We start from the raw sequence: 57671 nt of genomic DNA, 5'->3' as shown, positions 1-57671 counted from the left end.
TGAATACTGTTGATATCTGCACCTGTTAACCCAATAGCATCAGTACCTAAAGCTTGTAGTTTTGCAACTATATTTTTATTGACTAATCCACCATACACCATCGTAATTACTTCTAAAGTTTCAGCATCAGTAATACGTCTTCCATTTACCATTTTAGACTCAATACCTAATTTAGTGGCAATATGAGTTGCTCTTTTTCCACCTCCGTGAACTAAAATCTTTTTTCCTTCTAGATTAGAAAATAGTTTTAGAAATGCATGTAAAGAAGTTTCATCTTCTATGATATTTCCACCTATTTTTATGATTGATAGTTTTTCCATTTGTCAGCTATTTGCTATTTGCTTTTAGTCGTTAGCATCTAATTGCTAAAAGCTAAAGGCTATAAGCCATTTATAAATCTTCTAATATTTTTTTCAATACCAATTGTGCTGCATATGTTCTGTTATTTGCTTGTTCAATAACCAATGAGTTTTCTCCATCTAAAACTTCATCAGCAACCACAACGTTTCTTCTTACAGGCAAACAGTGCATAAATTTTGCGTTACCGATTTTTTTATTGGTAATCATCCAATCTAAATCGGTTTTTAAGACTTTTCCATAATCTTCATAAGAACTCCAATTTTTAGCGTAGATAAAATCAGCATTTTTAAAAGCCTCTTTTTGATTGTGGTAAATAGGTGTGTCTTTTGTGATTTGTGAATTCAAATTATATCCTTCAGGATTTGCAATTACAAAATCAACATCCATTTTTTGCATTGCTTGTACAAAGCTATTTCCAACTGCGTGAGGTAATGCTTTAATATGTGGCGCCCAACTTAACACTACTTTCGGTTTCTTTTTGGTTGTGTTCTCTGCAATTGTAATGGCATCAGTTAAACCTTGTAAAGGATGACTAGTAGCACTTTCCATATTTACAATTGGCACAGAAGCAAATTTCGCAAAAGAATTCAAGACTTGCTCAGATTCGTCTTTTACTTTATCAGTCAATGTTGGAAAAGCTCTTACTGCTATTACATCACAATATTGAGAAACTACAGCTGCAGCTTCTTTTATGTGTTCTGCTGTGTTACCATTCATAACAGTACCATCACCAAATTCAATTCCCCAAGCATCACCAGAAACATTCATTACAATTGGATTCATTCCTAAATTTAAAGCGGCTTTTTGCGTGCTTAAACGCGTTCGTAAACTCGAATTAAAAAACAACAATCCCAAGGTTTTGTTTTTCCCTAATTCGAAATTTGCTAATGGATTTGCTTTAATTTCTCTGGCCTCTTCAATCCAAGAATTGATATTGTCGATATCGTTTATATGTGTATAATTTTTCATATTTCCAAAATAGATTTCGACTGCGCTCGACCAGACATAAAGCTGTCTCCTCGAGCGCAGTCGAGAGGTTTTAATTCTCTAATATTTCCAACTCACTTTTTAATGCTGTAAAAAACACATCTATATGTTTCTTTTGAACTGTTAAAGAAGGTAAAATTCTTATTAAATTAGGGTTTTTTGCACTTCCAGTAAATATTTTGTGGTTGTAAATCAGTTTTTTACGTAATTCTGCAATAGGAAAATCAAACTCTAAACCTAACATTAATCCTCTTCCTTTTAAATTTTTTAATTGTGGAATTTCCTTTGATTTTTCAATAAAGTATTTTGAAATTTCTTTCACATTTTCCATCAATTTCTCTTCTTTGATTACATCTAAAACCGTTAAAGTTGCAGCGCAAGCTAAGTGATTTCCGCCAAAGGTAGTTCCTAACAAACCAAAAGATGCTTTAATAGAAGGATGAATTAAAATACCACCTACAGGAAAACCATTTCCCATTCCTTTTGCAATAGATATAATATCTGGAGTTACATTAAATTTTTGAAAAGCAAAAAAATCGCCAGTTCTACCAAAACCAGACTGAACTTCATCTGCAATAAAACACGTATTGTATTTTTTACACAATTTATCAGCAGTTTCGTAAAATTCAGCAGTACTTTCATCTAAGCCACCAACACCTTGAATAAATTCTATTATAACAGCACAAACATCGTTTTTAGCTAATGCTTTTTCCAAACCAACTAAGTCACCTAATTCTAAAATTTCAACTTCCTGTTGTGCGTTTAATGGTGCAATAATTTTTGCATTATCAGTTGCAGCAACTGCAGCAGAAGTTCTACCATGAAAACTATTTTTAAATGCAACTACTTTTTTCTTGTTTGTGTGAAAAGAAGCGAGTTTTAAAGCATTTTCATTGGCTTCTGCACCAGAATTACACATAAATAATTCGTAGTTTTTACAGCCTGAAATTTCCTCTATTTTTTCTGCTAACTCTTCTTGTAGCGGATTTTGAATAGAATTGCTATAAAAGCCCATTTTTGCAACTTGTTCACTAATATTTTTCACATATTTAGGATGTGAATGTCCAATAGAAATTACAGCATGACCTCCATACAAATCTAAATATTCAATATTATTTTCATCATAAACATATACATCTCTTGCCTTTACAGGAGTGATGTCGAACAACGGATATACATTAAATAAGCTCATTATATTTGTTCTTTTTTAATATTGTTAATTTTATTGAAAGAAGCCACCATTCCTTGAATCAAAGAAGAACTTAAACCTTTGTGTTCCATTTCATTCAAACCCTCAATAGTACAACCTTGAGGAGTTGTAACTCTATCTATTTCTTCTTCAGGATGATTTTCATTAGTAATTAATAAGTTTGCAGCTCCTTCACTTGTATACATAGCCAATTCTTGAGCTTCTTTTGCATCAAAACCTAATTGAATTGCAGCTTGGGTAGTTGCTCTAATTAAGCGCATCCAAAAAGCGATTCCACTTGCACAAACCACAGTTGCAGCTTGCATTTGCGACTCAGGAATTGCCAACGAATGACCTAATCTGTTAAATATTGCTTCTGCAAGTTGAATTCTTTTTTTACCTTGTTCATTACTACACAAACAAGTCATTGATTTTCCAACAGCAATTGCTGTATTTGGCATCGCTCTAATAATAAATTTATCTGCACCAACTTTTTCTTCAATTTTAGGAATTAAGAAACCTGTAATTGTTGAAATTAACACATGTTTTTCGGTTAATATTGGTTTTATATCTTCCAGAATTTGTTCAAAATGAGCAGGTTGCACTGCAAATATTAAAACATCAGAATTTTTTACAGCTTCTTTATTGTCAGTTGTTAAGAACACGTTTTTGTATCCGTCGAATTCTGCAATTCCGTCTAAATTTCTTTTGGTTAAGTACAAAGAGGTAATTGCGTTGTTGGTAATTAAACCTTTTGCAATAGATTTGCCTAAATTTCCTGTTCCTATGATTGCTATTTTCATAATTTTTGGTTTATGGTTGTTAGTTATTGGTTTTTGGAGGTTTTACAACAAACCAAAAACCATCAACCAATTATTAAAAATAATTTGCTTTTAAATTAATTCCTGTAGTTTCTTCAAAGCCAAATAGTAAGTTCATATTCTGAATTGCTTGACCAGAAGCACCTTTTAATAAATTATCAATTGTGCTTGTAATCAATAATTTGTTGTCATATTTCATTAAATGAATTAAGCATTTGTTGGTATTTACGACTTGTTTCATGTGAATTTCATCATCAGAAACAAACGTAAAAGCCGCATCTTTGTAAAATTCTTTATAGATTTTTTTTGCATCATCTACACTTCCATCATATTTTGTATACACAGTTGCAAATATTCCTCTAGAAAAATTTCCTCTGTTTGGAATAAAAATAACATCATCATTATAACCACTTTGTAATTGATTGATTGTTTGGTTTATTTCGCCCAAATGTTGATGTGTAAATGCTTTATAGTGAGAAAAATTATTATCTCTATACGTAAAATGCGTAGTTGCAGATAATGAAGTTCCTGCACCAGTAGCTCCAGTCACAGCGTTAATATGAATGTCTTTTTTTAACAATCCCTTTTTTGCCAAAGGTAAAATTGCCAATTGTAAAGCAGTTGCAAAACAACCAGGATTTGCAATATGTTTAGCAGACTTTATAGCGTTTTTTTGTAATTCTGGTAAACCGTAAATAAATTCTTTATCACCGAAATTTTTATTGGCAGTTAATCTGAAATCATTACTTAAATCGATGATTTTTGTATGATCTGAAAACGAATTTTTCTCCAAAAATGCTTTTGAATTTCCATGGCCTAAACACAAAAATAAAACATCTACATTTTTGTTAATTTCCGAAGAAAAAACAATTTCTGTGCTTCCAATTAAATCTTGATGCACTTTATATAATTTATTACCAGCATTTGAGGTACTGTACACAAAATTGATATTTGTTTCAGGATGATTCAATAATAATCGTATTAATTCTCCTGCTGTATAACCTGCACCACCTATAATTCCTACTTGTAACATAGTTATTTATTTACTTGTTGATAAATTTTATTCTGATTTCCTAAAATTTTGATAAACCCTTTGGCATCGTCTGCTGTCCACGCTTTATTTTCTTCACCATACGTACTAAACTTGCTAGACATTAAATCGTGGTTAGAAACAATTCCGTCTAAAGTAAAATGATAAGGTTTTAATGTAACTGTAACGTCACCTGAAACCATTTTTTGCGAACTTTGTAAAAATGCTTCAGTATCTCTCATCACAGGATCTAAATACTGACCTTCATGCAAATGCATTCCGTAAAAACTCGATAAATATTCTTTGTGTTGCAATTGCCACTTTGTAAGCGTATGTTTTTCTAATAAATGATGTGCTTTTACCGTAATTAAAGCAGCAGCAGCTTCAAAACCAACTCTTCCTTTTGTACCAACAATAGTATCACCCACATGAATATCTCTACCAATTGCATATTTTGATGCAATTTCATTTAAGTTTTCAATATTTATTTCAGGTTTATTTTTTTGACCATTTAAAGCTACAAACTCACCATTTTTAAATGTTAGTGTTACTTTTTCTTCTCCATTTTTTTCTAATTGAGAAGGATATGCTTCACTTGGTAACGGTTTTTCTGACTTTAAAGTTTCAACTCCACCAACACTTGTTCCCCAAAGTCCTTTATTTACAGAATACTTCGATTTCTCCCAAGGCATATCAATTCCTTCAGCTTTTAAATAATCTATTTCTTCTTGTCTTGTTAATTTTCCATCTCTAATTGGCGTAATAATTTTAATTCCAGGAGCCAAAGTTTGAAATATCATATCAAAACGAACTTGGTCGTTTCCAGCACCTGTACTTCCATGCGCAATATATTCTGCATTTATACTTTTTGCGTATTCTATAATTTCTATGGCTTGAATAATTCTTTCAGCACTTACAGAAAGAGGATATGTACTGTTTTTTAATACATTTCCAAAAATTAAATATTTTACTACTTTGTTATAAAATGTTGCAACTGCATCAATATTTTTATAAGTAGAAACACCCATTTTATAGGCATTACTTTCTATGTTTTTAATTTCTTCTTTAGAAAAACCACCTGTGTTTACACTAACTGCGTGTACATCATATTCTTTAGATAGGCTTACTGCACAATATGAAGTATCTAAACCACCACTGTATGCAATTACTAATTTTCTTTTATTATTTGACATTTTTATCTTTTTTTAGAAACAAGTTCTGTTTTATTTTTTTTAATCTTTTAAAAACGTTTTCTTTTACTTCTTTGTAAGGCTTGTTATCGTTTGCTTTTGGATCAAATAGCATTCCTGTACACAAACACATTTTTTGCTCAGTTCTGGTTAAAACATCATAATTCTTGCAGGTTTGGCAACCTTTCCAAAAAGATTGATCGTCTGTAAGTTCAGAAAAAGTAACAGGTTTGTAGCCTAAATCACTATTTAGTTTCATAACAGCTAAACCAGTGGTAATACTAAAAACTTTAGCATCAGGAAATTTTGTTCTTGAGTGATTAAAAATTACTTGCTTAATTTGTTTGGCTAAACCTAAATTTCTAAAATCAGGATGAACAATTAAACCAGAATTAGCAACAAATTTTCCATGACCCCAAGCTTCAATATAACAGAAACCTGCAAATTTATCGCCTTCTAAAGCAATAACAGCGTTTCCGTTTTCCATTTTGGTAATAATGTATTCGGGTTTACGTTTAGCGATTCCTGTTCCTCTAACTTGAGCCGCTAACTCTATAGTTTCGCAGATAATTTCTGCGTAAATGCTATGAGATTTATCAGCAATTACAATTTGCATTGTATTGGTTTTTTAAAAATGAATGTATTTGATTTTTTATGTTGTAGTGTAGAATTGGACTCACCTAATTCCATAATTTATAAAACACCCAAAGGGCGAATTAAAAAAAAGCGGCGCACAAATTTCCTATTATGAGAAATAATTTGGTTTTGATTGCTTTTGATGTTTGTTGTGTGATTGTAATACATGATAAAAAATAAAATAATAGTGTCCCTTTTAATTTCGAAGCTATAGAATTAGCGAATTATGCTGCGATTGCGCAACATGGGTACCATAGTAAAAGTTTTATTTTTTGTAGTAAACATGATGTAAAAGTATATTTTTTTTTTAATTGAAGATGAAAAATAATGTCTTTTTTAAAACTTTTATCATTTTATTAAAAAAACATTTTATTATTTGCTAATTCTTTAGCAAACACTTTTATTCATCTCTTTAAATTATAGATTATGTTTTCTTTAGAATTACTTAAACATCGTAAAATTAGTGAAATGTGCACTTGTAAATTTTAAAAGTTACAGTTCGTCTTGAAAAAAATACAGTTGGGTATTTTTTAATTTAAAAAAGTAGTGTTGTATCGCATCTTTGTACCATCAATAACATTTAAAAACAAATATTATGAAATTTTTAATTCCAATTTTAGTAGTAATGATGGTATCAATTACAAATGCTGTAACTGCACAAAACACAAAAACAATTACTGTAACTGTTGTAAATGCAACTTCAGATACAGGTGAAATAGGTTTTGCATTATACAATAAAGATAATTTTATGGGAAAACCTATTGAAGGAAAAAGAAGTGAAATTGTAGATGGAAAAAGTACTGTTGTTTTTGAAAACGTTCCTTCAGGAGTATATGCAGTAACTTGTTATCATGATAAAAACAACAATAATAAAATGGATTTTTCTTCCAATGGAATGCCTTTAGAAGATTATGGTGCTTCTAATAATGTAATGGCTTTTGCTCCGCCAACATTTGAAAATGCAAAGTTTACTTTGAAAGATGAAGATTTAAAATTAGAAATTAAATTTTAGTAAATTACGCTAAAATAGTGTAGGAATTTATCCAATATAAGAACATGAAACATCAAGAAGTTTACAACATAAAAAGCGTTAAAAAAGCAGCCATATTGTGCTTGAAAATGACTATAATTTTTGGAGTTGTATTTGGTGTGCTTTTCGGCCAAAGAACGTTAGAAGGTATTGCTTGGTCATTTGTAATTTCTGGAATGTATTCTTATGGATTGGGTTTTGGTAACGGATTTATTAACAACTATTTGTCTTCTAAATGGAGTTGGATAACACAAACAAACCAAAGAGTTTGGGCAGGAATTATAGCTACAGTTTTATACACAGTTCCTGCAGTTTTATTGATTGATTATGTTGTTTTTGTAGTTTTAAATAATTTAGATTCTTCTAAGTTTTTTAATGGAACATATCTTTTATTGCATCTTTTTTATATCATTCTCTCTTTAGGAATTTCTACATTTTTACATGCTAAAGATTTTATGCAGAATTGGAAAACTGCAATGACAAAAGAAACTACTAAACAAGAAATTGTTGCAAAAACGGAAACAGCAAAGTTCGAATCTTTAAAAAATCAATTAGATCCGCATTTTTTATTCAATAGTTTAAATGTTTTAACGAGTTTAATCGGCGAAAACCCCAATCAAGCTGAAAGATTTACCACAAAACTCTCCAAAGTTTACAGGTATGTATTAGAGCAAAGAAATAAAGATTTGGTACCTATTGAAGAAGAATTAAAATTCGCAAAAACGTATATGGAATTGTTAGGTATGCGTTTTGAAGATGCAGTGAAATTTAACATTCCAGAATCTATTGATAATAATGAGTTGAAAATTGTGCCTTTATCATTACAGCTTTTATTAGAAAATGCCGTAAAACACAATGTGGTTTCCACGTCTAAACCACTAACAATTAGTATTTATCAAGAAGATAATTATCTAATTATAGAAAATAACATCAACCCAAAAGAAGCCATAGGGAAAAGTACCAAAGTTGGCTTGCAAAATATTGCTGATAGATATGGATTGATTACAAATAAAGGCGTGAAAATAGAAAACAATAATAAAACATTTAAGGTGAGTTTACCTCTCTTGATTAAAATGAATAACAGTATGTACCCAGATAATTTAGAAAACAGCAAATATATTAGAGCAGTAGAAAGAGTTGAAAAATTAAAAGAATTTTATCAGAATTTAGCTTCTTATTGCTTGGTAATTCCTTTTTTAATTTTTATTAATTTAAGATTCTCTCCAGGATTTCAATGGTTTTGGTTTCCCGCTTTTGGATGGGGAATAGGTTTGACTTTTCATTTTTTAGAAGTAAATAATTACAATATTTTCTTAGGTAAAAATTGGGAAGAGAAAAAGATAAAAGAAATGATGGAAAAAAATAATACTCGTAAATACAATTAAAATGAAACAAGATTTTTTGAAAGAGCAACAAGAATATATCAAAGCAAAAAAAAAAGGTAAAAGAAATAAAAGATTTTTACATGCATTTGGTAGTAATGATTTTTGCATTACCAATTGTTATCACTGTAAACTTGCTATTTGTACCGCATTTTCACTTCTTCTGGTTGGCTGCATTCGGAATGTTATTTTCAGTAGTTATTCACTGGTTGCAGGTATTTGGATTTTCTAAGTTAGGTTTAGGAAATGACTGGGAAGAAAATAAAATTAAACAAATAATGAAAGAAAATGGAAAGAATAGATAATTATAAAAGCAATTACGCAGAAGAACATAAATACTTATTAGCAAAAAAAAGAGTAGAAAAAATAAAAGGTTTTTACATCCATTTTGCAGTGTATATCATTGTAAATATATTTATTAGCACCATTATAATTTATGGTTTAACAAATGATAGTGATGGAGAATATGGTTTTCAAGACGCAATTACTCATTTTGGTACTTACTCTACTTGGTTATTTTGGGGAATAGGATTGTTTTTTCATTGGTTAGGAGTTTTTGGAACCAATTTATTCTTTGGAAAAGACTGGGAAAAAAAGAAGATTGAACAATATATGGATGATCGTAAATTTTAATCAATTTTAAAATGGAAAATTATATAGAAAATACTGCCTATAAGAAAGCAGCAAACAATGTAAAAAAAATAAAAAATTTTTATAATCACTTACAACTATTTGTAATTGTAATGTTTGCAGTAGTTCTTTTTTATGGCACAATTATTACTTTTTTTGAAGCTCGTATTTCCAATTTAAATTCATTAAAATGGATAAAAGCAAATATTTGGATCAACGCACTATTATGGTTTTTTGGGTTGATTATTCATGGAATTTATGTATTTAAATTTAAAACGGATTTTATGGATAAATGGGAACAGAAAAAAGTAGAAGAAATTATGAAAAAAAATAAAAAATAAAATGGAAAGCCAATTTGAATCAGAAAAATATAAGCAAGCCAAAAAAAGAATTCATGAAATTAAACAGTTTTATAAGCACTTTTCAGTCTATTTAGCTATTAATTTATTTTTTATTGGAAGACGTATTTATAAAGATATAAATCGTGGGGATTCTGTAATAGAAGCGTTTACAGACATCAATAATTATAACTTTTTCTTTTGGTGGGGTATAGGTTTAATTATTCACGGATTGTTAGTTTTTGGGGCTCCAAAAATTTTTAGTAAAGATTGGGAACAACGAAAAATTGACGAATTAATGAGAAAATAGTTTCTTATTTTAGTATCAAAATTTCAAAGTCCAGAATTTAAAAATTATATTTTTAACCACAAACCACAAACCACAAACCACAAACCACAAACCATCAACCAAAAACAACTACGCAAAAACAAACTAATGAACGTATTAATAATCGAAGATGAAAAACCCGCAGCAAGAAGGTTAAGTAGAATGCTAAATGCTTTAGATATTGAGGTGCAGCAAATGTTACATTCTGTAGAAGAATCTTTAAACTGGTTGCAGAATAATGAGCATCCAGATTTAATTTTTTTAGACATTCAATTATCAGATGGATTGTCGTTTGAAATTTTTGAAGAAATTGATGTGAAATCTGCCATTATTTTTACCACAGCTTATGATGAATATGCCTTAAAAGCTTTCAAATTAAATAGTATCGATTATTTATTAAAACCTTTAGATGAAGACGAATTAAAAGTTGCAGTAGATAAATTTAAAGAACATCAACCTACAAAAACAGATGTGCAAGTAAATTTAGACGATATCAGAAAATTATTGATAAATCCTGTAGATAGAAAATTCAAAAAACGAATTTCAATCAAAGTGGGGCAGCATATAAAAATTATTAATATCGATGAAATTGAATGTTTTTACAGCGAAAATAAATCGACATATATTCATACTTCAGAAAATAGAAATTATTTGTTAGACAATTCTCTAGAAAACTGGCAAGAACAATTAAATCCAGAACAATTTTTTAGAGTCAACCGAACTTTTATTGTTCACATCAACGCTATAAAAGACATTATTGCCTATTCAAACTCACGCTTAAAATTAATTTTAAACTCTTATAACGAACAAGAAATTATTGTAAGTAGAGAACGCGTAAAAGATTTTAAGAATTGGATTGACTAGTATTAGTTTCAAAGTTTCAAAGTTTCAAAGTTTCAAAGTTTCAAAACTTCCAACTTCTAACTCCAGACTTCCAGCTTCAGACTCCCAACTTACCAACAACTCACTAACATAAAATAACAATTCACTATATTTCATTTTTTATTAAAGATGATAAGTTTCATTTTTGATGAAAATTAGAAAATATGAAAGTAAATTTTAAACAAATAATCATATCATTATGCATCTTTTTAATGATAGTTTTTATTTCGCACCTTATATCAAAAGGAATAGGAAATTATGATAATGATGATTTTTATAGAGCCTATATAAGTGCGTTTATTATTTTATATATACCCATAATTATATCTATTTTATTTTTTAAAAATAATAAAAATTGGAAATTTTATTTTAAAAGTCCATTTCTATCATTTTTTGTAGTCTTTGTATTGGTATTTGTTTATTTCAAAAAAATGAAGTTTAGAGATGATTTTAGTTTTTTTGAGGTTACTACTTTAATGAATTCTTTATTAGCTTTTTTTTCAGCTCTATTAACAAATTTTATTTTAATCATAATATCAAAAATTAAGAGTAGAAAAAGATTTACGATGAAGGTAAGATATTCTATTAAAAAAGTTTTATTGATTCCCTTTTTCGCTTCAATTATTTATAGTATTCTAATAATTATTGGATCTTCTAGCTTTATGAACGCATTACATATTTGGAGTAGTTTTTTCCCATTAGGTATTGTTTTAGCCATAATTTCAATAAATTTTTTTATTGCTTTTAATAATGTTTATAAGGTAATCTTATATTATATTTTTATTATTTTATTTTGCGTAGCAATAAGTAATATTCCTTTGATTATTCAGAGTGGAAATTTTAATTTTAACGAAAGATTTTTTAGAAATTTAATCTTATCAATAGTCCTTTTTGGTGTTTATTATTTATTTATTATTACAGTAGTTCATTTATATTATCTCAAATTAATTTCCAAACAAGAAAAATCAATTTTAACTCAACAATCCTTAGAATCTCAGTTAAACTACCAACAATTGAAAAATCAATTAAGTCCACATTTTTTGTTTAATAATATTAATGTTTTAACCAGTTTAATTGAAGAAAATCCTAAAAAGGCAGTTGAGTTTTCCGAAAATTTATCACATATTTATAGATACTTTTTAGAGCAAGAAAAACAAGATGTGGTATTGGTAAAAGACGAAATTGCGTTCGCCAAAAGCTATTTAGAATTATTAAAAGACAGGTTTGAAGTGGGTTTAAATTTCTCAATTTCTATTGATGAACATATAAATGAAAAATACATTGTTTCTACCATTTTACAACAGGTTTTAGAGAATGTAGTAAAACACAATACTATTAACGAAACTGAAAAAGTTGAAGTTAGAATTTTATCAAAAGAAAACTATTTAATTGTTGAAAATAATAAGAATCCAAAATTGAAAGCAGCAAATAATTCGCAAAAAGGCATTGACAATATTAAAAAGAGAATCGCTTTTTTTACGGATGAAAAAGTTGTTATTGAAAATACTGATAAGAAATATATTATTAAACTTCCAATTTTAAAAACTGTGTAATGAAAGCGATTATTATAGAAGATGAATTACCATCTGCAAGAAGATTAGAGCGTTTATTGCAAGATTTTGATATTGAAATTTTAACCACTTTAACCGCTGTAAAAACTACTATAAACTGGTTACAAACCCATAAACAACCAGATGTTATTTTTTTAGATGTGCAACTTTCAGACGGCTTGTGTTTTGAGATTTTTAATCAGGTTAAAATTACTTCAAAAATAATATTTACAACTGCATTTAGTAATTATAGTATCAAGGCTTTTGAGTATAACAGTATTTCGTATTTACTAAAACCAATTCATAAAGAAAAATTAAAAAGTGCCATTGAAAAAGCTAAAAAAGTTCATCAAAAAGATACGGATTTAGCACAATTTAAAGCGCTTTTAACCAATTACAAAACCGAAATTTACAAAGATAGTTTTACGGTAAAAGTTGGGCGAAAAATCAAAATGATTTCAACAAAAGAAATAATTTGTTTTTATAGTTTTGAAAATGCTACCTATTTAAAAACAATTGAAGGGCATTATATTGTAAATTACTCATTAACCAGTTTGGAGTCTGATTTAAATCCAGAACAATTTTTTAGAGTCAACCGAACTTTTATCATTCACATCAATGCTATAAAAGATATTATTGCATACTCTAATTCACGTTTAAAATTAATTTTAAACTCTTATAACGAACACGAAATTATTGTAAGCAGAGAACGTGTAAAAGATTTTAAGAGTTGGATTGATTAATATTATCTTTATTATCAAAAAATCTATTTGAGTTAAGAATTAGTTGAATAAGAAACAAATACAGCTATCAAATGCACTAATTTTGATTTAAGGCGAATAAGTTTTTGCTTTACAGATTAATTAATCAATAATAATTCAAATAAAAATATGTCAGATAAATTACAATATAGTCCAGAAAAATTATCAAAATTCAAAACGATTATTAAAGAAGAATTGAAAGAAGTAGAAGATGAGTTGTTTAAGTTTGAATCAAATTTAAAAGAACAAAAACAACGTTTGGCAAATGCAAATGTAGATTTTAATCAAACTAGTAAACATTCGCAACAACAAGCAAAAAACAAACAATTAAAACAACGTTTAGAAGAAAAAACGAAAGAACTAAAATCTGCTCTACAAAGAATTGAAAATAAAGTTTATGGTATTTGCGAGCAAACAGGACAATTAATTAGAGAAGAAAGATTGTTAGCAAAACCAACTGCGCGCTTTGATATTTTACCAAAACAAGATTAATTTTATAGTCATTTTTGAATTAATTAAAACAAACCAGTAAAAATATTTCCTAACAATTAAACTTTCTTTATTTTTATGCTTTTGAATTTGAAACCTAGAAGCTAAATTCATTTTTATAGTTTCATATTCTACATAAAAATATTTAAATGAGTCAACAAAAAGAATTCTTCGATTTTATAAACGAAGGCTACCAAACCAAAGGCGATTTTATTGCTCTTGGTGCAGCAATGTTAGGTGAAGAAACTATTACAGATGCATTGGTTAAAGTTCCTTTAAAAACTTTAAATAGGCATGGATTAATTGCTGGAGCTACAGGAACAGGTAAAACAAAAACACTACAAGTTTTAGCAGAAAATTTATCAGAAAAAGGAGTTCCTGTTTTGTTAATGGACATCAAAGGTGATTTATCTGGTTTGGCACAACCAAGTCCTGGTCACGCAAAAATTGATGAACGTCATGCAAAAATTGGTTTTCCGTTTACAGCCAAAAAATTTCCAATTGAAGTACTAACAATTTCCGAACAAGATGGTACTAGAATGCGCGCCACAGTTTCTGAATTTGGACCTGTTTTATTATCCAGAATTTTAGATTTATCGGAAACACAAAGTGGTATTGTAGCTATTATTTTTAAATATTGTGATGACAACAAGTTACCACTGTTAGATATAAAAGATTTTAAAAAAGTATTGCATTATGTTACCAATGAAGGTAAAGAGGAAATTCAAGCAGAATATGGGCGAATTTCATCATCATCAACAGGAGCAATTCTTAGAAAAATAGTAGAAATAGAACAACAAGGTGGAGATTTATTTTTTGGTGAAAAATCTTTTGAAGTAGAAGATTTAACAAGAGTAGATGAAAATGGAAACGGAATTATATCTGTTTTACGTTTAACAGACATACAAGACAAACCAAAACTGTTTTCTACATTTATGTTACAATTATTGGCAGAAGTGTATGAAACATTTCCAGAACAAGGAGATTCTGGCAGACCAGAATTAATTATATTCATAGACGAAGCTCATTTGGTTTTTGAAGAAGCTTCCAAAGCATTATTAAACCAAATAGAAAGCATTGTAAAACTAATTCGTTCTAAAGGAATTGGATTGTATTTTGTTACTCAAAACCCAAAAGACGTTCCAGAAGATATTTTAGCACAATTAGGATTAAAAATACAACACGCATTAAGAGCTTTTACTGCAAAAGACAGAAAAGCTATAAAACTTGCCGCAGAAAATTATCCTGACTCAGCATATTATGACACAAAAGAGGTTTTAACTCAATTAGGTATTGGTGAAGCATTTATTTCCGTTTTAAATGAAAAAGGGATTCCAACACCTTTGGCAAGAACCATGTTGCGTGCTCCAATGAGCAGAATGGATGTTTTAACAGACAAAGAATTAAAACAAGTAATTGAAAACTCTAGGCTTTTTTATAAGTATAATGAAAACTTAGACAGAGAAAGTGCTTACGAACTCTTAAACTCTAAAATAGAAAAGGTAAATTTGGCAGAAGCTAAAGCCATAGAAAAAGCAAAAGAGGCAGCAGAAAAAGAAAGAATTGCTAAAGAAAAAGAAAAAGAAAGAATTCGTGAAGAAAAAGCAAGTAGAACTTATTCACGAAGAAGAAGCACAAGACAAAGCCCAATTGTAAAAGTTTTAACAAGTGCAACTTTTATTAGAGCTGCTTTTGGTATTTTAAAAAAAGTATTGAAATAACAAAAACAAAATTTACACGTTATATAAACGAAAAAAATATTTATAATGATTAAAAACAACCTTTCAGCAGTCGTACTTATTTTAGTTTCAATTTTTTTTATAAGTTGTGGAGGCAATGATAAATTTAAAATAGAAAAAGGTAAAGTTGGTGAAATCACTGCAAAAACAACAGTTAACGATTTAGATAATTTATTTAAAAACGATTCTATCGTTAAAAATTTAAGTGAAGGAGCTTTAGGCGATAGTTATTTTCAAGATGAAGATGAGTATTTAATTTTCGAAAAAGGAGGGAAGCATTTATTAACAATCACTCCAAACGAACAGTTAGATTCTGTTTCAACAATAAAAAGTGTAGAAATACATGATGCTCGTTACCAAACAGAAACAGGTTTAAATTTAAACGCTACCTTTTCGGAAATAAATACAAATAACAATATTAATAGAATAGAATCTACAATTTCTTCTGCAACCTTATTTATAAACGATTATAATATTACCATTGCTATTGATAAAGAAGAATTGGGTTTAAAAGACTTTAGTTCTCAAAAAGTAAGTTTGCAACAAATTCCAGATTTAGCAAAAATGAAATCTTTTATTGTTTGGTTTAATTAAACGTTATTTTGAAAAGTTTTTCCATAGAAAAATCTAAAAAAACTGTTTTATCACCAAATTCTGAATTTGAAAGACGTGTTATTTTTCAATATTATTTAGATAATGATATCTCCATAAATGAATTTGAAAGAGAAATTTTAAATAATTGTACAGTTTCTGAACCAGAATCTATTGGAATAATTGGATGCTTGTTAAACGATTCTAGTCATTTAAATACATTACGATTGGCAATTGGAGCTAAAAATAAATCTAATAAAAAATTGGCTAAAAATGCTGCATCTTCTTTTACTTCTGAAGCATTAGAAAAAGCCAATAATTATTATTCTTTTGAAAAAGATTTTGATCTTTTTACCAAAATTGAACAAATTGTTAGTAGAGAGTATGATATGTTATATTATTAAAAAATGAAAAAATATATAATTCAAACATCACCTTTTGTAGTGCCAACAACTGATGGAAAACTGATAGAAGAACATTTTGGCAATGCAACTGATAACAATTCACAAATAAGTATTGCACACATGATTGCGCCACCAAAGTGGAAAGAACCCTTTCAAACTCCAGAATTTGATGAATATACTTACATTATCAAAGGGAAAAAACAATTTATAATAGAAGACGAAACAATTGTTTTAGAAGCAGGACAATCTATTAAAATTGAAAAAAACACAAGAGTACAATACTCAAATCCCTTTGATAACCCTTGTGAATATTTAGCAATTTGTTTACCTGCATTTTCTATGGATTTGGTAAATAGAGAAGAGTATTAAGCTTTTTTTCTGGTTAAATAAAAAGGTAAATAAATCAGCAAAAAATAAGGGATCACAATCAACTCTACTACAAAAACATATTTAGGCCAATCTCCAAAAAGGTCTAATAATGTTGCTGCATCTGGTTTTCTGTTTGTATAAAAGTAATTTGAGCCTATAAAATAATTTAATACGAACATTAGCAACATATAAACTTGCATTGCTAAAAACGATTTTCCAACACTTTTTAAAGTAGGTCTCATTTTGTAAACAAAAGTTGCATACATCATAAAAATAACCAAACCTGCATGTACAAACCAATATCTAAAAAACTGAAAATTTAAAAAGTTAGTTTCATCAGGTGTAATTAATGATTGCATAGTACCTGCTAATATCAAAAATAAAAATATTTCGTAGTACAAAAATTTTTTGGTGACTGATAATATGGGGATTATAATAGCCATAAAACTGCATAAATGTAAAGGTAAATCTTTTTGATAGTCGAAATTACCTTTATAAAATTTTAAAATTGTACCAAAAATAACTGTCAAACAAATTGAAAATGCCAAAAAGTTTCCTATAGTATTTTGAATTTTTTCTTCTTTATTTTTTACCCACAAAATTAAAAATGTACCAAAGAAAGTAAAAACCAACAAAACCAATAAATGCTGTATTGTAAATGGTGTGAAGTTGTTGTTTTCTTCTAATAAAAAATTCATTTAGCTTTATTTTTATTGCAATCTATTAAATTTTTTGCATTAATTAATTCATATTTTTTTTGATTGAGTTAATTTTATATTTGAATTTTACATTTTTAAATTTTAAAAATGAATACATTGCAATAAAAATTAAAATGACAAATACAATTGCTCCGAAAATAATACGACAAATTTTTGTTTTACTACTTATATTATTTATTGGAATCTTAATTTTTAGGGAAATGATGCCCTATTTATCTGGGGTTTTAGGCGCAATAACCATATATGTTTTGTTAAGAAAATGGATGGTTTTTTTAGTAAAAAAGAAATGGAACCCTGATTTGGCAGCAGCTTTTTTAATGCTTGTTTCATTTGTATGTATTTTATTGCCAGTTGCAGGTATCATTTTAATGTTAGGAAACAAAATAGGTGATGCTGTTTCCAATTCTGAAGAGGTGATGCAAGTAATAAAAAATCAATTTGAAAAAATAGAAAATAGATTTGGTTTTGATTTGGGTTCAAAAATTAATGTTTCTGAAGTTTCTGGTTTTATTACAGATAATTTAGAAGGTGTTGCAGGTAGTACTTTTAATATAATTATAGCAATAGGTATTATGTACTTTTTGCTTTATTATATGTTTACGAACAGATCTCAATTACGAGATTCGTTATATGAATATATTCCTATTAGTGAAAAGAATTTAAAAATTATTGGTAAAGAATCTCAAGCAATGGTCCGTTCTAACGCAATTGGAATACCTTTGGTTGCAATTGCCCAAGGTATTATAGCTTTAATCGGATTTTTAATTTTCGGTGTTCAAGATCCATTTTTTTGGTTTATCATTGTTACAGTTGGTTCTATGATTCCCTTCATTGGAACTTTAATTGGTATTCTTCCTGTTTTTATTTTAACAATTGCTTCTGGAAATGAGTTTTCTGCTTGGGGTATATTAATTTACGGTTTAGTAGTTGTAGGTTCTACAGATAATATTATTAGACTTTTTTTACTGCGAAAATTAGACAATGTGCATCCATTAATCACTTTAATTGGAGTAATTGTAGGTGTGCCTTTATTTGGCTTTATTGGTCTTATATTCGGACCATTATTAATAAGTTTATTTTTAGTAATTGTAAGGATTTATAGAAAAGAATTTGGGCAGAAGAATACAGAAAAGGCAGTTTTATAAATCTTGTTTTTTTGTGTTTGCCAAAACAGAATCTTTAAATTTCTTTAATTTTTTGTTTTTCTTTTTATCAATATAATGTCTTAAAACTCCACCTTTTACGCTATTTACATCAAACTCTACAATAAAAGCTTGTTTGTCAATATCATGAATTAAACGATACATTTTTTTGATATCAATTCTGTTAATGATAGAGTGGATGATATCAAAATTTTCTGCTTCACCTTGACTACCAAAACCAGAAGAACCTTTGTATAGCGTTAAACCTGTTCCTAATTCTTCTAAAATGGCAATTTTAATTAAGTCGTTTTTTTTAGAGACAATTGTAACCCCAATAAAATCTTCAAAACCTTCAATAACAGTATCTGTAACTTTTGATGCAATGATATAAGTTAAAATGGAGTATAATGCAACTTCTGCAGAAATTACAAAAGCAGTAATACTGAATAATATAATGTTGAAAAATAGTATGACTTTACCAATACTAATACCAAATTTATCGTTTACATACACTCCTAAAATTTCTGAACCATCTAAAACAGAACCGTTTCTAATAGCAATTCCAATTCCAGAACCTACTAATAAACCTCCAAAAATGGAAATCAATAATTTGTCATCTGTAACTGTTTGAAAGTTTTCAAAATGAATAAACAGAGCTAATCCTAAAATACTAATAATAGATTTTATAACAATTCTTTTAGATACTGTATAATATCCTAAAATTAAAAAAGGAATACTAAAAAGCACAAGTAAAATGGACATACTAATATTTACTTGTGTTTTTACCAAAATGGCTATTCCAGTTACACCACCATCTAAAAAACCATTTGGTAAAAGAAATGTTTTTAAACCAATACTAGCTAATACAATACCAATAAAAATTTGAGCATATTCAAAAAAATAATCAATGATTCTATTGTTTTTTTCTGTCATTTTTTAATTTTTTCTTTCACAAGCTAATAAGGTATTTTTTAGCAGCATTGCAATTGTCATTGGACCTACACCTCCTGGAACTGGTGTTATAAAACTTGCTTTTTCAGAAACTTCATTAAAAGCAACATCACCAACTAATCTAAAACCACTTTTTTTGCTAGAATCTGCTATTCTTGTAATACCTACATCAATTACAGTAACATCGTCTTTAACCATGTCTGCTTTTAAGAATTCAGGAATTCCTAAAGCAGCAATTATGATATCTGCTTGTAAAGTAAGTTCTTTTAAGTTTTTAGTTCTACTGTGAGTTATTGTTACGGTTGCATTTCCAATACGTCTTTTTTGAGATAATAAAATACTCATTGGACTTCCAACAATATGGCTTCTACCAATTACAACAACATGTTTTCCAGAAGTTTCTACATTGTAACGATATAATAATTCTAAAATACCAAAAGGTGTTGCAGAGATAAACGTAGGTAAATTTAATGCCATTTTACCAACGTTTGTCGGGTGAAAACCATCTACATCTTTATCTGGATCTACAGCCATTAAAATTTTTTGTTCATCTATATGCTTTGGTAATGGAAGTTGTACTATAAAACCATCAATATCAGAATCTACATTTAAAATATTAATTTCATTCAATAAGCTTTCTTCTGTTGTATCATCTGGAAGTCTAATTAATGTAGACTCAAAGCCAACACGTTCGCAAGCTTTTACTTTTGCATTAACATATGTAAGACTCGCACCATCATTTCCTACAATTATAGCTGCTAAGTGTGGTACTTTTTTTCCTTTATTTTTCAGTTCAACTACTTCTAAAGCAAGTTCCTCTTTTATATCTGCAGCTGTTTTTTTTCCGTCTAAAATTGTCATGATTTATTTTCTAATGTATATTGTAATATTGATGTTAAAATTATTGAATTGTTTTAAGATAGTATAGTTATTTTTTAAAATTTTTAATTCTTCGTTAGAAAGATTATAAACCGTAGCATAAAATACGTATTTATTTTTTCCATTAAACTTTGAAAAAGACCTTTTATCTCCAGTAAAATCAATAGCATCTATACTATTAATATTTGGAAAAAAAGTAGCGACTTCTTCTATATTAATATCTTTTTCATTTAAAAAATCAATAGCAGATAGTCTTAAAGAATGATAAGGCAAGTGTGCCAAAGTAGCATCCCAACCTTGAGAAATTTCTTTTGGATAAATCCATAAATTACCAGTAATTAAGCCTAAAAATAAAAAAGTATAAATTATTTTTTTATGTTGATAGAATTGCGAAATAAGTAAGAAAGCAAAAAGTGTTAAACAACTAAACGAAATAATAAAATAACGATGACCAAAAGCGTTTGTAGCCATTAAAACTGTTACAATTACAAAAATAACTGAAGTTATAGCGAGTAAAAACAATTGTTTGTTTTTTTGTTTTTTTACTATTTTTTTTCCGAAAACAATAAAAGAATAAAGTATAAATACAATTATAAAAACTCTACCAAAATCTACATATCTCCAAACCAAAACAGCGCAGTTTTTTATAAACGTATAAAAGTCTGCAAAGTGCCAAAGACTTGCCCAAGGTGAATCAGGGTGTGTTTGTAACCAGCCTTTAGTGGTTAATCTCCAAACAACAAAAGCAACTCCTGGTAAACTAGCAAAAAAATAAAATTGTATATATTTTAGATTTAAAATGGCTTTAATTTTTTTCTTTTCTAATAAAATAGCATTTAAAACGTCAAATAATAGTAAACCCCCAAATAGCATCATACTTCTAAAAGTTATAATGCTTAAAAAGAATAAGCCAATAAATTTACATTTTAAGTTTTTATATAAAATACCATTCACAGCTAATAGAAAGAAAAACAAAATAATAATCTCTGGATTTACCAGAACAAAGGCAGTTGATAATGTAGGATCTATAATTACGATTAAAAAAGCGAAAAAACGTAATGAATTTTTATTTATAAAATAGCTTATAAATTTATAGAGTTGAATAAAAAAGCCAAAATTAAAAAAGAAAATTAACAAATGACTTACCCATAATTTATGACCTAAAATTTTCCAAAAAATGGCAAGTAAAAAACCTAAAAAAGGAGGGTGACCAGGGTCAAAACTATTTGGTATTGTCCAATTAAAAATGGAGTTTGCATATAAATGATTTCCCATTTTTGAGGCAAACAAAACGTTGTCCCAAAACATACCATTATTTTTTGATACCCAAAAAATGAGGACACTCAACGTTATAAAAAAAAGATTTCTCAATTTTTTAGAATCTACGAATGTTTGTAATATGTTTTGCATTTTCTATAAAAAAAAGCTGCTAAAAAGCAGCTTTTGTTATTTTATTTCATTCCTTTCATCATTTGCATCATCTTTTTGCCACCACCACCTTGCATCATTTTCATCATTTTACTCATTTGGTTAAATTGCTTCATTAATTGGTTTACTTCTTGTATCGAAGTTCCAGAACCTTTGGCAATTCGTTTTTTTCTACTAGAGTTTATGGTAGAAGGAACACTTCTTTCACCAGGAGTCATAGAATGAATTATGGCTTCTATTCCTTTAAATGCGTCATCATCAATATCTACATCTTTTAAGGCTTTTCCAGCACCAGGAATCATACCCATAAGGTCTTTCATGCTTCCCATTTTTTTAATTTGCTGTATTTGATTTAAGAAATCATCAAAACCAAACTGATTTTTGGCAATTTTTTTCTGTAGTTTTCTAGCTTCCTCTTCATCATATTGGTCTTGTGCTCTTTCAACAAGTGAAATTACATCACCCATACCCAATATTCTGTCAGCCATTCTATCTGGGTGAAAAACATCAATAGCATCCATTTTTTCACCTGTACCAATAAATTTAATTGGTTTGTCAACTACAGATTTTATAGATAATGCTGCTCCACCACGTGTATCACCATCTAATTTTGTTAAAACAACACCATCAAAATTTAAAATATCATTAAATGCTTTTGCCGTATTTACAGCATCTTGACCTGTCATAGAATCTACAACAAAAAGTGTTTCTTGTGGTGTGATTGCTTTATGAATGTTAGAAATTTCTGACATCATTTCTTCATCTACCGCTAAACGACCAGCTGTATCAATAATAACTACATTTTTACCAGTTGCTTTTGCGTGCGCAATGGCATTTTTAGAAATTTCTACAGGATTTTTATTTTCAATTTCAGCATATACTTCTACACCAATTTGTTCTCCAACAACTTGTAATTGATTTATTGCTGCTGGCCTGTAAACATCACAACCAACTAGTAACACTTGCTTAGATTTTTTATCTTTTAAGTAGTTTGCTAGTTTTCCAGAAAAAGTTGTTTTACCAGAACCTTGTAAACCAGACATTAAAATAACAGTTGGTGATCCACCTAAGTTAATTCCAACAGTTTCACCACCCATTAATTTGGTAAGTTCGTCTTTTACTAACTTTACCATTAATTGCCCAGGATTTAATGTAGTTAAAACATCTTGTCCTAAAGCTTCAGTTTGTACTTTTTTAGTAAAATCTTTGGCTATTTTAAAATTAACATCGGCATCTAATAACGCTCTTCGAACTTCTTTTAAAGTTTCTGCAACATTTACTTCTGTAATTTTACCATGACCTTTTAGGGTGTGTAAGGCTTTATCTAATTTATCGCTTAAATTATTAAACATAATTTGTGTCTTTTTTTGGAAACACAAATATAGGAAATAACAACAATTTTTAGAAAGTTCTGAGGCCTTTTTTAATGCTTATTTCTTTAAAAATAAACTTATGAAAAAGTTAAGCATATGAATTAGAATAGATAATATAAAAAGTAATATTGCAATGAAGATTACAGTTGAAGAATTGTCATTGGATAATAGTATCTTTTCTGAGTTATGCAGTTTTATCCAATTATAATTATTTTTTGTCATCAACATAAAAAGCGAAAGTATTTGTAAAAAAAGATGACTAATTGTAAACCATTTTTTAGGTGGCTTTTCCGTCCAAATTAATGTATAGTAGTTGATACCTATTAGTATAAAATAAATGGAAGAGATATAATACCAATAATCTATGGTGAATGAATAATAGATGTCACCAATATTGATGTTTAAATCATGGTGCTTGTTAATAAAGCCCAAAATTATAAAGGCCAAACTTAACCCAAAGAAAAAAAGATGTGGTTTGGCAATAATGTTTCTCATCAAATTATAAAATATTAGAATATTTTTCTTTTAATATGTTTGTATGATGTTCTGTGTGATAAGCTGTCCACATAACAATTTCTCTAATTGTCATTTTTCCCATTAATGGATGAGGAATTACTAGTGTATCTAAATTAAGATCGCTTATTTTATTCACTTTATATTGTAGTTTTTTATTTTGAATTTGAAGTCTATTCAACAATCTTTCTCTATTCTTTAAAACAGGTTTTTTTAATTTTCTGTTAAAAAAAGCAGCTTGATCTTTATTTTCAATTAATTTTTTTTGATAATTTTTTACAATGAAATCATAATCTCGTGTTTCACGATTGCATAAACCAAATTTATGTTTTAAAAAAAATCGAGGGTAACTTAAAGCATTGTTTAAAAGTTGTAAACTGTCTACTAAATGTTGAATTTGTTGTGCTGTTGTCCATTTTCCTTCAGGAGCTTTTTCCCAAATTTCCTCTGGTTGGTTTTGTAACCAATCAAATAAAATTTGATGTTTTTCTTCTAATATTTTTACAATTTCTTTCTTGTCCATCTTTATAAATTCGTACTTCTAAGATACAAAATAAAACAAATAAAAAGGGCTGAAATATTTCAGCTCTTTTTAGTAAACAATGTAGTTGTAAAATTATTTTTCTTTTGGAATAAAATCTAAGGCAACTCCATTTATACAATGACGTTTTCCTGTGGTTTCTTGAGGTCCATCATCAAAAGAATGTCCAAGATGGCTTCCACAAGTATTACATTTTAGTTCTGTTCTTGCGTATCCGATTTTATAGTCAACATCTAACTCTACATTACCATTTATAGCTCTGTCAAATGATGGCCAACCAGTACCAGAATCAAATTTATGTTTAGATTCATACAAAGCAGTTTTACATGCTGCACACACATAAACGCCCTCTTTTTTATTGTTGTTTAAAGGACTTGTGAAAGGTCTTTCTGTACCTGCTTCACGTAATACATAAAACTCTTCTTTAGAAAGTACCTTTTTCCATTCAGCTTCAGTTTTAGAAATTTTATATTTTTTTGAGTTTTTTTCTGTTTTTTGTGCATTGCTAGAACAGCTAAAAAAGAGAGTAATTAACAATAAGCCCAATATTTTTCTCATAATTATTTTTTTAATTTTAAAATTTATTAAAAATAAGTCTTTTTAAGAAAATCTGCTAAAGATTTACCTTTTTAGACGAATTTTTTATTAAAAACTAACATTTGTTATTCTGAAATAAAATAAATAAGTATAATTTTATATAAGATATTTAAAATATCTTATGAGTTCATTATTTTATTTTAAAAATGATAAATTGCACATGTTAAAAACTAAATTTTATAAAGATGAAAAAAAGTGTATTATTAATATTGACTATATTTTTATTTGTTGAATGTTCAAAAGTACCAATTACAGGAAGAAATAGAATTAATTTTGTGAGTGATTCACAAATACTACCAGCAAGTTTTGCCCAATACAAAGGTTTTTTAGAGGAAAATAAATTGTCTGATAATAGACAAATGACCAACCAAGTTAAAAGTGTTGGAAAAAATATTTCTGCTGCCGTAGATAGATTTATGAGAGCAAATAACATGGTAGAAGAAGCAAATTCATATAGATGGGAATTTAATTTAATAGAAGATAAAACTGTAAATGCTTGGTGTATGCCTGGTGGAAAAGTAGTTTTTTATACGGGTATTATGCCAATTTGTGCTAACGATGATGGTGTTGCTGCAGTTATGGGACATGAGGTTGCTCATGCTTTTGCGAAACATGGTCAAGAGCGTATGTCTCAAGGACAATTACAGCAAATAGGTGGTTTGGCTGTTGCTTTAGGTACTTCTGGAAAAGATCCAAAAACACAACAAATTTGGAATACCGCTTTTGGTGTTGGTTCTGGTTTAGGAATGTTAAAGTTTAGCAGAACACATGAACAAGAAGCAGATAGATTAGGTTTGGTTTTTATGATTATGGCTGGTTATGATGGAAGAGAAGCCGCAGAAGTTTGGGTAAGAATGAGTCAAAGAGCTGGAAGTGGTGGACAAGGTCCAGAAATTTTAAGTACACACCCTTCAAATGCATCAAGAATTAAAGATTTAAGAACGTATTTGCCAACAGCAAGAAAATACGCAGAAAAATACAATGTAACAGGTAAGTAAAATGTTACTAAAATTGCAATAAAAGTTTTACTATATTGTAAGCCATTCAATAATAATTGAATGGCTTTTTTTTATAAAATTTATGAAGCTACAAATAGGAGATAAAAAACTTATAAATGCTTGGGCATTTTACGATTGGGCAAATTCAGTATATTCATTGGTAATCAGTACAGCTGTTTTTCCATTATTTTATAGTGCTATTACAGATGGAAAAGTGGTTACTTTTTTGGGTATGGAATGGGATTATCCAGATACTTTGTATAGTTATGCACTATCATTTTCTTTTCTAGTAGTTGCTTTTATGTCGCCAATTTTATCTGCAATTGCAGATTATACTGGTAACAAGCTAAAATTCATGAAGTTTTTTTGTTGGTTAGGAGGTTTGTCAGTAATTTCTATGTTTTTTTTTAAAGATTTACATACTGCTTGGATTGGTATTATTTGTACAATTTTAGCAAGTATTGGTTTTTGGTCTAGCATTGTGTTTTATAATTCTTATTTACCAGAAGTAGCATATCCAGAACAACAAGATGCTGCAAGTGCTAAGGGTTTTATCCATGGTTATATAGGTTCTATAATTTTATTGATATTTTGTTTGGCAATGATTTTAGCTCCAAATACGTTTGGTTTCGATTTAAGTATTTCTGAGGCTATTTTAACAAATGGAACTGAAGCAGAAATTGCTACAGCGTTAGAAGATGCAAAAAATGCGGCTTCATTAAAAGCAATGCGAATTTCATTTGTAATGGTTGGTTTATGGTGGATAGGTTTTGCACAAATTACTTTTAAGAAACTACCTAATAATGTACACAACAGAAAGCCTGAAAAAGATTATATATGGAAAGGTTTTAAAGAATTAAAAAAAGTATGGATTGAACTAAAAAACTATCCAACATTAAGAAATTTTTTAATTGCTTTTTTCTTACTAAGTGTGGGAGTACAAACGATTATTTTATTAGCAACAATCTTTGGATCTTCAGAGTTAGGTTTAGGTACTACAAATTTAATTGTAACTGTATTGTTAATTCAATTTGTGGCAATTTTAGGAGCTTATGTTTTTTCTAATATCTCAAAAAAATTCGGAAATTTTAAAGCTATAAAAATTACAATTTTTATATGGATTTTGGTATGCTTTTCGGCTTTTATGTTAGAAAAAGAATTGCCAAATGTAGAAATATATTTTTATGCTTTAGGAGGTTTATTAGGCTTGGTTTTAGGAGCTATACAATCTTTAACACGTTCTACGTATTCTAAATTATTACCAAAAACACATGACAATGCAACCTATTTTAGTTTTTATGATGTTACTGAAAAAATAGCCATTGTTCTAGGAACTTTTGTGTTTGGCTTTTTAATTTACTTAACAGATTCTATGCAATGGAGTGTACTATCTTTGGCTTTGTTTTTTGTAGCCTCATTAATTGTTTTAAGCAGATTAAAAAGAACGGAGCACGTTTACTAATAAAAGACTTTTCTAATACATATAAAAACAAATATCATTATAGAGTATGTTATAAAAAAAGGTATGATAAATGTTTTTAAGCCTAAGACTAAAAAAACACTAATTAAAAGTAACTGAAATCCTAAACCAAAAGTAGAAACTAAAGACATTAACCAATTTGGAAATGGCTTTCCTTTCGGGGCATTTTTATCTAAAGCATAAATTATTTCATCAAAAATACCGTAAAGTGCTTTGTAAATAAAGTATAAAATATTTACGTTTTTTTGTTTTTCTCCTGGTAAAGCAATAGGAGTAGAGTCTTCAAAAATTCTACTAGTAGTATCACCCTCAAAACGATTTCTAAGAATTACGTAATAATAATTATATAAAGTTCCTTGTAGTTGAATTCCGAAAAATGCGAGTAAAGTCCACCAAATGCTAACTTCTGTGAGTTGCCAAAGTGTTATAAAAATAATAAAGTTCAAAATAATATCTGAAACCGAATCTAAAAAACGCCCTGTATATGAAGGAGTTTCTTTAATTCTGGCAAGTTCACCATCTGCAGCGTCTAAAATAGATTTAAAAATTAAAAAAAATGCTGCAGCCCAATAATATTCTTCAACAATACAAAAAACACCAATTAAGCCAGATATAACAAATGCTATAGTAACATCTACAGGAGTAAATCTTGTTGTTTTTAGTGCATTTGCAATGATTCTAGCAATTGGTCTGCCATAATCTGACAAATCTATAAATTGATGCTCCTTGGGTAATTTAGACATAAAAATGCTTTAGATTTTGAGCATTTTTATCACTTATCGAAGTTCTAAAACAGCACAGTTTAATTGGTTTCAAAAATAAAAAATTAAATTAAAAAAAACCTGAAATTTTAAAATTTCAGGTTTTTGCTTACTATAAAAGTGTTATTGTACACTTATATTAAACGTTACTTCTAAATCTGTACTTCCTCCTGCATTATCAGCAGTTCCGTTATTTGGTTTTGTAGGTTCATGTTTTAATACAATAGTTAATGACCCAGTACCAGTATTGCCAGTTGTTAATGTAGTTTTTATACCTAAAGGGTTATCATTTCCATCAACATCTGTTTTATTAATTGTTACTCCAGAAACGCTAGAAGAATAGAAAAATTCATGTTCATCTCCCTCTGTTTTTACTTCAACAGTAATATCTTCTGCTGGTGTTTCTGTCTTATTTAACAATTGTATTGAACCTGTGTAAGTTGTATTAGCACTTAAAATACCATCTGTAATTACAGGTGCATTCCCAGTATCTCCATCTAAATCTTCCCATTGTAAAGTAACTGTATTATTTCCATCTGTTAACGTGTAAATAACAGTTGTAATTAACTCTTCTTCATGATCGTGATCATGATCATCGTGATCATCTGAACAAGCTGTAAATACTAAAGAAGTTGTTATAAATAAAGCTAATAATTTAATTGTTTTCATAATTTTTGTTTTAATAATTTAATTTAATATTTATTTTAAAATTTCTGCCTAACTCATCAGCAAAGTATCTGAACCGATTTAAATAATTTCTGTAAGAAGTATTTAAAAGATTGTCTACATGAAACGCAATTTTTAAATCTCCTTTTTTAAAGAGTTTAAAAACTGCAGAAGTTTGTAAGCTAAATAGAGTGTAAGCTGGTGGTGTAGAGCTAATGTCTACAAACACATCTTGTTGTGTTGTTGGGTTAAATGTAAAAAAGTTATAATCTGGAAATCTGTTTTGTTGTAAAACAGTATTTTGATGTAAACTTATAGATAATTGATTTAATTTTTGATTGTTATATGATATACTATTCCCAAAATTATTGGCAGGCATATGTATTAGAGGTGTGTTTTCTGATAAATTGTCTCCTCTAATCAAGCTAACTTGTCCATTATACATAAAATGTTCACTAATTTTTTTATTCACATCTACATCTATCCCAAAAATTTGAGCATTTGTTTGGTTGTATTCCCAAACAGGGAAAGCACCTCTAATTGTAGTTGTAATTCCGTTTGGAATTAATTGAATAAATCCATTGATATGCTTGTAATATGGACTAATAGTAAAACCAAAATTATCGTTTTGTTTTTCTAAAGAAACTACAAATTTATTGGCAACTTCTTTTTGCATAGTTAACAAACCAGTTTCAATTCTGGCAGCACTATGATGCAAACCGTCACTAAATAATTCTGAAGGATTAGGAAGCCTGCTTGCCAAACCATAATTTATGAATAATGACAAGTTTTTTTGAAATGATTTTGCATATCCTAAACTTGCAGAAATATTATGAAACGTAAATTCTGGTTTTGTAAAAATTCTTGTTCCTTCTACAGCACCTGTTTCAAATTCTGGAAATAATTCATCGTAATTATAGGTTTCGTTCCAATCTGTAATGTTATATCGTTTTCTTGCTTTTATCCTAGAAAAATCATAACGAAAACCTGCACTTAATTCTGATGTATCATCTAAATCGTAATTTGTTGTTGCATATACTCCAAAGTCATATTTATCAAAATCTGGAATTAAAGGATTTGTACCAGTACCTGCAACTGCATCATTTTGTTGATATCTTAGCAATACCCCAGTATTTATATCTAAATTATCAAAATAATTAATTTCTAAATCAGATTGAATACTATTGGTAAACAACCTTAAATCTACTACTGGTATATTGCTTCTATCTCCTCTTCTTAAATCGAATTCTTTTCGTCTATTAATTTGAAAATCATATTGTATAGATAGTTTTCCAAAATCTTTAAAACGCTTGTAAGCCTCTAATTTTCCTAAATGATGTGTAATGGTTTGTTTTGGAAAATTAATTTTATATGAAAAAATTTCTGTTACTCTTGGCTCATTGCTATTGATAGCGTTTACCAAATCATTTACGTTACCAATGTGAGAAGATTGTAAAATAGCCATATTGTTATTTACAAAACTATAGTAGGCATTAAAACCTTTTTCGTAGCTATTTTTTCCAATAGCAATAGAAGTATTAAAGTTTCTTTGTCCTGTATTTGTTAAGTAATAATTTGGTGCTTTAAAGTCTCCAAATTGTTTGTAATTAGATTGTAATTTTCCGTAAAAGCCGTTTTTATATGTTTTTACAATTTCAGTATTTACATTTCCTCCTAATCCATTACTGTTTAAAGATATTTGTGTACTTCCAAAAATACTATCTTTTACAGCAAACCTTTCCGGACTAATTAAAATTAAGCCACCAATTGCATCACTACCATACTTTAAAGTATTTGCACCTTTTATAACATCAATTCTACCGGAAGAATTAATATCTATATTTGGTGCGTGCTCTTCTCCCCATTCTTGGTCAAACATTCTAACTTTGTTGTTAATAATTAACAATCTGCTACTATGTAGTCCATGAATCATTGGTTTTACAATGGTATTACCTGTATTTAAAGAGGAAACTCCAGTAATGGTTTTTAAAGCATCACCTATAGATTGATCAGAAAAGCTACTTAAAACTTCTTTTTTAAGTGTTGTTTCTACACTTGTTTTTGCAGTTTTAGTATTTGCTTTTATCTCAATATTTGTGAGCTCTTCTACGTGATGTTCTAAAAAAATATTTTTAAACGTATTTTTATCAATATACATTGATATTTTTTTAGTTTCACAAGCAATGTGCTTAATAATTAGAGTTATTTTTCCTTCACAAATATTTTTTAACTCAAATTCTCCATCAAAATTTGTGGTGGTGAATCTGTTGCTATCTTCTATTTGTATAGATGCTCCAATTATATCAGAGTTGTTATGAAAATCGGTAACTTTTCCTTTTAAAGATAAATTACAGTCTTGTGCAATTGCATTTGAATGTAAAAAAAATACAAGTACACAAAAACAAAATTGTTTTATCATATTATTGTTTTCAAAAATTTAAATTAATAGACTTAATTTAAATTTTTGAGGGTGGACCTCTTAACGAAAACGATAGTTGATTATGATTTTTTAGGAAATTATAATGTAAGTAATTAGTATCTAAATTAACACTATTTACAAGCAATTTAAAATCTTGGCTTTCTAAAAAAGTATCTGACTGCTTTAACAAGTGTAAGTTACAATCAATATCTTTTTTATGAATATGTGTTTCAGTTTTAGAAATACAAGTTTCATGTTCATGATTTAAATAATCATGAAAAGAATCGATTGCAGTTGGTAATAAGAAAGTTACCAACAGAAAAAGAGCTATATGTTTTTTTAATTGTTTAATACTACTTCTTTTTTCTTATTCTTAAATTTAGCATTTCTACTCCTAATGAAAATGCGATGGCAAAATACAAATATCCTTTAGGAATTGCTCCTACAGTTTTGTTAAAAATTTCAGTATGTGATAAATGTGCACCTTCTGTAATTAACATAAAACCTATTAAAATTAAAAAAGATAATGCCAACATTTGAATGGTTGGGTTTCTGTTTACAAAACTACTAATTGGATTTGCAAAAAGCATCATAATTAAAATAGAAACAATTACAGCAATAACCATTATAATTAAAGCTCCATCAACACCATTTGTCATACCAACAGCTGTTAAAATACTATCGAAAGAAAAAACAATATCAATTAAAATAATTTGAATAATTACGTTGGTAAAAGATATTTTTTTTGGAGCTTTTAGCACTTCATCTTCATTTGTGCCTTCCATTTTTTCTCTAATTTCTTTAGTACTTTTATACAAAAGAAAAAGACCTCCTAAAAATAAGATAATACTTTGTCCTGTTAAACCTGTTGTAAACCAACCTATATTAATTTCAAAAAACGGATCTTTTAATGCTATTAAATAGGAAACTCCAAAAAGTAAAATAATTCTCGTCACCATTGCTAAAGCCAACCCTAAAATTGTGGCTTTTTTAACTTGATTTTCTGGAAGTTTATTGGCAGAAATAGAAATAAAAATAATATTATCGATTCCTAAAATTATTTCTAGAAAAGTTAGCGTAAGCAGTGCAACCCAAGTATCAGCATGTGCAAATATTTCCATTTTATTTTACTTTATAAACAACACCATCTTGTTTAAATTTACTAAAACCAATTTTGGCAGTAAATTCGTATGAAGAATCTTTTATTTTTGTAATTTGAACAAAAATAGGGTCTTTATCAATTTCTTTTTTTGGAGATTTCATTTTTAGTGTATAAAAGAAATTGTTTTTCCAAGTAATATATAGGGTATCTATATGTTTTACTTTTTTTTCTATGGTAGTAGAATCTGTTGAAATATTTACAATTTTTTCATATTCTTCAATCTGTAGGCTATCTATTCTTGTTATTGTTGTTTTTCCATAACTATCTCCAGCAGGAATTTCGAAAACACCTGTTTTAAATTTATCTGAATCGTCTTTTATTTCTGATTTACAAGAAAATAAAACAAAGGAAAAACCGCAAAGAATAAATAATTTAATTGATAAAATATTTTTTTTGTTTATAACCATTTTTAACTTTTTTATTTCAACCACTAACTATTATCTTCTAAAAATTATATTCCAGTATAATTAGCAGGTGTAATAGCTTTTAATTCATTTTTTATTTCATCTGAGACTTCTAAAGTGTCAATAAAATTAGCAATAGAATTTTGGTTTATTTTTTCGTTTGTTCGTGTTAATCCTTTTAAGGCTTCATAAGGATTTGGATATGCTTCTCGTCTTAAAATTGTTTGTATTGCCTCTGCAACAACAGCCCAATTGTTTTCTAAATCTTGCTCGAACTTTTCTTTATTCAACAATAATTTATTCAATCCTTTTAGGGTTGAAGTAAAACCGATAATGGTGTGTCCAAAAGGAACACCAACATTACGTAAAACAGTACTATCAGTCAAATCACGTTGCAAACGCGAAATGGGTAGTTTTGCTGAAAGGTGTTGAAAAATAGCATTTGCAATTCCTAAATTACCTTCTGAGTTTTCAAAATCAATCGGATTTACTTTGTGTGGCATTGCAGAAGAACCAACTTCACCTTTTTTAATTTTCTGCTTAAAATAATCCATAGAAACATATGTCCAGAAATCTCTATCTAAATCAATAATAATGGTGTTGATACGTTTTAACGTGTCAAACAACGCAGCCATATGATCGTAATGTTCTATTTGAGTGGTTGGAAACGAATGCTGTAAGCCTAATTTTTCTTGTACAAATTCAGTTCCAAAAGCTTTCCAATTTATTGAAGGATAAGCAACTTTATGTGCATTATAATTTCCTGTTGCTCCACCAAATTTAGCAGCACTTGGTATGTCATTTAACAAATTAAATTGTTCTTTTAAACGAACTACAAAAACATCAATTTCTTTTCCTAATCTTGTTGGAGATGCAGGTTGTCCGTGAGTTCTAGCTAACATAGATATGTCTTTCCACTCAATTACCAACTCTTGTAATTTTTCTAAAACTTGTAAATATTGAGGCACAAAAACATCATTCATGGCTTCTTTTATAGAAAGCGGAATTGCAGTGTTGTTAATGTCTTGAGAAGTCAAACCAAAGTGAATAAACTCTTTATATTTTTGTAGGTTTAAACCATCAAATTTTTCTTTTATAAAGTACTCAACAGCTTTTACATCGTGGTTGGTAATTTTCTCAATGTCTTTTATTTTCTGAGCATCTTCAGCAGTAAAGTTTATATAAATATTTTTTAGCTCTTCAAAAAGTGATGCATCAAAATCAGCTAATTGTGGTAAAGGAATTTCGCAAAGTGCAATAAAGTACTCTATTTCTACTAAAACTCTGTATTTTATTAGTGCTTCTTCAGAAAAATAATTTGCTAATTTTTCAATTTTACCTCTATAACGTCCATCAATTGGAGATATGGCATTTAGTTTTGTTAGGTTCATTTTTTGTTGTGTTGTGAGCAACAAAAATAAGGATTAAAACACACTTATTTAAGTGATTTTTGATGTTTTTCGATCAAGTTTATAATAAATTTTCCACGTGCTTTTGTTCCTTTGCTTTCGTGAATAATTTTTGTTTCAATTAAATGTTTTAATTCTGGATGAATCCAATCTATTTCCAAACCAAAAAGATACAAAGTATTCATAGTATAAGCCCTAACTGCAATTTTTTGAGGTGTAATTAACCAATCAAAACCTGTTTCTACAATGGCATTTATATGATTTGTTGTTAGGTTTTTTTTGATGTCATTATCAGTTTTTGCGTAATAAGCAGTTGCTAAATGTTCGCAAATTTTAGCACAAGGTCTAATTGCACTGTCAAATTTTAAAGTATTAATTTTTTGAGTAAATTCATCTAAATGAGGTATCATCCAATTTAACTGATGGTGTGTACAAATCCATTCTAATATCCATGCAGCTTTAATTGATACTTTTTCATTAATGTTAAACGTTATTGAAACCAATTTTTTAAATAAACTTTGGTTGTTTAGTACAATATTTGCAACTTTTTCTCTGTTCTCTTTTCCAGCATTCTGCATCTCATGAAGTTGCTCTGTAATGTAAAGTAAGTTAGATTTTGGCACTATTAATGTATATTTGTATAAAAAATTATATTTGAAATGATAAATATAAAAAGACTGTTTTTTGTTTTCGCTTTTTTTACTTGTTATTTTACGAGTGAAAATTGCAACGCACAAAAAATAAATCAATTTAATGAAAATAAAAAACGAACTGGAGTTTGGAAAAAATATTATCCAAATAAAAGAATTCGTTATACAGGACAGTTTGAAAATGGTAAAGAAGTTGGTGTTTTTAAATTTTATGATATTACGAATTCAGATCACCCAATAATTGTTAAAACTTTTTTTGAAGATTCAGATTCGTTGTTTGTTCAATTTTATACCCTAAAAGGAAAAATTAAAACAGAAGGCGTTTTAAACAAAAGAGCACGAGTAGGAAACTGGAAATATTTTTATCCAGATGGTACTTTAATGTCTGAAGAAAATTACAATAATCAAGGTGAACTTCATGGAGAGCAATTAGTATATTATCCTGATGGACAAGTTACGGAATTTGCTATATATAAAAACGGTTTATTGCACGGTGTTAGAAGTAAATACGCAAGTAATGGAACTTTAATTGAAGAGGTTGAGTTTAAATTTGGTAAAGAAAATGGTGTAGCAAAATACTTTGAGCTTAATGGTAATTTAAAAGAAACTGGAACTTATAAAGATGGAAAAAGAGTAGGTAAGTGGGAGTTTTATTTAGATGGAGAAGTAGCTGATAAAAAAGAAGTTGAAAAAAGCAAAAAATATAAAAAAAATGAATAACTCAAGAATTGTACTTTTAATTTTAATATCAATATTTGTTTATTCTTGCCAAAAAAAACAAGAACAAAAAGAAGATTCTATAAATGGACTTTGGATTATTAAAAAAGTAACAATGGGTGATAATCAAATGACACCCATAGCAAGATGGGTGCGTTTTAATAAAGATTCTACACAAACCTCAGGAAATGGCTGGTTACAACATTCTGAAGGTAGCTGGAGTTTAAATAAAAACAATCAATTAATTGTAAAAAACACAAATGGATTATTAGATAAATCAGAACCTTTTACTGTAAATTTTGAAAATGGTAACATGATTTGGAACAGAACAGAAGAAGGAGAAAATGTAAGTGTTCTTTTAGAGAGAACAGAGGTAATTCCAAAATCAGAAGGAAATAGATTAATGGGGTTATGGAAAATTGAAACGATTTCTATTGATGATAAAAATGTAACATCTACTTTAAATCCAGATGATAATGCAACCTTATTTTTAAGATGGGATAATACCTATGTTCTAGAAAATTATCCTCAAGGAAAAATTTACGGAGTTTATAAAGTTCATGGTCACAAACCAGAAATTCAAATGGTAAATTATGGAGATAAACCTCAATTTCAATTCTATCAATTTTTAATAGAGAAAAATAAGCTAATCTTAAAATCAACAGATCAAAAAACAAAATTAGAATTAAAAAGAATATATCAATTTTTAAAATAGATATATCAATATTATCAATTTCTAAATCGCATTCAAAAGTGTATCTTTGCACCCTCAAAAAATAAGAATGAAACGAGTAGTTGTAGGTCTTTCTGGTGGTGTAGATTCTAGTGTTACTGCACATTTATTAAAAGAACAAGGCTTTGAAGTTATTGGACTTTTTATGAAAAATTGGCATGACGATTCCGTAACAATTTCCAATGAATGTCCTTGGTTAGAAGACAGTAATGATGCTATGATTGTTGCTGAAAAGTTAGGAATTCCTTTTCAAGTAGTAGATTTAAGTGAACAATACAAAGAACGTATTGTAGATTATATGTTTGCGGAATATGAAAAAGGAAGAACGCCAAACCCAGATGTACTTTGCAATCGAGAAATTAAGTTCGACGTTTTTATGGATATTGCCTTAAAATTAGGCGCAGATTATGTGGCAACTGGTCATTATTGTAGAAAAGCCGAAGAAATTATTGACGGAAAACCAGTTTATAAATTATTAGCAGGAAAAGACAATAATAAAGATCAATCTTATTTTTTATGTCAGCTTTCGCAAGAACAATTGGCAAAAGCATTGTTTCCTATTGGCGAATTAACAAAACCAGAAGTTAGAGAAATCGCAAAGGAAGCTGATTTAATTACAGCAGAAAAGAAAGATTCACAAGGTTTATGTTTTATAGGTAAAGTTCGTTTACCAGAGTTTTTACAACAAAAATTGCAGCCAAAGGAAGGTAACATCGTTGTAATTCCAACAGATAATAATCAATATACAAAACAAGTACCTGCTTTTTCTTCAAAAGAAGAAGAGTTACAATATTTAGCAACAAAATTTTCTTATAAAGAAGAAGATGGAAAAAATGTTGGAAAACATCAAGGTGCACATTATTTTACAAAAGGACAACGTAAAGGTTTAAATGTTGGTGGAACAAAAGAAGCATTGTATGTGATTGAAACCGATGTAAATACCAACACAATTTATACTGGAGAAGGTAAAAATCACCCAGGTTTGTACAGAAATGTTCTTTTTGTTTCTAATGAAGAAATTCACTGGATACGTGAAGATTTAACTTTAAATACTGGTGAAACCATGCAAGTAGAAGCCAGAATTAGATACAGGCAACCTTTAGAAAAAGCAACATTATATAAAGTAGAAAGTGGTTTGTACGTTGCTTTTGAAAACAAACAATCTGCCATACAAGAAGGCCAATTCGTAGCTTGGTACAGTAAAGAAGAGTTATTAGGTTCTGGTGTTATTTCTTAGTAATTTTTTTTTGAACCCAGAATGTAAAACAACATCTAAATTCTAAAAGTAGTAATTTAGTAAAATGAAAAAAATAGCAATTTTCTTTTTTATAGTATTTTCTATACACTCTTTTAGTCAAGAAACTAATGAAGATGCTTGGTTGTTTTTAAAAGACAAACCCAATGCTAGTGATTATATAGAGAATCCAACAAGAATGCTATCTCAAAGAGCTATTGATAGAAGAAATAAATTAAATATAAATTTAGATATAACAGATGTTCCTATTGATGAAAATTATTACAACCAGCTTAAAAATGAAACTACTATTACTATTTTAGGAAAATCGAAATGGTTAAATGCTATTCACATACAAGGAACACAAACAGCTATTAATGGACTACAAACTAACTTTAATTTCATACAAATAATTGAGTTTGCAGATAAAACTTTAAATACTGGTAGTAAAATAATAGGAAAAAAAAACACTGTAAATCATCAAAATAAATTTAAGAATACTCAAGAAAATTTAAATTATGGAGCTGCAGAAAATCAGATTAAAATGCTCAAAGGAGATTATTTACATCAAGCAGGTTTAACAGGTGAAAATCAAATAATAGCAGTTATTGATGCAGGCTTTCCTAATGTAAATACCTTGCAAGCATTTAAAAGATTAAGAGATAACAATCAAATTTTAGGAGGTTATAATTTTGCAGATAGAAATACAAATTTTTACACAAGGCACAATCATGGGACTAATGTTTTATCTACCATTGGAGGCTATTTAGAAAATCAATTCATAGGAACTGCACCAGATGCAAAATTTTACTTATTTATTTCTGAAATTGCAGAAACAGAAACTGTTTTAGAGGAAACTTTGTGGGTAGAAGCTGCAGAAAAAGCAGATAGTTTAGGTGTAGACGTAATAAATACATCTTTAGGTTATTCTACTTTCGACAATCCAAAGCATAATTATACTTATGCAGATATGGATGGTAAAACTACTTTTATCTCAAGAGGAGCAGAAATAGCCGCCAATAAAGGAATGCTAGTAGTTAATTCAGCAGGAAATTCTGGTAACGATTCTTGGAAATTTATTACAGCTCCAGCTGATGCACCTTCTATAATTACTGTAGGTGCTGTAGATGTAAATAAAAATATTTCTTCATTTAGTTCTTTTGGACCTAGTTACGATGGCAGAATAAAACCAGAAATTTTAGCGCAAGGCACAGCTTCTTCAGTAATACACCACAATGATGGTAATATTGTTGCTTATAGCGGAACCTCATTTTCATCGCCAATTATGGCTGGTTTAATTGCATGTTTAAATGATAGTGAAGTTTTTTTCGTGTTAAAATCTGCAACTACAAAAAATCTAAATGATTATTTAAAAGAAGCTATCTATAAATCGGCTGATAGATATAATAATCCAACAGATCAGCATGGTTATGGAATACCTGATTTTGAAGTAGCATTTAATTATTATGGCTCAGTTTTTTCTGTTGAAGAAAATTTTTTAAACAATTTAAAAATTAGTCCAAACCCTACTTCAACAAATTTTAAAATTGAAGGTTATGTTGGAGATTTGGAATCTTATAAATTAGCACTATATGATGTTTTAGGTAAAGAAATTAATCAATTCAAAAACATAGATAATAATATTATTGATATATCTAATTTAAAAAAAGGGTTGTATATATTAAAAATATCAAAAGGCAAAACACGAAAAACATTAAAAATAATAAAGCAGTAATGCAAAATAAAATCACTCATTTATTCAATATAAAATATCCAATCGTACAAGGTGGTATGATTTGGGTTTCTGGTTGGCGATTAGCTTCAGCTGTTTCCAATGCTGGTGGTTTAGGCTTAATTGGTGCAGGCTCTATGTATCCAGAAGTTTTACGAGAACACATTCAAAAATGTAAGAAAGTAACAGACAAACCTTTTGGAGTAAATGTGCCAATGTTATATCCAGATATTGAAAAAATTATGGAAATTATTGTAGAAGAAGGTGTAAAAATTGTTTTTACTTCTGCAGGAAATCCAAAAACATGGACTTCTTTTTTAAAAGAAAAAGGAATTAAAGTTGTTCATGTAGTGAGCTCTGTAAAGTTTGCTTTAAAGGCAGAATTATCAGGTGTAGATGCTGTTGTATGCGAAGGTTTTGAAGCTGGCGGACATAATGGAAGGGAAGAAACAACCACATTTGCGTTAATACCAATGGTAAAAGAACAGTTAAAAATTCCTGTAATTGCAGCTGGTGGTATTGGTTCTGGACGTGGAATGTTGGCGGCAATGGTTTTAGGAGCAGATGGTGTACAAATAGGTAGCAGGTTTGCTGCAACAAAAGAATCTTCAGCACATGATAATTTTAAAAAAACGATATTAGAGGTAAAAGATGGTGATACGCAAGTGACTTTAAAAGAATTGGCTCCTGTACGTTTGGTAAAAAATAAATTTTATAATGAAATTCAAGAACTCTATCAGCAAAATCCAACAAAAGAACAGTTAATTGAATTATTAGGAAGAGCTCGTGCAAAAAGAGGAATGTTTGAAGGTAATTTAGACGATGGTGAGCTGGAAATTGGTCAAATTGCTGGCATAATACACGAAATTAAGCCTGCAAAAGCGGTTTTAAATGATATTATTGAAGAGTTTAATGCTGTGAAAGCCTTTATTCATCACATTTAACTAAATTTAACTAAAATAAAATTATTATTTGTATTTAGTTAAAATTTTTGGTATTATATTTGCAATTCAATAAACGTTGTTCGTAATTAAACAAACAACATATTTAATTTTATTATAATGAATAAAGGTACCGTAAAATTTTTCAATGAATCTAAAGGATTCGGATTCATCACTGAAGAAGGAACAAACAAAGAACATTTTGTACATGTGTCAGGATTAGTTGACGAGATTCGTGAAAACGATGAAGTTGAATTCGACTTACAAGATGGAAGAAAAGGATTAAACGCAGTAAACGTAAGAGTTATATAATTATATATTATTACTAGTTAATTTTTTATCTAAAAGCCTATCAAAATTTGATAGGCTTTTTTTATTACTCTGTTTTTAAAAACTATCATAAAATAGTTACTTTCGCAAAATTAAAAAATTGAAAATATGATTGACGGAAGGCAAAGGAAAAATATAAAAGTAGGTCTGTTTGTAGAAATTGTACAAAAACCGCATCAAGCTTCTGGTGAGTTAACTGAAGGAAGGGTTTCTAAAATTCTTACAAAATCGCCAAATCATCCTTACGGAATTAAAGTACAATTAGAATCTGGTTTAGTAGGCAGAGTAAAAAATATAATTACTTAACTGGTATTTTAATCTCGTACATTTTTCTACTAGCGTTGTTAAGTTTGTTTTCTCTTAACCAAGGATTATGAATTTTAAACTCTTTGTAGTTCATCCCAAATTTTTTAGCAAAATTTGTAATGTTTGAAATTACAGTATCTACCTTAATAATTCTTGTTTTTTCTAAAGTATATAAATCTTTTTCATCAAAAACGAAACCATATTTTTTTGGGTTAGAAATAATTTCTTTTAGAGCTAAAATTCTAAACACATATCTTTCAGTCTCATCAGGTAAAAGCGCATCGTAATAATTATTTACTTCTTGAGTCTCTAAACGTTTAGAAATTCCGTAATTACCAGCATTATAAGCAGCAGCAGCCAAAGTCCAAGAGTTAAAACGGTCCTTTGATTTTATCAAATATTCTGCAGCAACTTTTGTAGATTTTTCAATGTGATAACGCTCATCTACATTATCATTAATTTCTAAACCATACTCTCTTCCAGTAGTTCTCATAAAATGCCACATTCCTGCTGCTCCTGCAGATGATGTTTCATCTATAAAACCACTTTCAGCTAAAGCTAAAAATTTAAAATCGTCTGGTAAACCATATTTTTTTAATAGGGGTTCTAAAATAGGAAAGTATTTATTAGCTCTTTTTATAAGTAGTAACCCATTAGATTGCCAGTAAGTATTTACGAGCAATTCTCTTTCCATTCTTTCTCTAACATCTGGAATTTCAATTGGAACTCTTTCTCCTGCAAGGTTTAAGTTTTCTGGAAGCTCTAAAGCTTTTATTTTGTAAGTTTTATGTGTTTGAGTTTCTGGATCTGGTTCAGAATTTTTTGCAATAGTTGAATCTGGTTTTTGTATTGCGTTAAAAAAAACGGCAGTTATGATGGTGATACTTAAAAGAGATAATATGCGCTGTGAAGATTTCATAAAATATACAATTTTGTAGTATAAAAGTATGAAATTGCCTTTGGTTTAACAAGTTAAAACTTCATCAATTATTTTTGATATTTTTTTAGCTTTTGTTAAAATCATAATATGAGTTCCTCCCTTTATTTCAATAGCATCTTTAATATGTTTTAAAGGGAAAACATTGTCTTTTGTACCATGTATATGAACAATGTTTTTAACAGGATTTATTTGCTTCCATTTTAAAACATTGTAAATAGACCATTTTAAATATTTTTCACCTCTTACAGACAAATATTTCTTATAAATTTCGGCTTTTTTCTTTAAAGATTTTCCTAAAAAATATTGTGCATATTCCTCAAAGTTTGAAATTACTTTTGTTGGAAAAAACTTATAAACTTTAGTGAATTTTGCTAGTTTAAATTTTTTTGGAAGTTCTTCTTGATTTTTTACACTAGAAATTATAATTACTTTTCTTGGATTTACAAACTTTGCCATTTCTTGCACCATAATTCCTCCAAAAGAAACTCCAACTAAAACAGGGTTTTTTTCTTTTACTTCATCACTCATTCTACATGCATAATTATCTATATCTTCTTCAAGTGCTAAAGGTCTTATCCATTTTAAATAATGAAAACTATATTTTTCTGGATCTAACTCTAAATGTTCAAAAATTTCTGGTCCTGCAGCAAGTCCTGGTACAAAATAAATAGGAATTTTTTTCATCTAAAAAGAGTTTAAATAGTTGCTCTTAATAATTGTTTATAAAGAGCTAGTTATAATTTTTTGTTTAAATATATTCTTTTACATTTTCAAAACTACATCTTACTAAGCCATCATCATCAATTTCTGTAAGTTTAATTGTATGCAAAGTGTTTGCCAAATCTGGATTCCAAGGTGTTTTTACTTTTACGTAATTTTCTGTAAAACCATGAATGTAACCTTCTTTATTTTCATTTTCGAATAAAACAGTTAGAGTATTTCCTATTTGTTTTTCATAAAAAGCACGTCTTTTTTTAGCAGACAAACCGCGTAACATTTTACTACGTTTAGCTCGCACTTTTTTAGGTACAACTCCATCCATATTTACAGCCTCTGTGTTTGGTCTTTCAGAATATGTAAAAACATGTAAATAAGAAATGTCTAAATCGTTTAAATAATTATAAGTTTCTAGAAAAAGGTCATCAGTTTCACCAGGAAAACCAACAATTACATCTACACCAATACACGCATTTGGCATCACTTCTTTAATCTTATTAACTCTATTTGTATAGGTGTTTTTAAGATATCTACGTTTCATTTTTTTTAGCAACTCGTCACTCCCAGATTGTAATGGAATATGAAAATGAGGAACAAAAGAGTTTGATTTAGAAACAAAATCAATGGTTTCATCTTTTAATAAATTTGGTTCGATAGAAGATATTCGCAAACGATGAATACCATCTACTTGATCTAATTCTTTAACCAATTCTAAAAATGTATGTTCGTGTTTTTTGTTGCCAAATTCACCCTTACCATAATCGCCAATATTTACTCCTGTTAATACAATTTCTTTTATTCCTTTGGAAGATATTTCTTTGGCATTTTCAATCACATTACTTAAAGTATCACTTCTAGAAATTCCTCTCGCTAAAGGTATTGTGCAGTAGGTACATTTATAGTCACAACCATCTTGTACTTTTAAAAAAGCTCTAGTTCTATCACCAATAGAGTAGGAGCCTACATAAAAATCGGCATCAGAAATTTCGCAAGAATGGACTTCTCCAACATTATTTTTGGTCAAATCGTTTATGTAACTAGTTACATTAAATTTTTCTGTTGCTCCTAACACTAAATCAACACCATCTACATTTGCTAATTCCTCTGGTTTTAGTTGTGCGTAACAACCTACAGCAATTAAAAAAGCATTTTCATTTTTCTTTAGGGCATTTTTTACGATGGATTTAAAACGTTTGTCTGCATTATCTGTAACTGAACAAGTATTTATCACGTACACATCTGCTTTTGTATCAAAATCTACACGTTTAAAACCTTCGTTAACAAAGTTTCTTGCAATTGTAGACGTTTCTGAAAAGTTTAGTTTGCATCCTAAAGTATAAAAAGCAACTTTTTTATCTGTGTTCATTCTTTTTTAATTAAATAACTAAATAATAGAAACTTAAAATAAGTTACTTATTTTTATAGTCAAATAGTAATTTTACAAGGCTGTTTTTAAAGCAGTTTGTATGGTGCAAAAATACGATTTTATTCATGATTTTTGAAACAGAAAGACTACTTATTAGAAAATTGCATATTAATGATTTAAAAGGTTTTCATTCTTTAGAAAGCAATCCAAATGTTTTAAAATTTGCCACAGGAAACGTTAAAAATTTTAAAGAAAACAAAAATGAATTAAAAGATTTAATTCGAAGGTATCAATTACCTTACAACAATTTTTGGATTTACGCAGTAGTTTTAAAAGAAAATAATAATTTTATAGGAACTGTAGCTTTGGTAAAAGATGGAATAGATGACGAAATAGGCTATCGTTTTATAGAAGCATATTGGAAAAATGGATTTGCTACTGAGTTATGTAATGGTTTAATTGCATATTGTAAACAGTTAGGAATACCTAAACTCGTAGGATATGTTGTAGATGAAAATATTGCATCTGCTAAAATATTAAAACGACTAAATTTTAAAGTAGTGAAGCATTTTATAAGTGAAAATATGCAAATGCCAGAAACAAAATACGAACTTTTTTTATGATTGAAGATCAATTAACTCCACCTTATTATGCCGTAATTTTTTCCACAGTTTTAGCTGATGATATTTCAGGATATATAGAAGAAGCAAATAGAATGGAAGAATTAGCAAAACAACAAAAAGGGTATTTAGGCATAGAATCTGCAAGAAATGAAATAGGAATAACCGTTTCATACTGGCAGACTTTAGAAGATATTTCTGCTTGGAAAAATAATATAGAACATGTTGAAGCTAGAAATTTAGGGAGAGAAAAATGGTACAAAAAATACCAACTCCGTATTTGTAAAGTAGAACGTGAGTATGGGTTTGAAAAGAACTAAATATTAGTTATTTTTTTCCATAATTTGTTAGGAATTTTTTTTGTTCCTCTTGCAAAATCATACATAACACCTGAGAAACAACCCCAAGAAAAATACCACAATAACTCCATTAACGGTACATTACCTAAAATTGAGGTATCATATGCAGTTCCATTTAAATACCAATATTTATCCCAATAATTTGGAGAAATATAATTAAATAGAATTATGTAAATAGGAATCGCAATTAGCATTGAAAGAATCGCAGAAAACAAGGAAGGAATAAATAAATCATTTCTCATAATTACTACAACTATAGCTAAAAAAATCATAGGTATTGCCCACATGAACATACTATTTATACCTAAATAGTTATGAAGAAAAAAGAAACTAAGAATTATAAAAGGTATAAAAATATAAGATAGTGTAGTTCTAGGCTTTTCAGTTTGAACTTGTTTTTCTGTAAATAAAGCATCAAAAATTGTTACACTAATTCCTGTGGTTGTAAATGCAAATAGAATATCTTCAATGGACATAATATGAAAAAAGAACAATTCTGGTGGATTCCAATAATCAATTCTAAACCAAGAATTAATAAAAGCAAAAGGAGCTCCAATAGTACTTGCAATAAGCATTCTTCTTCTTAAGTTTTTTTTAAAATAAAAAATAAGTACCCAAGGAATTGCTAAAAAAACACCAAGCAGAAAATAAGAATAAGTTTGCATTTGAAAATTTATTTTGACAAATGTAATTATTTCCAGCTAATTTTTGCTTGAACAGGAAAGTGATCAGAATATTGTTCAGAAAAAACTTTAAATTGATTTACAATAGCTTTTTCATCAACCAAAATAAAATCTATTCTCATAGGAAACCAATAATTAAACGTTTTTCCAAAACCTTTACCAGCTTCCAAAAAAGCATCTTTTTTATTCATTGAAATTTTTTTATAAACCCAAGAATATGCAGTGTTATTAAAATCACCACAAATTATTCTTTTTCCATGCCAATTTTTTTCATGTTCTAAAAATTGAAGTGCTTGTTGGGTTTGCATTTTAAAAGAGGTTGATACTCGATTTAACAACTTTTCTGAATTTTCTTCTCCAAAATTTTCTTCGTTCGGTTTTATTCTAAGTGATTCTAAATGGAAGTTGTAAACTCTAATAGTATCTGTTTCTTTTAAAATATCAATAAAAATAATGTTATTAGATGTGTTTTTTAAATTTAAAGACCCAGAGTTTATAATTTTGTATTTAGAGTAAATAGCCATTCCAAATTTACCTTTATCATTTTTTGTTTTAATAAATTTATACGGATATGAAAGCTTAATTTTTGAAGACTGATAATATTCTTGAATTGCTAAAACATCAGGATTTTTATCTGCTATAAAATCAAAACCATTTTTGGTGGAAGTAGAGTCTGTATTTACGTTAAAGAAATCAAATGCCTTCACATTGTAACTCATCACTTTTAAATCGGAATTTAATGATGAATTTTTATCGGAAAATTTGTAAAAGGTAGATGAAAAAAACCAACCAATTAATAAAACTACTGTAGAAAGAAAAAACTGTTTTTTTAATTTAATTAACCAATAAATTACAAAACAAATATTTATAATTGCTAAAATGGGTACAAAAAGACTTAAAACTGCTAAAATAGGCATTGTGTTTGGAGAAATGTATGGCAGTAAATAAGACAATAGCAGTAGCGTTGCTAATAATGAATTTAGCAGGTAGAAAATCTTGTCTAAAAATGATAAGTTTTTCATGTTACTTTTTACCCTGTTTAAATAAGAATTCTTTTTCTGATTTTGTTAATGTATCATAACCAGATTTACTAATTTTATCTAAAATAGTATCTATTTGTTCTTGATTGTATGAGGTTTTTTTACTTTTTTCGGTTGTTTTTTTAGCTGATTTGTAAACTGTTTTTAGAGGTTTTTCCTTTTTTTGAAAGTATTTAGAAAAATTTCCAAAAAAATCTATTTTTTTATTACTTGCATTGTTTACATATAAGAAACCAAATAAACTTCCTCCTAAATGAGAAAAACTACCTCCAGCATTTGGTCCAATTAAACCTACAATATCTAAACCTAACCAAATAGCTGTTAAATGCCACAATTTCACATATCCAATTAATGGAATTTTTACCTGATAATTTGGCATATATGTAGTAATACCTAAAATAATTGCAGATATTCCTGCAGAAGCACCTACCAAGCTATAAGATTCATCTTCAAAAAGTGGAAAATAATTTTGACTAAGAATAAAAAAAAGTCCTCCAAATAAAGTACCTAAAATATAAAACTGTAACGCTTGCTTTTGTGTAAAATACTGAATAAAAAAATTACCCATAAAGTATAAGGTAATCATGTTAAAAATTAGGTGAATAAAGCCTGCATGTAAAAAGCCGTATGAAATAATAGACCAAGGTTTACTTAAAAATTCATTTACGTTATCATCTAAAGAAAACCAATCCATTAAAAAATTTTGATTTACTTTATACAAACCACTAATAACAGTTATTAATAAAGAAATAGCAAAAACAGCAATGTTTATATAGATTAGTTTATCTATAATACTACCAGTTTTGTATTTGTATTTTATGGTATCTATAAAACTCATTATCTTACTTTAAATTGATTTTTTTTCCAGTAATAAGCAATTAAAAACCCTATTAAGGCACCTCCAACATGCGCAAAGTGCGCTATGTTACCAATCGAATAATTTGTCATTCCAAAAAACAAATCACCCAAAATCATTATTGGAATAAAGTATTTTGCTGCAATTGGCACAGGGAAAAATATCAAAGCTAATTTGGCATCTTTAAAATACAAACCAAATGCTACTAAAACTCCATAAACTGCTCCAGAAGCTCCAACTGCTGGAGTATTATAAAGCATAGAAATTTTATTAAATTGTTCTTGAGAAATTGCATTTACTACTCTTGTATCATTTGTACTTCCTTTTTCTAAAATAGATAGTATTTCAGATGGATTTAAACCTGCATTTACAAAAAGGTCATAAATTCCATTAAATTGATAGTAATTTACAAGTGTATAAATAATTCCAGCTCCAATACCTGCTGAAAAATAGAAAAATAAAAACCTTTTTTTACCCCACATTTGTTCTAGAGGAGTTCCAAAAGCCCATAAACCATACATGTTAAATAAAATGTGTGCAAAACTACCATGCATAAACATATGCGTAACATATTGCCAAACACCAAAATGTTCATTTTTAGGAAAATGTAACGCCAAAATATTTGTAAAATCTAATTGTAAAAATTGTGGAGCTACAAATAAAATTACATTTATTATGATAAGATGTTTGATGCCTTCTGTAAGTCTTCCCATATTTAACTATTAAATAAATTATCTATTTCGTGTAAAGTCAATGTTTTAAAAGTTGCTTTTCCAAAAGGAGAAATACTTGGTTCTTTGCAAGAAAATAAATCGTTTACTAAAGCATCTTGCTCTTTTTCCATTAATAATGTTCCCGTTTTTATGGATAATGTTCTGGCAAATGATTTTGCCATCACATCAAAATGACTAAAACTTGCGTCTGGAACTTCTAAATTAATATCGTTTAACAATTCTTCTAAAATAATAGTTATTTTACTTTCTGTAACCGAAACTGGTATTCCTTTTATCGTAACACTATCTTTTGTAAATTCATCAAACGAAAAACCTGCATTTTCTAATTCGGTTTTTATGGTATAAATCATTTCTATTTCTGCTGATGAAAATGAAATTTTTACAGGAAATAATAATTGTTGGCTATTGGCTTCTTTAACGGTGATACTTTCCAAAAATTGTTCGTACAAAATACGTTGATGCGCTAATGACTGATGAATTAAAACCACACCAGATTTTATAGAACTTAACACATATTTACGTTGAATTTGAAATGTTTTTTGTGTTTTTACTTCTTGCTGATTATTAAATAGTTCTTCTTGTTTTTCATCATCAGAAATAGCAGTAGAAGTGTACAAAGACTCCCAACTTTGGGTTTGTTTTTCTCTTTTAAAAGGAAAATGAATTTCTTTCTGTTGTTCTTCTTTAAAAGGATTAAAATCAGGATCTACCGTAATTTTTGGAGCAGATGTACTTTTAGAATTTGATTTGAAATGATAAGGCGTATCTAAATTTGCGTCTCTATTAAAATCTAATACTGGTGCTACATTGTATTGCCCTAAACTATGTTTTATAGTTGCTCTTAACATAGCATACAATGCCTTTTCATTATCAAATTTAATTTCTGTTTTTGTAGGATGTATATTAATATCTATACTACTTGTTGGCACTTTTAAATATAAAAAGTAGGAGGGATGTGCTCCATTTTCTAACAAACCATCAAATGCACTTACAACTGCGTGATTTAAATAAGAACTTTTTATAAAACGATCATTCACAAAAAAGAATTGTTCGCCACGTTTTCGTTTTGAAAACTCTGGTTTTGCAACAAAACCTTCTATGGTTACAATATCAGTTACTTCATTTATAGGAACTAACTTTTCATTCATTTTAGTTCCAAAAACTGCTACAATCCTTTGTCTTAAATTACTTTCCTTTAAATGATAAACTTCGTTATTATTATGGTGTAGTAAAAATGCAATGTTTGGATGAGCTAAAGCAACTCGTTGAAATTCATCAATAATATGACGTGTTTCTACAGTATCTGATTTTAAAAAATTTCTTCTAGCTGGTATGTTGTAAAATAAATTTTTTACAGATAAACTTGTACCTTCACTTGTAGATATAAAATCTTGGGAAATTACTTTGCTGCCCTCAATTTTTAAGCAAGTACCTAATTCTTGGTTTTTTTCTTTTGTTTTTAACTCAACATGAGCAATAGCAGCAATGGAAGCAAGTGCTTCTCCGCGAAAACCTTTGGTGCATAAATTAAATAAATCTTCTGCCTTTTGTATTTTAGATGTTGCATGACGCTCAAAGCACATTCGTGCATCTGTAACGCTCATTCCTTTACCATTGTCAATTACTTGAATTAACGTTTTACCAGCATCTTTTAATAGTAGCTTAATATTTGTAGCGCCAGCATCAATTGCATTTTCAAGCAATTCTTTTACAACAGAAGCTGGACGTTGAACTACTTCTCCTGCAGCAATTTGATTCGCAACATGATCTGGTAAAAGTTGAATGATATCGGACATTAATTATTTTATGAAAATAGATAAATCGAAATCTATAATAAATAGAAAAATAAGTACTAAAATTGCGATAATTATGAGTAATGTTTTGTTTACGCCTTTATCAGGATTTTTTAAATCGTCAAAAGCGTCATTAAATTTACCTTTGATTCCTTTATTTTTACCTGCTGTTTTTCTAAACTTATCTAATTTATGTTCAATTTTAAAAGGATTTCCTTCTCCTTTATAATAGCGAGGTTGATAATCAAATTTTTTATTTGTACGTTTTAAAAATCCCATAGTTTTAGAAATAATTGGTGAATATTAATTTTTTTTAAATCAATTTTCATACCAATTGTAAAGCTAGTCAAATTTAAAGAATTTAAAGGAATTCGTCAAAGATTGATGTTAAAAGTATTTTAAATGTTTACGTTTTTTTGAAAGAAAAAAACGTAAAAAAAGCATTGAATTTTATAAGGGTTTGGTTTTGAGAGTAAACTTATTTTAATCTTGGAAAATAAATTTAAAAACCTATGTGCTCTTTATTTCTATCAATATTTTTAAGAGCTGCCATTTTTACAGCAGCAACAGCACATTCAATACCTTTATTGCCTAGTTTTCCACCAGATCTATCTAACGATTGTTGCTTTGTATTATCTGTTAAAACGCAAAAAATAACAGGAACATCGTATTTTATATTCAAATCTACAATACCTTGTGTAACTCCCTCACAAACAAAATCGAAATGTTTAGTTTCACCTTGAATTACATTTCCAATGGCAATAATAGCATCTACTTTTTGTGATTGAATCATTTTTTTACATCCATAAACTAGCTCAAAACTTCCAGGAACATCCCAAGAAATGATGTTTTCATTTGCAGTACCACAATTTAACAAAGTATCAATTGCACCTTTTTTTAAATTTTCAGTAATTTCAGGATTCCATTCAGAAACAACAATCCCAAATCGAAAAGGTTTCGCATTTGGGATTGTTGCTTTATCGTAATATGATAAATTGGTTGTAGCCATATTTTTTTTTGTTTTCAGTTTTCAGTTGCAGTTTACACTAAGTTTACTGCTTATTAATACTGTTTACTGTATATTATTTATCAGCGTATTTTGCTGCATAAATAAATTTTTCAACATCTTTACCTTGATCAGAATTTGGATAATTATCTTTTATTTTTGTAAATAAAGAGGTTGCTTTATCATATTCTTTCAATTGCATAGCAGTTTGTCCTGCTTTGTATAAATATAGAGGTGTTGTAAATTCGTTAGCTTTTTTATTAGCCGCTTTTTCATAATACTCTAAAGCTTGTTCTGGCTGGTTTATATCAGCAAAAGCATCACCAATAGCACCTAAAGACACAGGACCTAATAAAGCATCATCAGAATTAAATTTATTTAAATATTCAATAGCTTTTTCGTAATTTTTCATTTGTAAATACGAAACACCTGCATAATAGTTTGCTAAGTTTCCTGCATCAGTTCCACTATATTCGTCAGCAATATCTAAAAAGCCATATTTACCATCAGCACCTTCTAAACCTAAGTTTAATAAAGAATCAATACCAGAACCTGCAACTGCAGCTTCATCAAAGTATTTTCTTGGAAATGCTAACTCATTAGAGGCATCTAACTCTTTTGGTTCAGAAATGTATTTATTATAACCTAAGTAGGCTAAGAAAATTACAACAACTGCAACTAATGAATAAAATAACGGTTTGCTATTTTTTTCTATCCATTGCTCAGATTTTGATGCAGTTTCATCTAAAGTGTTTAATACTCCAGCAGTTTCGAATTCAGATTCATCTATTTGATTTTGCTGCTTTTTACCTTCTGCTTTGTATTTTTTCTTGTATGTTGCCATAGTTTGCTTAAAAATTAGTGGCGACAAAAATAGTTTTTTTAATTGGATTTTAAAAGGAGATAATTCGCAAAATTTTCAATAATTTGCAATTCGTTTTAAAGACCATTAATTATTCATGTATTTACAGAAACTTTCTTTAGTCAATTTTAAAAATATAACGTCGCAATCTTTTGATTTTCAACAAAAAATAAATTGTTTTGTAGGTGATAATGGTGTTGGTAAAACCAATGTTTTAGATGCTATTTATTACTTATCTTTTGCAAAAAGTTATTTTAATTCTGTCGCAATTCAAAATATTAAGCACGAAGAGTCTTTTTTTATGATAGAAGGAGATTACCTTTTAAACGATAGAAATGAAAAAATTGTTTGTAGCTTAAAAAAAGGGCAAAAAAAGGTTTTAAAACGAAATGGAAAAAGTTATGATAAGTTTTCGGAACATATTGGGCAACTTCCTTTGGTTATAATATCGCCTGCTGATAGAGATTTGGTAACAGAAGGTAGTGATACTAGAAGAAAATTTATTGATGGTGTAATTTCACAACAAAACAAAAAGTATTTACAAGACCTTATTTCTTATAATAAAGTATTGAGTCAGCGAAATGCATTGTTAAAATACTTTGCAGCCAACAGAACTTTTGATGCTTTAAATTTAAGTGTTTATGACGAACAACTAGCTGAGTATGGTACCAGAATTTACCAAGTTAGAAAAGAATTTTTAGAAAAATTTATACCAATTTTTAATGAAAAATATCAAATAATTTCTGGTGACAAAGAAAGTGTTAACTTAATTTACAAAAGTCAATTACATGATTTTTCTATGCAAGGTTTAATGAAAAAGTCTTTAGAAAAGGATAAAATTTTGCAATACACAACTTCTGGAATTCATAAAGATGATTTGAGTTTTGAAATTGGAACCTATCCAATTAAAAAATTTGGTTCACAAGGTCAACAAAAATCATATTTAATAGCTTTAAAGTTAGCTCAGTTTCAGTTTATTAAACAACAATCAAAAGTAGTTCCGATATTGCTTTTGGATGATATATTTGATAAATTAGATGAAAACAGAGTGCTACAAATTATAGAATTGGTAAATGATGATGAATTTGGGCAGATTTTTATTACAGATACACATTCTGATAGAACTGAGAATATTGTAAAGCAAAGTAACAAACCATATCAAATTTTTAAATTGTAATATTTACAAGTAATCGTAATTTAATTATTCAAAACTTTAAATAAATGTCCAAAAGAGAAAATGATTCTTTTTCAATAGAAGATTTAATGAAAACTTTTATCAAAGAAAATAATTTGACAAAAGGAATGCAAAAAATTAAAGTGGAAGAAACTTGGACTCAAATGATGGGACCAGGAATTGCAACACATACAACCTCTGTAAAATTACAAAATAAGACTTTAGTAATTCAATTAACATCATCTGTGTTAAGAGAAGAATTAAGCTATGGTAAAGAAAAAATTATTAAAATGATTAATGAAGAATTGGGGGATGAAGTTGTTACTAAATTAATGCTGGTTTAGATTTATTTAGTATTCAGTTTTATCTTCTTTTTGAGACCATTTTTGAAAAGGTTCTAAAACAATATCTCTTCCTATTTGCTCAAAAGGAATACTTCTTTTTTCATACGGAAGTGGAATTTCTTTATAAATAAACTCATCATCAAAACCAATATCAGCTGCATCTTTTTGGTTACTTCCATAATATACTTTATCTGGTCTTGCCCAATATATTGCACCTAAACACATAGGACAAGGTTCACATGATGTATAAACAATACAACCCTCTAACTGAAAAGAATTTAAATTTTCACAAGCATTTCTTATTGCTGTAATTTCAGCATGAGCTGTTGGGTCATTTGTAGAAGTAACTTTGTTATTTCCACGACCAACAATTACTCCATTTTTAACAACAATGCAACCAAAAGGTCCACCTTCATTATTATTCATTCCTTTTAAAGCAGCTTTCACTGCTTCACTCATATATTCTTCGTGACTTGTCATTTTTTTCGATTTACTATGCGAAACCTAATAAAATTGTGAATACTTATTTAAAACAATCTATTACCATTTGTGCAACTCTTAATGCTTCAGTTCCAGCACTTAATGATACTACTGGTTTTGTTCCGTTTTCAATTGCATCAGCAAAAGATTCTAACTCATCTAAAATGGCATTGTTTGGTTCAATCTCTGGGTTTTCAAAATAAATTTGTTTTTTAATTCCCTCAGCATTTTGTAAAATCATAGCAAATTCATCAGGATTTTCAGGAACGTTTTTCATTCGAACAACTTCTGATTCTTTACTTAAAAAGTTTACAGAAATGTATGCATCTTTTTGAAAAAAACGTGTTTTACGCATATTTTTCATAGAAATTCTACTGGCTGTTAAATTAGCAACACAACCATTTTCAAACTCAATTCTTGCGTTGGCAATATCTGGTGTTTCAGAAATTACAGAAACACCACTTGCATGTACATTTTTTACCTTTGAATTTACTACAGATAAAATGATATCAATATCATGAATCATTAAATCTAAAACCACAGGCACATCAGTTCCTCTGGGATTAAATTCTGCTAATCTGTGAGTTTCAATAAACATTGGGTTGTTTATTTTATCTCTTACAGCAGTAAATGCAGGATTAAAACGCTCTACATGACCAACTTGACCTTGTACATGGTTTTGACTAGCCAAAGTTTTAATAGCTTCTGCTTCTAAAACAGTATTGGTAATAGGTTTTTCAATAAAAATATGACATCCTTTTTCAATGGCTAATTTTGCACAATCAAAGTGCGATAATGTTGGTGTAACAATATCAACTACTTCTACAGCATCAATTAAATCTTCAATAGAATCAAATAATTTATATCCAAATTCTTTCGCAACTTTTTCTGCATTTTCTGTAAACGGATCAAAAAAACCAACTAACTCGTATTTTTTTGATTGTTGTAATAGTTTCAAATGAATTTTTCCAAGATGACCAGCACCTAAAACCCCTGCTTTTAGCATAAAATATTTTTTTAAGTTTGATTTTTGATTTTAAAAAAAATCAATAAAAACAAAGATACAATTTTATAGGAATGTATCTTAAATTATTGCTATTTTTAGGTTTTAGAAATTTGTTAAAATTGAAAGATACCTCAAAACATCAAGGACGTAGAAATCAGCTTGCTAATGTGTTAAAAGCAAAAGGTATATTTGATGAAAATGTACTAAATGCAGTGCGTAAAATTCCGCGTCATTTATTTATAGACTCGAGCTTTGAAGACCATGCATACCAAGATAAAGCTTTTCCAATTGCTGCAGAACAAACTATATCTATGCCATACACAGTTGCTTTTCAATCGCAAACTTTAAATATAAAAGGTGGTGAAAAAATTTTAGAAATTGGTACTGGTTCAGGCTATCAAACAGCAGTTTTGTTGGAACTAAATGTAGAAGTTTATACAATTGAAAGACAGCGTGAATTGTTTAAAAGAACATCATTGTTTTTACCAAAATTAGGTTACAATCCTAAGAAATTTATTTTTGGTGATGGTTATAAAGGTTTAAAATCGCAAGCACCTTTTGATAAAATAATTGTAACAGCTGGTGCACCTTTTGTACCAAATCCTTTGCTATCTCAATTAAAAATAGGAGGAAGTTTATTAATTCCTGTTGGAGATAAAACTCAAATTATGACGTTGTTTATTAGAAAATCTGCCAAAGAATTTGAAAAACAAGAACTAGGTGATTTTGCTTTCGTGCCAATGTTAGAAGAAAAAAATTAATATTAGTTTCAAAGTTTTAAAGTTTCATTTTTCACTAAAAACTAAAAACTATTTCGCTCTCTCCCAATAAGCTGTTTTTCCAAAAAGAGAAATACCAATATACCCTCTTAACTTTAATTTATTTGGGTTAACAAGCTCAATATAACATTTATATGTTTTTCCATTTCGTGGATCTAAAATAGTACCTCCAGACCATTCATCATCATCTTTTTCTAAACCAGATAAAATATCTAAACCTAAAATAGGCTTGTCTTTATACTCGCCCTCACAATCTACACAACGTGCATCTTTTCTTTCAGGATTCATAATTTCTACCACTTTTGCGTATGCTTTTCCATTTTTCTCATAAACTTCTAAAACAGAATCTACCACACCTTTTTCATTTTTGGAATTCCATTTTCCGAAAATTGTTTGTGCATTAATTGAAATTGAAAACGTAGTAAATAGAATTATAAAAAGTACTTTTTTCATAGTTAAAAACATATTAATAATTAATAAAGAGTGTGAATTTAAAACTTTTTTAATAAAAAATTTGTTAAAAAGTTACAAACTAGCATCAAAAAAATCATCCCATTTGTTTTGTACTCGTAAAACTTGTTCAATAACATCTCTAACACAACCTTCACCACCTTTTTTACCAGATATGTATTTTGATACTTGTTGAATTTCTCTTACAGCATCGTTTGGACAAGCAGAAACACCAACTAATTTCATTACAGGATAATCAGGAATATCATCACCCATATACAATACATTTTCGGGTTGTAAATTGTATTTTTTTACCAATAATTCATATTGCTCAATTTTATTGTGAGCACCTAAATAAATATCTTCAATACCCAAAGCAGCTAATCTTTTTCTAACTCCTTCATTTGTTCCTCCAGAAATTATACAAACTCTAAATCCTTTATTTAAAGCTGTTTTCATAGCATACCCATCTTTCACATTCATGTGTCTTACGAGTTCGCCATCTGGCATTATGGTTAATGTTCCGTTTGTTAAAACACCATCAACATCAAAAATAAAAGTGTTAATTTTAGGTAATAATTGTTTGTAACTAATTTCCATTTTGGATAGATTTTGTTAAGATTTTATATATTTCTTGTTGCGTTTTATTCAACAATAGTAAATGTTTTTCTATTGTTTGTTCATCATTTCTAATAGCAGGACCTGTTTGTGCTTTTTCAGGAGACAATTTTTTAATTTTTAAAGCTGTTTCTTCAATTAAAGGTTGTAAAATTTCAAAAGGAACTTTATTTTCTTCACAAATGTCATTTCCTATTGTATACAAATGATTTGTAAAGTTATTTACAAAAACAGCTGCAACATGTAAAGCTTTTCTTTGATTGGAATTTATATTGTATATTTTTTTTCCAATTGATTTTGCTACAGTTTCTAATAATTTATAATCGTTTTTATTTTCAGCCTCTAAACAAAAAGGAATTTGAGAAAAATTTACTTTTTTATCTTTTGAAAAAGTTTGCAACATATAAAAAACACCTTTATTATTTGTGTTTTTTAAATCTGTTAGAGCAAAACTTCCAGAAGTATGCACCACAAAACTATTTTTAATTTTTGAAGAAACTTCTGCAATTGCATCATCAGAGACTGCAATAATTGTTATGTCTGCTTTTGGTATTTCTACTAAATTTCTAGAAGATATTTTGTTAACAACAACATTATCAGCTTTTAAAAAAGCTTTGTGTAAATGTGTTGCCACATTTCCATTTCCAACAATTAAAATAGAAATCATATAGGCGAAGATATTCAAAAATAATAGAAATTTAGAATAGGATTTGGTATTTTAGCAGAAGTAAAATCTTTTAAATGAGAAATGATAAAAAATTAGGAATAAATACAACATGCGTTCATGTTGGTGAAGTAAAAGATATTGAGCATAAAGGAGCAGTTTCGCCAATTTATATGTCAACTTCGTACGCTTTTGATGGTGTAGATGTAAAAAGATATCCGCGTTATTTTAATACGCCAAATCAAGAAATGTTGTGTAAAAAAATAGCAGCTTTAGAAAAAACGGAAGATGGTTTAATCTTTAGTTCTGGAATGGCGGCAATTTCTGCAGCGATGTTTGCTTTTTTAAAAACGGGTGATCATGTAATTATTCAACAAGTAATTTATGGA

The 57671-nt window shown here is 28.5% G+C and carries 68 protein-coding genes (2 of these 68 running past the window's edge); 30 read left to right on the top strand and 38 right to left on the bottom strand.

The annotated features are described in order from the left end of the window. The 7 genes from argB to FDT66_RS05620 all read right to left on the bottom strand — a co-directional run. On the bottom strand, nt 1-320 hold the 5' portion of the coding sequence (argB, locus tag FDT66_RS05650) for an acetylglutamate kinase (protein ID WP_138535175.1). 457 nt of this gene lie to the left of the window's left edge; 320 of the gene's 777 nt are visible here — the first part of the coding sequence; the start codon lies at nt 318-320; the stop codon falls past the left edge of the window. 70 nt (nt 321-390) lie between these two features. Continuing rightward, on the bottom strand, nt 391-1329 hold the full coding sequence (locus FDT66_RS05645) for an N-acetylornithine carbamoyltransferase (protein ID WP_138535174.1): 939 nt from the start codon (nt 1327-1329) through the stop codon (nt 391-393). 70 nt (nt 1330-1399) lie between these two features. Next, a complete protein-coding gene (locus tag FDT66_RS05640) occupies nt 1400-2539 on the bottom strand; it encodes an aspartate aminotransferase family protein (RefSeq protein ID WP_138535173.1) in 1140 nt (379 codons plus the stop codon). Further along, nucleotides 2539-3339, bottom strand: coding sequence for a pyrroline-5-carboxylate reductase (proC, locus tag FDT66_RS05635; protein WP_138535172.1), 801 nt, complete (start codon nt 3337-3339; stop codon nt 2539-2541). The genes FDT66_RS05640 and proC overlap by 1 nt, the downstream gene beginning before the upstream one ends. Before the next feature lie 73 nt (nt 3340-3412). Then, nucleotides 3413-4390: an N-acetyl-gamma-glutamyl-phosphate reductase gene (argC, locus tag FDT66_RS05630; RefSeq protein ID WP_138535171.1), complete on the bottom strand. Its 978-nt coding sequence runs from the start codon at nt 4388-4390 to the stop codon at nt 3413-3415. A 2-nt stretch (nt 4391-4392) separates the two neighbouring features. After that, the gene (locus FDT66_RS05625; RefSeq protein ID WP_138535170.1) at nt 4393-5580 is read right to left on the bottom strand and encodes an argininosuccinate synthase; all 1188 of its coding nucleotides are present in this window, start codon (nt 5578-5580) and stop codon (nt 4393-4395) included. Beyond that, the gene (locus tag FDT66_RS05620) at nt 5570-6193 is read right to left on the bottom strand and encodes a GNAT family N-acetyltransferase (RefSeq protein WP_138535169.1); all 624 of its coding nucleotides are present in this window, start codon (nt 6191-6193) and stop codon (nt 5570-5572) included. The genes FDT66_RS05625 and FDT66_RS05620 overlap by 11 nt, the downstream gene beginning before the upstream one ends. Before the next feature lie 615 nt (nt 6194-6808). Between FDT66_RS05620 and FDT66_RS05615 the strand changes: the two genes are divergently transcribed. The 14 genes from FDT66_RS05615 (at nt 6809) to FDT66_RS05550 (ending at nt 16706) form a co-directional block, all read left to right on the top strand. After that, nucleotides 6809-7225 carry a DUF2141 domain-containing protein gene (locus FDT66_RS05615; protein WP_138535168.1) on the top strand — a complete coding sequence of 139 codons (417 nt, stop codon included), beginning with the start codon at nt 6809-6811 and terminating at the stop codon, nt 7223-7225. Nucleotides 7226-7269: 44 nt separating this feature from the next. Continuing rightward, entirely contained in the window at nt 7270-8628 is a 1359-nt protein-coding gene (locus tag FDT66_RS05610) for a 2TM domain-containing protein (protein WP_138535167.1), read from the top strand. A gap of 35 nt (nt 8629-8663) precedes the next feature. Next, nucleotides 8664-8930 carry a 2TM domain-containing protein gene (locus FDT66_RS05605; protein ID WP_394347925.1) on the top strand — a complete coding sequence of 89 codons (267 nt, stop codon included), beginning with the start codon at nt 8664-8666 and terminating at the stop codon, nt 8928-8930. After that, nucleotides 8914-9258, top strand: a complete 345-nt coding sequence (locus FDT66_RS05600; protein WP_138535166.1) for a 2TM domain-containing protein — start codon at nt 8914-8916, stop codon at nt 9256-9258. The genes FDT66_RS05605 and FDT66_RS05600 overlap by 17 nt, the downstream gene beginning before the upstream one ends. Nucleotides 9259-9269: 11 nt before the next feature. Further along, nucleotides 9270-9596 carry a 2TM domain-containing protein gene (locus FDT66_RS05595; RefSeq protein WP_138535165.1) on the top strand — a complete coding sequence of 109 codons (327 nt, stop codon included), beginning with the start codon at nt 9270-9272 and terminating at the stop codon, nt 9594-9596. A gap of 1 nt (nt 9597) precedes the next feature. Next, complete coding sequence (locus FDT66_RS05590; protein ID WP_138535164.1) at nt 9598-9903, top strand: 2TM domain-containing protein; 306 nt, start codon at nt 9598-9600, stop codon at nt 9901-9903. 126 nt (nt 9904-10029) lie between these two features. Then, nucleotides 10030-10785, top strand: coding sequence for a LytR/AlgR family response regulator transcription factor (locus FDT66_RS05585; protein WP_138535163.1), 756 nt, complete (start codon nt 10030-10032; stop codon nt 10783-10785). Between the two features lie 1031 nt (nt 10786-11816). After that, nucleotides 11817-12356, top strand: a complete 540-nt coding sequence (locus tag FDT66_RS14115) for a sensor histidine kinase (protein WP_222927908.1) — start codon at nt 11817-11819, stop codon at nt 12354-12356. After that, nucleotides 12356-13096, top strand: a complete 741-nt coding sequence (locus tag FDT66_RS05575; RefSeq protein WP_138535161.1) for a LytR/AlgR family response regulator transcription factor — start codon at nt 12356-12358, stop codon at nt 13094-13096. The genes FDT66_RS14115 and FDT66_RS05575 overlap by 1 nt, the downstream gene beginning before the upstream one ends. A 147-nt stretch (nt 13097-13243) precedes the next feature. Continuing rightward, complete coding sequence (locus FDT66_RS05570) at nt 13244-13606, top strand: TraR/DksA family transcriptional regulator (RefSeq protein WP_138535160.1); 363 nt, start codon at nt 13244-13246, stop codon at nt 13604-13606. A gap of 146 nt (nt 13607-13752) precedes the next feature. Further along, nucleotides 13753-15324, top strand: a complete 1572-nt coding sequence (locus FDT66_RS05565) for a helicase HerA-like domain-containing protein (RefSeq protein WP_138535159.1) — start codon at nt 13753-13755, stop codon at nt 15322-15324. A 45-nt stretch (nt 15325-15369) separates the two neighbouring features. Next, the gene (locus tag FDT66_RS05560; RefSeq protein ID WP_138535158.1) at nt 15370-15936 is read left to right on the top strand and encodes a hypothetical protein; all 567 of its coding nucleotides are present in this window, start codon (nt 15370-15372) and stop codon (nt 15934-15936) included. 8 nt (nt 15937-15944) lie between these two features. Continuing rightward, complete coding sequence (locus tag FDT66_RS05555) at nt 15945-16337, top strand: hypothetical protein (RefSeq protein ID WP_138535157.1); 393 nt, start codon at nt 15945-15947, stop codon at nt 16335-16337. Between the two features lie 3 nt (nt 16338-16340). Beyond that, nucleotides 16341-16706: a cupin domain-containing protein gene (locus FDT66_RS05550; protein ID WP_138535156.1), complete on the top strand. Its 366-nt coding sequence runs from the start codon at nt 16341-16343 to the stop codon at nt 16704-16706. Here FDT66_RS05550 and FDT66_RS05545 read toward each other — a convergent pair. Continuing rightward, on the bottom strand, nt 16703-17404 hold the full coding sequence (locus tag FDT66_RS05545; RefSeq protein WP_138535155.1) for a YwaF family protein: 702 nt from the start codon (nt 17402-17404) through the stop codon (nt 16703-16705). The two genes, FDT66_RS05550 and FDT66_RS05545, sit on opposite strands and share 4 nt — an antisense overlap. A 134-nt stretch (nt 17405-17538) precedes the next feature. On the opposite strand from FDT66_RS05545, the gene FDT66_RS05540 reads away from it, so the two are divergent. Next, entirely contained in the window at nt 17539-18570 is a 1032-nt protein-coding gene (locus FDT66_RS05540; protein WP_138535154.1) for an AI-2E family transporter, read from the top strand. Here the strand turns inward: FDT66_RS05540 and FDT66_RS05535 are convergent. The 6 genes from FDT66_RS05535 to msrB all read right to left on the bottom strand — a co-directional run bounded on the left by FDT66_RS05535 (nt 18565) and on the right by msrB (nt 24810). Continuing rightward, complete coding sequence (locus tag FDT66_RS05535) at nt 18565-19500, bottom strand: YitT family protein (protein ID WP_138535153.1); 936 nt, start codon at nt 19498-19500, stop codon at nt 18565-18567. The two genes, FDT66_RS05540 and FDT66_RS05535, sit on opposite strands and share 6 nt — an antisense overlap. A 3-nt stretch (nt 19501-19503) precedes the next feature. Continuing rightward, nucleotides 19504-20379: a bifunctional methylenetetrahydrofolate dehydrogenase/methenyltetrahydrofolate cyclohydrolase FolD gene (gene folD / locus FDT66_RS05530; RefSeq protein WP_138535152.1), complete on the bottom strand. Its 876-nt coding sequence runs from the start codon at nt 20377-20379 to the stop codon at nt 19504-19506. A 3-nt stretch (nt 20380-20382) separates the two neighbouring features. Continuing rightward, nucleotides 20383-21705, bottom strand: a complete 1323-nt coding sequence (locus FDT66_RS05525; RefSeq protein ID WP_138535151.1) for a hypothetical protein — start codon at nt 21703-21705, stop codon at nt 20383-20385. A gap of 143 nt (nt 21706-21848) precedes the next feature. After that, nucleotides 21849-23177, bottom strand: coding sequence for a signal recognition particle protein (gene ffh, locus FDT66_RS05520; RefSeq protein ID WP_138535150.1), 1329 nt, complete (start codon nt 23175-23177; stop codon nt 21849-21851). A 520-nt stretch (nt 23178-23697) separates the two neighbouring features. Beyond that, the gene (locus FDT66_RS05515; RefSeq protein ID WP_138535149.1) at nt 23698-24234 is read right to left on the bottom strand and encodes a DinB family protein; all 537 of its coding nucleotides are present in this window, start codon (nt 24232-24234) and stop codon (nt 23698-23700) included. Nucleotides 24235-24327: 93 nt separating this feature from the next. Next, a complete protein-coding gene (gene msrB / locus FDT66_RS05510) occupies nt 24328-24810 on the bottom strand; it encodes a peptide-methionine (R)-S-oxide reductase MsrB (protein WP_138535148.1) in 483 nt (160 codons plus the stop codon). Nucleotides 24811-25034: 224 nt separating this feature from the next. Between msrB and FDT66_RS05505 the strand changes: the two genes are divergently transcribed. Next, on the top strand, nt 25035-25847 hold the full coding sequence (locus FDT66_RS05505) for a M48 family metallopeptidase (protein ID WP_138535147.1): 813 nt from the start codon (nt 25035-25037) through the stop codon (nt 25845-25847). An 82-nt stretch (nt 25848-25929) separates the two neighbouring features. After that, entirely contained in the window at nt 25930-27309 is a 1380-nt protein-coding gene (locus FDT66_RS05500; protein WP_138535146.1) for an MFS transporter, read from the top strand. Here FDT66_RS05500 and FDT66_RS05495 read toward each other — a convergent pair. From FDT66_RS05495 to FDT66_RS05460, 8 genes are all read right to left on the bottom strand, one after another. Next, nucleotides 27306-28070, bottom strand: a complete 765-nt coding sequence (locus FDT66_RS05495) for a CDP-alcohol phosphatidyltransferase family protein (RefSeq protein ID WP_138535145.1) — start codon at nt 28068-28070, stop codon at nt 27306-27308. The two genes, FDT66_RS05500 and FDT66_RS05495, sit on opposite strands and share 4 nt — an antisense overlap. A 141-nt stretch (nt 28071-28211) precedes the next feature. Further along, nucleotides 28212-28757 carry a type 1 periplasmic binding fold superfamily protein gene (locus FDT66_RS05490; RefSeq protein ID WP_138535144.1) on the bottom strand — a complete coding sequence of 182 codons (546 nt, stop codon included), beginning with the start codon at nt 28755-28757 and terminating at the stop codon, nt 28212-28214. 10 nt (nt 28758-28767) lie between these two features. Next, entirely contained in the window at nt 28768-31173 is a 2406-nt protein-coding gene (locus FDT66_RS05485; protein WP_138535143.1) for a TonB-dependent receptor, read from the bottom strand. Between the two features lie 37 nt (nt 31174-31210). Further along, nucleotides 31211-31489, bottom strand: coding sequence for a hypothetical protein (locus FDT66_RS05480; RefSeq protein ID WP_138535142.1), 279 nt, complete (start codon nt 31487-31489; stop codon nt 31211-31213). 37 nt (nt 31490-31526) lie between these two features. After that, entirely contained in the window at nt 31527-32294 is a 768-nt protein-coding gene (locus FDT66_RS05475) for a TerC family protein (protein ID WP_138535141.1), read from the bottom strand. A gap of 1 nt (nt 32295) precedes the next feature. Then, nucleotides 32296-32742: a hypothetical protein gene (locus FDT66_RS05470; protein WP_246034766.1), complete on the bottom strand. Its 447-nt coding sequence runs from the start codon at nt 32740-32742 to the stop codon at nt 32296-32298. Nucleotides 32743-32786: 44 nt separating this feature from the next. Beyond that, complete coding sequence (purB, locus tag FDT66_RS05465) at nt 32787-34130, bottom strand: adenylosuccinate lyase (RefSeq protein WP_138535139.1); 1344 nt, start codon at nt 34128-34130, stop codon at nt 32787-32789. 44 nt (nt 34131-34174) lie between these two features. Continuing rightward, nucleotides 34175-34771, bottom strand: coding sequence for an adenylosuccinate lyase (locus FDT66_RS05460; RefSeq protein ID WP_138535138.1), 597 nt, complete (start codon nt 34769-34771; stop codon nt 34175-34177). A 36-nt stretch (nt 34772-34807) separates the two neighbouring features. On the opposite strand from FDT66_RS05460, the gene FDT66_RS05455 reads away from it, so the two are divergent. From FDT66_RS05455 to FDT66_RS05425, 7 genes are all read left to right on the top strand, one after another. Next, a complete protein-coding gene (locus tag FDT66_RS05455; protein WP_138535137.1) occupies nt 34808-35518 on the top strand; it encodes a toxin-antitoxin system YwqK family antitoxin in 711 nt (236 codons plus the stop codon). Then, on the top strand, nt 35511-36230 hold the full coding sequence (locus FDT66_RS05450) for a hypothetical protein (protein WP_138535136.1): 720 nt from the start codon (nt 35511-35513) through the stop codon (nt 36228-36230). The genes FDT66_RS05455 and FDT66_RS05450 overlap by 8 nt, the downstream gene beginning before the upstream one ends. Before the next feature lie 67 nt (nt 36231-36297). Continuing rightward, nucleotides 36298-37485, top strand: coding sequence for a tRNA 2-thiouridine(34) synthase MnmA (mnmA, locus tag FDT66_RS05445; protein WP_138535135.1), 1188 nt, complete (start codon nt 36298-36300; stop codon nt 37483-37485). A 64-nt stretch (nt 37486-37549) separates the two neighbouring features. Beyond that, nucleotides 37550-39217 (top strand): S8 family serine peptidase, encoded by a 1668-nt coding sequence (locus FDT66_RS05440; protein WP_138535134.1) that lies wholly within the window; start codon nt 37550-37552, stop codon nt 39215-39217. Then, complete coding sequence (locus FDT66_RS05435) at nt 39217-40158, top strand: NAD(P)H-dependent flavin oxidoreductase (protein WP_138535133.1); 942 nt, start codon at nt 39217-39219, stop codon at nt 40156-40158. The genes FDT66_RS05440 and FDT66_RS05435 overlap by 1 nt, the downstream gene beginning before the upstream one ends. A 117-nt stretch (nt 40159-40275) precedes the next feature. Continuing rightward, on the top strand, nt 40276-40467 hold the full coding sequence (locus FDT66_RS05430; protein ID WP_077809452.1) for a cold-shock protein: 192 nt from the start codon (nt 40276-40278) through the stop codon (nt 40465-40467). Between the two features lie 126 nt (nt 40468-40593). Beyond that, a complete protein-coding gene (locus FDT66_RS05425) occupies nt 40594-40791 on the top strand; it encodes a YwbE family protein (protein ID WP_171032323.1) in 198 nt (65 codons plus the stop codon). Here FDT66_RS05425 and FDT66_RS05420 read toward each other — a convergent pair. From FDT66_RS05420 to mtaB, 3 genes are all read right to left on the bottom strand, one after another. Further along, complete coding sequence (locus FDT66_RS05420) at nt 40784-41710, bottom strand: lytic transglycosylase domain-containing protein (protein WP_138535132.1); 927 nt, start codon at nt 41708-41710, stop codon at nt 40784-40786. The two genes, FDT66_RS05425 and FDT66_RS05420, sit on opposite strands and share 8 nt — an antisense overlap. Before the next feature lie 45 nt (nt 41711-41755). Continuing rightward, the gene (locus FDT66_RS05415) at nt 41756-42415 is read right to left on the bottom strand and encodes an alpha/beta hydrolase (RefSeq protein ID WP_138535131.1); all 660 of its coding nucleotides are present in this window, start codon (nt 42413-42415) and stop codon (nt 41756-41758) included. 64 nt (nt 42416-42479) lie between these two features. Beyond that, nucleotides 42480-43814, bottom strand: a complete 1335-nt coding sequence (gene mtaB / locus FDT66_RS05410) for a tRNA (N(6)-L-threonylcarbamoyladenosine(37)-C(2))-methylthiotransferase MtaB (RefSeq protein WP_138535130.1) — start codon at nt 43812-43814, stop codon at nt 42480-42482. Nucleotides 43815-43939: 125 nt separating this feature from the next. Between mtaB and FDT66_RS05405 the strand changes: the two genes are divergently transcribed. Together FDT66_RS05405 and FDT66_RS05400 are read left to right on the top strand one after the other, a co-directional pair. Continuing rightward, the gene (locus FDT66_RS05405; protein WP_138535129.1) at nt 43940-44437 is read left to right on the top strand and encodes a GNAT family N-acetyltransferase; all 498 of its coding nucleotides are present in this window, start codon (nt 43940-43942) and stop codon (nt 44435-44437) included. After that, nucleotides 44434-44754: an antibiotic biosynthesis monooxygenase family protein gene (locus tag FDT66_RS05400; RefSeq protein WP_138535128.1), complete on the top strand. Its 321-nt coding sequence runs from the start codon at nt 44434-44436 to the stop codon at nt 44752-44754. The genes FDT66_RS05405 and FDT66_RS05400 overlap by 4 nt, the downstream gene beginning before the upstream one ends. On the opposite strand, the gene FDT66_RS05395 is transcribed toward FDT66_RS05400, so the two are convergent. The 8 genes from FDT66_RS05395 to FDT66_RS05360 form a co-directional block, all read right to left on the bottom strand. Further along, nucleotides 44751-45458 carry a lycopene cyclase domain-containing protein gene (locus FDT66_RS05395; RefSeq protein WP_138535127.1) on the bottom strand — a complete coding sequence of 236 codons (708 nt, stop codon included), beginning with the start codon at nt 45456-45458 and terminating at the stop codon, nt 44751-44753. The genes FDT66_RS05400 and FDT66_RS05395 overlap by 4 nt on opposite strands. Before the next feature lie 26 nt (nt 45459-45484). Continuing rightward, nucleotides 45485-46498, bottom strand: a complete 1014-nt coding sequence (locus tag FDT66_RS05390; RefSeq protein WP_138535126.1) for an endonuclease/exonuclease/phosphatase family protein — start codon at nt 46496-46498, stop codon at nt 45485-45487. A 1-nt stretch (nt 46499) separates the two neighbouring features. Next, nucleotides 46500-47354, bottom strand: coding sequence for a rhomboid family intramembrane serine protease (locus tag FDT66_RS05385; protein ID WP_138535125.1), 855 nt, complete (start codon nt 47352-47354; stop codon nt 46500-46502). Continuing rightward, nucleotides 47354-48085, bottom strand: a complete 732-nt coding sequence (locus FDT66_RS05380; protein WP_138535124.1) for a rhomboid family intramembrane serine protease — start codon at nt 48083-48085, stop codon at nt 47354-47356. Before FDT66_RS05380 ends, FDT66_RS05385 begins: the two co-directional genes overlap by 1 nt. Before the next feature lie 2 nt (nt 48086-48087). Then, on the bottom strand, nt 48088-49902 hold the full coding sequence (gene mutL / locus FDT66_RS05375) for a DNA mismatch repair endonuclease MutL (RefSeq protein ID WP_138535123.1): 1815 nt from the start codon (nt 49900-49902) through the stop codon (nt 48088-48090). Between the two features lie 3 nt (nt 49903-49905). Beyond that, entirely contained in the window at nt 49906-50178 is a 273-nt protein-coding gene (locus tag FDT66_RS05370; protein ID WP_138535122.1) for a riboflavin synthase subunit beta, read from the bottom strand. Nucleotides 50179-50401: 223 nt separating this feature from the next. Continuing rightward, nucleotides 50402-50908, bottom strand: coding sequence for a 6,7-dimethyl-8-ribityllumazine synthase (gene ribH, locus FDT66_RS05365; protein WP_138535121.1), 507 nt, complete (start codon nt 50906-50908; stop codon nt 50402-50404). Between the two features lie 73 nt (nt 50909-50981). Next, nucleotides 50982-51749 carry a tetratricopeptide repeat protein gene (locus FDT66_RS05360; RefSeq protein ID WP_138535270.1) on the bottom strand — a complete coding sequence of 256 codons (768 nt, stop codon included), beginning with the start codon at nt 51747-51749 and terminating at the stop codon, nt 50982-50984. 115 nt (nt 51750-51864) lie between these two features. On the opposite strand from FDT66_RS05360, the gene recF reads away from it, so the two are divergent. Continuing rightward, the gene (gene recF, locus FDT66_RS05355; protein WP_138535120.1) at nt 51865-52944 is read left to right on the top strand and encodes a DNA replication/repair protein RecF; all 1080 of its coding nucleotides are present in this window, start codon (nt 51865-51867) and stop codon (nt 52942-52944) included. 44 nt (nt 52945-52988) lie between these two features. Further along, nucleotides 52989-53285, top strand: a complete 297-nt coding sequence (locus FDT66_RS05350; protein ID WP_138535119.1) for a DUF721 domain-containing protein — start codon at nt 52989-52991, stop codon at nt 53283-53285. A 6-nt stretch (nt 53286-53291) separates the two neighbouring features. Here FDT66_RS05350 and FDT66_RS05345 read toward each other — a convergent pair whose 3' ends face one another. Further along, the gene (locus FDT66_RS05345; protein WP_138535118.1) at nt 53292-53765 is read right to left on the bottom strand and encodes a nucleoside deaminase; all 474 of its coding nucleotides are present in this window, start codon (nt 53763-53765) and stop codon (nt 53292-53294) included. Between the two features lie 43 nt (nt 53766-53808). Continuing rightward, nucleotides 53809-54771, bottom strand: a complete 963-nt coding sequence (locus tag FDT66_RS05340; protein WP_138535117.1) for a Gfo/Idh/MocA family protein — start codon at nt 54769-54771, stop codon at nt 53809-53811. Nucleotides 54772-54890: 119 nt separating this feature from the next. Between FDT66_RS05340 and FDT66_RS05335 the strand changes: the two genes are divergently transcribed. Beyond that, complete coding sequence (locus FDT66_RS05335; protein ID WP_138535116.1) at nt 54891-55532, top strand: protein-L-isoaspartate(D-aspartate) O-methyltransferase; 642 nt, start codon at nt 54891-54893, stop codon at nt 55530-55532. Nucleotides 55533-55580: 48 nt separating this feature from the next. Here FDT66_RS05335 and FDT66_RS05330 read toward each other — a convergent pair whose 3' ends face one another. The 3 genes from FDT66_RS05330 to FDT66_RS05320 all read right to left on the bottom strand — a co-directional run bounded on the left by FDT66_RS05330 (nt 55581) and on the right by FDT66_RS05320 (nt 57285). Further along, entirely contained in the window at nt 55581-56003 is a 423-nt protein-coding gene (locus FDT66_RS05330) for a DUF2147 domain-containing protein (protein WP_138535115.1), read from the bottom strand. Nucleotides 56004-56075: 72 nt separating this feature from the next. After that, nucleotides 56076-56600: a KdsC family phosphatase gene (locus FDT66_RS05325; RefSeq protein WP_138535114.1), complete on the bottom strand. Its 525-nt coding sequence runs from the start codon at nt 56598-56600 to the stop codon at nt 56076-56078. Next, entirely contained in the window at nt 56590-57285 is a 696-nt protein-coding gene (locus FDT66_RS05320) for a Rossmann-like and DUF2520 domain-containing protein (RefSeq protein WP_138535113.1), read from the bottom strand. Before FDT66_RS05320 ends, FDT66_RS05325 begins: the two co-directional genes overlap by 11 nt. 74 nt (nt 57286-57359) lie before the next feature. On the opposite strand from FDT66_RS05320, the gene FDT66_RS05315 reads away from it, so the two are divergent. Continuing rightward, nucleotides 57360-57671, top strand: the beginning of a protein-coding gene (locus FDT66_RS05315) for a trans-sulfuration enzyme family protein (protein ID WP_138535112.1). The gene runs 843 nt beyond the window's last position; 312 of the gene's 1155 nt are visible here — the first part of the coding sequence; it begins with the start codon at nt 57360-57362; its stop codon lies off the right edge, out of view.

This window comes from Polaribacter aestuariivivens (genome assembly GCF_005885675.1).
GTDB lineage: Bacteria > Bacteroidota > Bacteroidia > Flavobacteriales > Flavobacteriaceae > Polaribacter > Polaribacter aestuariivivens.
The sequence above is the reverse complement of the archived record's forward strand: the minus strand, read 5'-3'. Positions and strand labels throughout refer to the sequence as shown.

Coding starts and splice junctions, on each gene's coding strand:
- mtaB (WP_138535130.1), bottom strand. CDS start 43,814: ATGAACACAGATAAAAAAGTTGCTTTTTATACTTTAGGATGCAAACTA.
- FDT66_RS05620 (WP_138535169.1), bottom strand. CDS start 6,193: ATGCAAATTGTAATTGCTGATAAATCTCATAGCATTTACGCAGAAATT.
- FDT66_RS05455 (WP_138535137.1), top strand. CDS start 34,808: ATGATAAATATAAAAAGACTGTTTTTTGTTTTCGCTTTTTTTACTTGT.
- FDT66_RS05615 (WP_138535168.1), top strand. CDS start 6,809: ATGAAATTTTTAATTCCAATTTTAGTAGTAATGATGGTATCAATTACA.
- FDT66_RS05585 (WP_138535163.1), top strand. CDS start 10,030: ATGAACGTATTAATAATCGAAGATGAAAAACCCGCAGCAAGAAGGTTA.
- FDT66_RS05590 (WP_138535164.1), top strand. CDS start 9,598: ATGGAAAGCCAATTTGAATCAGAAAAATATAAGCAAGCCAAAAAAAGA.
- mutL (WP_138535123.1), bottom strand. CDS start 49,902: ATGTCCGATATCATTCAACTTTTACCAGATCATGTTGCGAATCAAATT.
- FDT66_RS05390 (WP_138535126.1), bottom strand. CDS start 46,498: ATGAAAAACTTATCATTTTTAGACAAGATTTTCTACCTGCTAAATTCA.
- FDT66_RS05490 (WP_138535144.1), bottom strand. CDS start 28,757: ATGAAAACAATTAAATTATTAGCTTTATTTATAACAACTTCTTTAGTA.
- FDT66_RS05385 (WP_138535125.1), bottom strand. CDS start 47,354: ATGAGTTTTATAGATACCATAAAATACAAATACAAAACTGGTAGTATT.
- FDT66_RS05400 (WP_138535128.1), top strand. CDS start 44,434: ATGATTGAAGATCAATTAACTCCACCTTATTATGCCGTAATTTTTTCC.
- FDT66_RS05545 (WP_138535155.1), bottom strand. CDS start 17,404: ATGAATTTTTTATTAGAAGAAAACAACAACTTCACACCATTTACAATA.
- FDT66_RS05495 (WP_138535145.1), bottom strand. CDS start 28,070: ATGTCTAAATTACCCAAGGAGCATCAATTTATAGATTTGTCAGATTAT.
- FDT66_RS05345 (WP_138535118.1), bottom strand. CDS start 53,765: ATGACAAGTCACGAAGAATATATGAGTGAAGCAGTGAAAGCTGCTTTA.
- FDT66_RS05380 (WP_138535124.1), bottom strand. CDS start 48,085: ATGGGAAGACTTACAGAAGGCATCAAACATCTTATCATAATAAATGTA.
- FDT66_RS05425 (WP_171032323.1), top strand. CDS start 40,594: ATGATTGACGGAAGGCAAAGGAAAAATATAAAAGTAGGTCTGTTTGTA.
- FDT66_RS05470 (WP_246034766.1), bottom strand. CDS start 32,742: ATGGTTATAAACAAAAAAAATATTTTATCAATTAAATTATTTATTCTT.
- FDT66_RS05395 (WP_138535127.1), bottom strand. CDS start 45,458: ATGCAAACTTATTCTTATTTTCTGCTTGGTGTTTTTTTAGCAATTCCT.
- ribH (WP_138535121.1), bottom strand. CDS start 50,908: ATGGCTACAACCAATTTATCATATTACGATAAAGCAACAATCCCAAAT.
- folD (WP_138535152.1), bottom strand. CDS start 20,379: ATGACAATTTTAGACGGAAAAAAAACAGCTGCAGATATAAAAGAGGAA.
- argC (WP_138535171.1), bottom strand. CDS start 4,390: ATGTTACAAGTAGGAATTATAGGTGGTGCAGGTTATACAGCAGGAGAA.
- FDT66_RS05575 (WP_138535161.1), top strand. CDS start 12,356: ATGAAAGCGATTATTATAGAAGATGAATTACCATCTGCAAGAAGATTA.
- FDT66_RS05485 (WP_138535143.1), bottom strand. CDS start 31,173: ATGATAAAACAATTTTGTTTTTGTGTACTTGTATTTTTTTTACATTCA.
- FDT66_RS05420 (WP_138535132.1), bottom strand. CDS start 41,710: ATGAAATCTTCACAGCGCATATTATCTCTTTTAAGTATCACCATCATA.
- FDT66_RS05415 (WP_138535131.1), bottom strand. CDS start 42,415: ATGAAAAAAATTCCTATTTATTTTGTACCAGGACTTGCTGCAGGACCA.
- msrB (WP_138535148.1), bottom strand. CDS start 24,810: ATGAGAAAAATATTGGGCTTATTGTTAATTACTCTCTTTTTTAGCTGT.
- FDT66_RS05540 (WP_138535154.1), top strand. CDS start 17,539: ATGACAAATACAATTGCTCCGAAAATAATACGACAAATTTTTGTTTTA.
- FDT66_RS05515 (WP_138535149.1), bottom strand. CDS start 24,234: ATGGACAAGAAAGAAATTGTAAAAATATTAGAAGAAAAACATCAAATT.
- FDT66_RS05405 (WP_138535129.1), top strand. CDS start 43,940: ATGATTTTTGAAACAGAAAGACTACTTATTAGAAAATTGCATATTAAT.
- FDT66_RS05360 (WP_138535270.1), bottom strand. CDS start 51,749: ATGGCAACATACAAGAAAAAATACAAAGCAGAAGGTAAAAAGCAGCAA.
- mnmA (WP_138535135.1), top strand. CDS start 36,298: ATGAAACGAGTAGTTGTAGGTCTTTCTGGTGGTGTAGATTCTAGTGTT.
- FDT66_RS05450 (WP_138535136.1), top strand. CDS start 35,511: ATGAATAACTCAAGAATTGTACTTTTAATTTTAATATCAATATTTGTT.
- FDT66_RS05505 (WP_138535147.1), top strand. CDS start 25,035: ATGAAAAAAAGTGTATTATTAATATTGACTATATTTTTATTTGTTGAA.
- FDT66_RS05370 (WP_138535122.1), bottom strand. CDS start 50,178: ATGGGATTTTTAAAACGTACAAATAAAAAATTTGATTATCAACCTCGC.
- FDT66_RS05610 (WP_138535167.1), top strand. CDS start 7,270: ATGAAACATCAAGAAGTTTACAACATAAAAAGCGTTAAAAAAGCAGCC.
- FDT66_RS05435 (WP_138535133.1), top strand. CDS start 39,217: ATGCAAAATAAAATCACTCATTTATTCAATATAAAATATCCAATCGTA.
- FDT66_RS05325 (WP_138535114.1), bottom strand. CDS start 56,600: ATGGAAATTAGTTACAAACAATTATTACCTAAAATTAACACTTTTATT.
- FDT66_RS05570 (WP_138535160.1), top strand. CDS start 13,244: ATGTCAGATAAATTACAATATAGTCCAGAAAAATTATCAAAATTCAAA.
- FDT66_RS05535 (WP_138535153.1), bottom strand. CDS start 19,500: ATGACAGAAAAAAACAATAGAATCATTGATTATTTTTTTGAATATGCT.
- FDT66_RS05475 (WP_138535141.1), bottom strand. CDS start 32,294: ATGGAAATATTTGCACATGCTGATACTTGGGTTGCACTGCTTACGCTA.
- FDT66_RS05350 (WP_138535119.1), top strand. CDS start 52,989: ATGTCCAAAAGAGAAAATGATTCTTTTTCAATAGAAGATTTAATGAAA.
- FDT66_RS05550 (WP_138535156.1), top strand. CDS start 16,341: ATGAAAAAATATATAATTCAAACATCACCTTTTGTAGTGCCAACAACT.
- FDT66_RS05330 (WP_138535115.1), bottom strand. CDS start 56,003: ATGAAAAAAGTACTTTTTATAATTCTATTTACTACGTTTTCAATTTCA.
- FDT66_RS05600 (WP_138535166.1), top strand. CDS start 8,914: ATGGAAAGAATAGATAATTATAAAAGCAATTACGCAGAAGAACATAAA.
- FDT66_RS05565 (WP_138535159.1), top strand. CDS start 13,753: ATGAGTCAACAAAAAGAATTCTTCGATTTTATAAACGAAGGCTACCAA.
- FDT66_RS05320 (WP_138535113.1), bottom strand. CDS start 57,285: ATGATTTCTATTTTAATTGTTGGAAATGGAAATGTGGCAACACATTTA.
- FDT66_RS05500 (WP_138535146.1), top strand. CDS start 25,930: ATGAAGCTACAAATAGGAGATAAAAAACTTATAAATGCTTGGGCATTT.
- proC (WP_138535172.1), bottom strand. CDS start 3,339: ATGAAAATAGCAATCATAGGAACAGGAAATTTAGGCAAATCTATTGCA.
- FDT66_RS05625 (WP_138535170.1), bottom strand. CDS start 5,580: ATGTCAAATAATAAAAGAAAATTAGTAATTGCATACAGTGGTGGTTTA.
- FDT66_RS05525 (WP_138535151.1), bottom strand. CDS start 21,705: ATGTTTTGGGACAACGTTTTGTTTGCCTCAAAAATGGGAAATCATTTA.
- FDT66_RS05440 (WP_138535134.1), top strand. CDS start 37,550: ATGAAAAAAATAGCAATTTTCTTTTTTATAGTATTTTCTATACACTCT.
- FDT66_RS05595 (WP_138535165.1), top strand. CDS start 9,270: ATGGAAAATTATATAGAAAATACTGCCTATAAGAAAGCAGCAAACAAT.
- FDT66_RS05560 (WP_138535158.1), top strand. CDS start 15,370: ATGATTAAAAACAACCTTTCAGCAGTCGTACTTATTTTAGTTTCAATT.
- FDT66_RS05645 (WP_138535174.1), bottom strand. CDS start 1,329: ATGAAAAATTATACACATATAAACGATATCGACAATATCAATTCTTGG.
- FDT66_RS05430 (WP_077809452.1), top strand. CDS start 40,276: ATGAATAAAGGTACCGTAAAATTTTTCAATGAATCTAAAGGATTCGGA.
- FDT66_RS05640 (WP_138535173.1), bottom strand. CDS start 2,539: ATGAGCTTATTTAATGTATATCCGTTGTTCGACATCACTCCTGTAAAG.
- FDT66_RS05340 (WP_138535117.1), bottom strand. CDS start 54,771: ATGCTAAAAGCAGGGGTTTTAGGTGCTGGTCATCTTGGAAAAATTCAT.
- recF (WP_138535120.1), top strand. CDS start 51,865: ATGTATTTACAGAAACTTTCTTTAGTCAATTTTAAAAATATAACGTCG.
- ffh (WP_138535150.1), bottom strand. CDS start 23,177: ATGTTTAATAATTTAAGCGATAAATTAGATAAAGCCTTACACACCCTA.
- purB (WP_138535139.1), bottom strand. CDS start 34,130: ATGAACCTAACAAAACTAAATGCCATATCTCCAATTGATGGACGTTAT.